The sequence below is a fragment of the Flavobacterium aureirubrum genome (genome assembly GCF_038739835.1).
Lineage (GTDB): Bacteria > Bacteroidota > Bacteroidia > Flavobacteriales > Flavobacteriaceae > Flavobacterium > Flavobacterium aureirubrum.
In genome coordinates this window covers 1-57,671 of the sequence record NZ_JBCGDO010000011.1, presented here as the reverse complement: position 1 = coordinate 57,671, position 57,671 = coordinate 1, and the positions used below count along the sequence as shown (strand labels likewise).

Annotated in this window: 46 protein-coding genes, 1 pseudogene and 1 riboswitch (1 of these 48 running past the window's edge); of the genes and pseudogenes, 13 read left to right on the top strand and 34 right to left on the bottom strand. The window is 33.9% G+C overall.

All coding sequences use genetic code 11. The features are described from left to right. The 7 genes from WFZ85_RS09490 to WFZ85_RS09460 all read right to left on the bottom strand — a co-directional run. Positions 1-403, bottom strand: the beginning of a protein-coding gene (locus WFZ85_RS09490) for a peroxiredoxin family protein (RefSeq protein WP_342696055.1). 446 nt of this gene lie to the left of the window's left edge; only the first 403 of its 849 coding nucleotides appear in the window; the start codon lies at positions 401-403; the stop codon falls past the left edge of the window. Positions 404-453: 50 nt separating this feature from the next. Next, complete coding sequence (gene metF, locus WFZ85_RS09485) at positions 454-1,410, bottom strand: methylenetetrahydrofolate reductase [NAD(P)H] (protein WP_342696054.1); 957 nt, start codon at positions 1,408-1,410, stop codon at positions 454-456. Between the two features lie 83 nt (positions 1,411-1,493). Then, complete coding sequence (gene metH, locus WFZ85_RS09480; RefSeq protein ID WP_342696053.1) at positions 1,494-4,166, bottom strand: methionine synthase; 2,673 nt, start codon at positions 4,164-4,166, stop codon at positions 1,494-1,496. Then, positions 4,166-5,155 carry a homocysteine S-methyltransferase family protein gene (locus tag WFZ85_RS09475; protein ID WP_342696052.1) on the bottom strand — a complete coding sequence of 330 codons (990 nt, stop codon included), beginning with the start codon at positions 5,153-5,155 and terminating at the stop codon, positions 4,166-4,168. The genes metH and WFZ85_RS09475 overlap by 1 nt, the downstream gene beginning before the upstream one ends. 115 nt (positions 5,156-5,270) lie before the next feature. Then, positions 5,271-5,360, bottom strand: a riboswitch (SAM riboswitch). A gap of 122 nt (positions 5,361-5,482) precedes the next feature. Beyond that, positions 5,483-6,583 (bottom strand): homoserine dehydrogenase family protein, encoded by a 1,101-nt coding sequence (locus WFZ85_RS09470; RefSeq protein WP_342696051.1) that lies wholly within the window; start codon positions 6,581-6,583, stop codon positions 5,483-5,485. Continuing rightward, complete coding sequence (locus tag WFZ85_RS09465; protein ID WP_342696050.1) at positions 6,570-7,559, bottom strand: alpha/beta fold hydrolase; 990 nt, start codon at positions 7,557-7,559, stop codon at positions 6,570-6,572. The genes WFZ85_RS09470 and WFZ85_RS09465 overlap by 14 nt, the downstream gene beginning before the upstream one ends. Positions 7,560-7,683: 124 nt before the next feature. Continuing rightward, a complete protein-coding gene (locus tag WFZ85_RS09460; RefSeq protein WP_342696049.1) occupies positions 7,684-8,976 on the bottom strand; it encodes an O-acetylhomoserine aminocarboxypropyltransferase/cysteine synthase family protein in 1,293 nt (430 codons plus the stop codon). A gap of 753 nt (positions 8,977-9,729) precedes the next feature. On the opposite strand from WFZ85_RS09460, the gene metK reads away from it, so the two are divergent. Continuing rightward, the gene (gene metK, locus WFZ85_RS09455) at positions 9,730-10,980 is read left to right on the top strand and encodes a methionine adenosyltransferase (protein WP_342696048.1); all 1,251 of its coding nucleotides are present in this window, start codon (positions 9,730-9,732) and stop codon (positions 10,978-10,980) included. A gap of 86 nt (positions 10,981-11,066) precedes the next feature. Here metK and WFZ85_RS09450 read toward each other — a convergent pair whose 3' ends face one another. The 4 genes from WFZ85_RS09450 to WFZ85_RS09435 all read right to left on the bottom strand — a co-directional run bounded on the left by WFZ85_RS09450 (position 11,067) and on the right by WFZ85_RS09435 (position 15,576). Beyond that, positions 11,067-11,594 (bottom strand): porin family protein, encoded by a 528-nt coding sequence (locus WFZ85_RS09450; protein WP_342696103.1) that lies wholly within the window; start codon positions 11,592-11,594, stop codon positions 11,067-11,069. An 88-nt stretch (positions 11,595-11,682) separates the two neighbouring features. Continuing rightward, positions 11,683-11,958, bottom strand: coding sequence for a hypothetical protein (locus tag WFZ85_RS09445; protein WP_342696047.1), 276 nt, complete (start codon positions 11,956-11,958; stop codon positions 11,683-11,685). A 14-nt stretch (positions 11,959-11,972) separates the two neighbouring features. Beyond that, entirely contained in the window at positions 11,973-14,702 is a 2,730-nt protein-coding gene (locus tag WFZ85_RS09440) for a carboxypeptidase-like regulatory domain-containing protein (RefSeq protein WP_342696046.1), read from the bottom strand. Between the two features lie 25 nt (positions 14,703-14,727). Next, positions 14,728-15,576 (bottom strand): GLPGLI family protein, encoded by an 849-nt coding sequence (locus WFZ85_RS09435; RefSeq protein ID WP_342696045.1) that lies wholly within the window; start codon positions 15,574-15,576, stop codon positions 14,728-14,730. A 121-nt stretch (positions 15,577-15,697) separates the two neighbouring features. Here WFZ85_RS09435 and WFZ85_RS09430 point away from each other — a divergent pair, with 121 nt between their 5' ends. Both WFZ85_RS09430 and WFZ85_RS09425 read left to right on the top strand, forming a co-directional pair. After that, positions 15,698-17,281 carry a sensor histidine kinase gene (locus WFZ85_RS09430; protein ID WP_342696044.1) on the top strand — a complete coding sequence of 528 codons (1,584 nt, stop codon included), beginning with the start codon at positions 15,698-15,700 and terminating at the stop codon, positions 17,279-17,281. Then, the gene (locus WFZ85_RS09425; RefSeq protein ID WP_342696043.1) at positions 17,271-17,951 is read left to right on the top strand and encodes a response regulator transcription factor; all 681 of its coding nucleotides are present in this window, start codon (positions 17,271-17,273) and stop codon (positions 17,949-17,951) included. The genes WFZ85_RS09430 and WFZ85_RS09425 overlap by 11 nt, the downstream gene beginning before the upstream one ends. Before the next feature lie 6 nt (positions 17,952-17,957). Here the strand turns inward: WFZ85_RS09425 and WFZ85_RS09420 are convergent, their stop codons facing one another. Continuing rightward, a complete protein-coding gene (locus WFZ85_RS09420; protein WP_342696042.1) occupies positions 17,958-18,851 on the bottom strand; it encodes a GLPGLI family protein in 894 nt (297 codons plus the stop codon). A gap of 158 nt (positions 18,852-19,009) precedes the next feature. On the opposite strand from WFZ85_RS09420, the gene WFZ85_RS09415 reads away from it, so the two are divergent. The 4 genes from WFZ85_RS09415 (at position 19,010) to WFZ85_RS09400 (ending at position 22,211) form a co-directional block, all read left to right on the top strand. Then, positions 19,010-19,804, top strand: a complete 795-nt coding sequence (locus WFZ85_RS09415; RefSeq protein WP_342696041.1) for a hypothetical protein — start codon at positions 19,010-19,012, stop codon at positions 19,802-19,804. Continuing rightward, positions 19,804-20,418, top strand: coding sequence for a deoxynucleoside kinase (locus WFZ85_RS09410; RefSeq protein ID WP_342696040.1), 615 nt, complete (start codon positions 19,804-19,806; stop codon positions 20,416-20,418). The genes WFZ85_RS09415 and WFZ85_RS09410 overlap by 1 nt, the downstream gene beginning before the upstream one ends. An 882-nt stretch (positions 20,419-21,300) precedes the next feature. After that, the gene (locus WFZ85_RS09405) at positions 21,301-21,690 is read left to right on the top strand and encodes a hypothetical protein (protein ID WP_342696039.1); all 390 of its coding nucleotides are present in this window, start codon (positions 21,301-21,303) and stop codon (positions 21,688-21,690) included. Between the two features lie 185 nt (positions 21,691-21,875). Further along, positions 21,876-22,211 carry a hypothetical protein gene (locus WFZ85_RS09400; RefSeq protein WP_342696038.1) on the top strand — a complete coding sequence of 112 codons (336 nt, stop codon included), beginning with the start codon at positions 21,876-21,878 and terminating at the stop codon, positions 22,209-22,211. Positions 22,212-22,361: 150 nt separating this feature from the next. On the opposite strand, the gene WFZ85_RS09395 is transcribed toward WFZ85_RS09400, so the two are convergent. Continuing rightward, positions 22,362-24,830, bottom strand: coding sequence for a sodium-translocating pyrophosphatase (locus tag WFZ85_RS09395; protein WP_342696037.1), 2,469 nt, complete (start codon positions 24,828-24,830; stop codon positions 22,362-22,364). 186 nt (positions 24,831-25,016) lie between these two features. Here WFZ85_RS09395 and WFZ85_RS09390 point away from each other — a divergent pair, with 186 nt between their 5' ends. Next, on the top strand, positions 25,017-25,730 hold the full coding sequence (locus WFZ85_RS09390) for a glycosyltransferase family 2 protein (protein ID WP_342696036.1): 714 nt from the start codon (positions 25,017-25,019) through the stop codon (positions 25,728-25,730). Between the two features lie 32 nt (positions 25,731-25,762). Here WFZ85_RS09390 and WFZ85_RS09385 read toward each other — a convergent pair whose 3' ends face one another. Together WFZ85_RS09385 and WFZ85_RS09380 are read right to left on the bottom strand one after the other, a co-directional pair. After that, entirely contained in the window at positions 25,763-28,249 is a 2,487-nt protein-coding gene (locus WFZ85_RS09385; protein WP_342696035.1) for a DUF5686 and carboxypeptidase-like regulatory domain-containing protein, read from the bottom strand. 59 nt (positions 28,250-28,308) lie between these two features. Next, positions 28,309-29,286 (bottom strand): pyruvate dehydrogenase complex E1 component subunit beta, encoded by a 978-nt coding sequence (locus tag WFZ85_RS09380; RefSeq protein ID WP_342696034.1) that lies wholly within the window; start codon positions 29,284-29,286, stop codon positions 28,309-28,311. A 243-nt stretch (positions 29,287-29,529) separates the two neighbouring features. Between WFZ85_RS09380 and WFZ85_RS09375 the strand changes: the two genes are divergently transcribed. The 4 genes from WFZ85_RS09375 (at position 29,530) to WFZ85_RS09360 (ending at position 33,054) form a co-directional block, all read left to right on the top strand. Beyond that, positions 29,530-30,276 carry an electron transfer flavoprotein subunit beta/FixA family protein gene (locus WFZ85_RS09375; protein WP_342696033.1) on the top strand — a complete coding sequence of 249 codons (747 nt, stop codon included), beginning with the start codon at positions 29,530-29,532 and terminating at the stop codon, positions 30,274-30,276. 74 nt (positions 30,277-30,350) lie between these two features. Continuing rightward, entirely contained in the window at positions 30,351-31,319 is a 969-nt protein-coding gene (locus WFZ85_RS09370) for an electron transfer flavoprotein subunit alpha/FixB family protein (protein WP_342696032.1), read from the top strand. A 190-nt stretch (positions 31,320-31,509) separates the two neighbouring features. Continuing rightward, positions 31,510-32,139, top strand: a complete 630-nt coding sequence (locus tag WFZ85_RS09365) for a bifunctional nuclease family protein (protein ID WP_342696031.1) — start codon at positions 31,510-31,512, stop codon at positions 32,137-32,139. A 90-nt stretch (positions 32,140-32,229) separates the two neighbouring features. Further along, on the top strand, positions 32,230-33,054 hold the full coding sequence (locus WFZ85_RS09360) for a thymidylate synthase (protein WP_342696030.1): 825 nt from the start codon (positions 32,230-32,232) through the stop codon (positions 33,052-33,054). An 82-nt stretch (positions 33,055-33,136) separates the two neighbouring features. Here the strand turns inward: WFZ85_RS09360 and tsaB are convergent, their stop codons facing one another. The 3 genes from tsaB to WFZ85_RS09345 are packed head-to-tail and all read right to left on the bottom strand — an operon-like array spanning position 33,137 to position 36,476. Next, complete coding sequence (gene tsaB, locus WFZ85_RS09355; RefSeq protein WP_342696102.1) at positions 33,137-33,796, bottom strand: tRNA (adenosine(37)-N6)-threonylcarbamoyltransferase complex dimerization subunit type 1 TsaB; 660 nt, start codon at positions 33,794-33,796, stop codon at positions 33,137-33,139. Between the two features lie 13 nt (positions 33,797-33,809). Beyond that, complete coding sequence (locus WFZ85_RS09350; RefSeq protein ID WP_342696029.1) at positions 33,810-35,141, bottom strand: efflux RND transporter periplasmic adaptor subunit; 1,332 nt, start codon at positions 35,139-35,141, stop codon at positions 33,810-33,812. A gap of 3 nt (positions 35,142-35,144) precedes the next feature. Then, positions 35,145-36,476 carry a TolC family protein gene (locus WFZ85_RS09345; protein WP_342696028.1) on the bottom strand — a complete coding sequence of 444 codons (1,332 nt, stop codon included), beginning with the start codon at positions 36,474-36,476 and terminating at the stop codon, positions 35,145-35,147. Between the two features lie 163 nt (positions 36,477-36,639). Between WFZ85_RS09345 and WFZ85_RS09340 the strand changes: the two genes are divergently transcribed. Then, the gene (locus WFZ85_RS09340; protein WP_342696027.1) at positions 36,640-38,022 is read left to right on the top strand and encodes a DUF4403 family protein; all 1,383 of its coding nucleotides are present in this window, start codon (positions 36,640-36,642) and stop codon (positions 38,020-38,022) included. A gap of 48 nt (positions 38,023-38,070) precedes the next feature. Here the strand turns inward: WFZ85_RS09340 and WFZ85_RS09335 are convergent, their stop codons facing one another. The 16 genes and pseudogenes from WFZ85_RS09335 to WFZ85_RS09260 all read right to left on the bottom strand — a co-directional run. Then, a complete protein-coding gene (locus WFZ85_RS09335) occupies positions 38,071-38,352 on the bottom strand; it encodes a hypothetical protein (protein WP_342696026.1) in 282 nt (93 codons plus the stop codon). Continuing rightward, a complete protein-coding gene (locus tag WFZ85_RS09330; protein WP_342696025.1) occupies positions 38,342-38,935 on the bottom strand; it encodes a DUF420 domain-containing protein in 594 nt (197 codons plus the stop codon). Before WFZ85_RS09330 ends, WFZ85_RS09335 begins: the two co-directional genes overlap by 11 nt. Continuing rightward, positions 38,928-39,611 carry an SCO family protein gene (locus WFZ85_RS09325; RefSeq protein WP_342696024.1) on the bottom strand — a complete coding sequence of 228 codons (684 nt, stop codon included), beginning with the start codon at positions 39,609-39,611 and terminating at the stop codon, positions 38,928-38,930. The genes WFZ85_RS09330 and WFZ85_RS09325 overlap by 8 nt, the downstream gene beginning before the upstream one ends. 11 nt (positions 39,612-39,622) lie before the next feature. Continuing rightward, positions 39,623-40,279, bottom strand: coding sequence for a hypothetical protein (locus WFZ85_RS09320; protein ID WP_342696023.1), 657 nt, complete (start codon positions 40,277-40,279; stop codon positions 39,623-39,625). A gap of 75 nt (positions 40,280-40,354) precedes the next feature. Continuing rightward, positions 40,355-40,711: a cytochrome C oxidase subunit IV family protein gene (locus WFZ85_RS09315; protein ID WP_342696022.1), complete on the bottom strand. Its 357-nt coding sequence runs from the start codon at positions 40,709-40,711 to the stop codon at positions 40,355-40,357. A gap of 21 nt (positions 40,712-40,732) precedes the next feature. Beyond that, complete coding sequence (locus WFZ85_RS09310; protein WP_342696021.1) at positions 40,733-41,764, bottom strand: cytochrome c oxidase subunit 3; 1,032 nt, start codon at positions 41,762-41,764, stop codon at positions 40,733-40,735. A gap of 44 nt (positions 41,765-41,808) precedes the next feature. After that, the gene (locus tag WFZ85_RS09305; RefSeq protein WP_342696020.1) at positions 41,809-42,399 is read right to left on the bottom strand and encodes a cytochrome c oxidase subunit 3; all 591 of its coding nucleotides are present in this window, start codon (positions 42,397-42,399) and stop codon (positions 41,809-41,811) included. A gap of 2 nt (positions 42,400-42,401) precedes the next feature. After that, positions 42,402-43,304: a heme o synthase gene (gene cyoE / locus WFZ85_RS09300; RefSeq protein WP_342696019.1), complete on the bottom strand. Its 903-nt coding sequence runs from the start codon at positions 43,302-43,304 to the stop codon at positions 42,402-42,404. Between the two features lie 123 nt (positions 43,305-43,427). Further along, entirely contained in the window at positions 43,428-45,548 is a 2,121-nt protein-coding gene (locus WFZ85_RS09295; RefSeq protein ID WP_342696018.1) for a gliding motility protein RemB, read from the bottom strand. Between the two features lie 11 nt (positions 45,549-45,559). Next, positions 45,560-46,303: a deoxyribose-phosphate aldolase gene (deoC, locus tag WFZ85_RS09290; RefSeq protein ID WP_342696017.1), complete on the bottom strand. Its 744-nt coding sequence runs from the start codon at positions 46,301-46,303 to the stop codon at positions 45,560-45,562. A gap of 63 nt (positions 46,304-46,366) precedes the next feature. Beyond that, the gene (locus tag WFZ85_RS09285) at positions 46,367-46,741 is read right to left on the bottom strand and encodes a VanZ family protein (RefSeq protein ID WP_342696016.1); all 375 of its coding nucleotides are present in this window, start codon (positions 46,739-46,741) and stop codon (positions 46,367-46,369) included. Continuing rightward, positions 46,734-47,114 (bottom strand): glycine cleavage system protein GcvH, encoded by a 381-nt coding sequence (gene gcvH, locus WFZ85_RS09280; protein ID WP_342696015.1) that lies wholly within the window; start codon positions 47,112-47,114, stop codon positions 46,734-46,736. Before gcvH ends, WFZ85_RS09285 begins: the two co-directional genes overlap by 8 nt. A gap of 71 nt (positions 47,115-47,185) precedes the next feature. After that, positions 47,186-54,436: a T9SS outer membrane translocon Sov/SprA gene (gene sov, locus WFZ85_RS09275; RefSeq protein ID WP_413789735.1), complete on the bottom strand. Its 7,251-nt coding sequence runs from the start codon at positions 54,434-54,436 to the stop codon at positions 47,186-47,188. A 3-nt stretch (positions 54,437-54,439) separates the two neighbouring features. Further along, positions 54,440-55,021, bottom strand: a complete 582-nt coding sequence (gene ruvA / locus WFZ85_RS09270) for a Holliday junction branch migration protein RuvA (protein WP_342696014.1) — start codon at positions 55,019-55,021, stop codon at positions 54,440-54,442. An 81-nt stretch (positions 55,022-55,102) separates the two neighbouring features. After that, positions 55,103-57,394, bottom strand: a complete 2,292-nt coding sequence (locus tag WFZ85_RS09265) for an NADP-dependent malic enzyme (RefSeq protein WP_342696013.1) — start codon at positions 57,392-57,394, stop codon at positions 55,103-55,105. 29 nt (positions 57,395-57,423) lie between these two features. After that, positions 57,424-57,671 (bottom strand): annotated as a pseudogene (locus WFZ85_RS09260) (REP-associated tyrosine transposase); the annotation flags it as partial.

The window sequence follows — 57,671 nt, the reverse complement described above, 5'->3', positions numbered from 1 at the left end:
ACTCGTTAAGAGCAGATTTTTTGAGTTTTTTACGATTTTTTTCATCAGCTTTGATATAGTTATTGAAATCTCTATTGGTTTCTCTTACTTCTGCTTTGTCACGTTTGTACAATACATAACTAAAGGTATTGCTAATCGTATCGCGATACAATTTTGTGTTATATCGATACCCTTCTTTTGATTTAAAAACAGAGTCAGAATATTTTTGATTGAACGTAGTTCCGTCTTCTAAAAACCATTTCGTTGTTTTTTGAATACTGTCTATCTTGGCGGGAAAACTATTCAAATAATCAATATACTCTTTTTGCTGAATTTTCTTAGTAGAATTGCTTAAAAATGGATAAGTCTGGGCTGATAACATTACGTTCGACACCAAAAAAATTAGTAGCAAAATCTTATTCATTTGAAATGCTTTTGAACTACGAACGATAAAAATCATGAATTATTGTTTCTTTAAAAAACCTGTTGTGCTATTGCTTTGATATTTTCGGCCTTTCCCATTGAATAATAATGCAAAACAGGAATTCCCGCAGCTACCAATTCTTTACTTTGTTGTGCACACCATTCAATCCCAATTTCTTTCACCGCATCATTATCTTTCGCTTTTACCACTGCCATGATTAAATCATCTGGTAATTCTAATGAAAATCGATGCGGAATTAAATTCAGTTGTTTCTTAGTTGCAATGGGTTTTAAACCAGGAATAATTGGAACTGTAATTCCGGCAGCACGAACTTTTGCTACATAATCAAAGAACTTTTTATTGTCAAAAAACATTTGGGTAATAACATAATCAGCGCCATTTTTTATTTTTTGTTTCAAAAAATGAATGTCACTGTCTAAACTTGGTGCTTCCATATGTTTCTCAGGATAACCTGTGACACCAATACAAAAATTAGTACATGCTGAATTTTGCAAATCTTCGTCAAGATAAATACCGTTATTCAAATTATTGATTTGCAAAACCAAATCGGTAGCATATTCGTTTCCGTCTTTCTCAGGTTTAAAATAGGTTTCATTTTTTAGCGCATCGCCTCGCATCGCGACAACGTTGTCAATTCCTAAAAAATCCAAATCTATCAGGAGATTTTCTGTATCTTCTCTTGTGAAACCGCCACATAAAATATGAGGAATGGCATCAACAGAATATTTATTTTGAATTCCCGCACAAATTCCTACTGTTCCCGGACGTTTTTTTACAATTTTCTTTTGTAACAAACCGTTTGGTAATTCTTTAAATTCATATTCCTCTCGATGATAGGTGACGTCAATAAACGGTGGATTAAATTCCATCAACGGGTCAATACTATCAAAAATAGACTGAATATTTTGTCCTTTTAAAGGTGGTAAAATTTCAAAAGAAAATAGTGGTTTTCCTTGAGCGTTTTCTATGTGTTGAGTTACTTTCATAATTTTTAGTTGTCTATTGTCCGTTATCTGTTATCTGTTTCCAAAATAGCTGAAAACTGAAAACTGAGAACTGACGACTGTTTTTAATCTGCTATATTCGGCGAAAGCCATTTACTTGCCATTTCAGTAGAAATTCCTCTACGTTTGGCATAATCAATTACTTGATCTTCTTTTATTTTTCCAAGTCCGAAGTACTTACTTTGCGGATTGGCAAAATAATATCCCGAAACCGACGATGCTGGCCACATTGCCATACTTTCGGTTAATTTCACTCCTATTTCTTGTTCTACATTTAATAATTTCCAAATGGTTGGTTTCTCTAAATGGTCTGGACAAGCTGGATAACCTGGCGCAGGACGAATTCCAATATATTCTTCTGAAATTAAATCTTGATTAGATAAATTTTCATCCGATGCATAACCCCAAATTTCTTTCCGCACTTTCAAATGCAAATATTCAGCAAAGGCTTCCGCAAATCGATCTCCGAGTGCTTTAATTAATATCGAATTATAGTCGTCTAGTTGGTTTTCAAATTCGGCTGCTTTTTCATCTACTCCAAATCCTGTTGTAACACAAAAACATCCTATGTAATCTTGCTTCCCACTATCTTTTGGCACAATAAAATCAGACAATGCAATGTTTGGTGCGCCAGCTGTCTTTTGAGATTGTTGTCTTAAGGTTAGAAGTTGGAATTTAGAAGTTGGAAGTTGCACTTCTATATCATCATCATTAACTGTATTTGCTGGAAAAATTCCGAGAATTCCTTTGGCAGTCAACCATTTTTCCGAAACAATTTGTTGTAACATTTCTTGTGCATCGGCAAATAAATTGGTTGCTTGTTCGCCTACAATTTCATCTGTTAGAATCGCAGGATACTTTCCGTACAATTCCCATGAATTAAAAAACGGTGTCCAATCGATGAAATCAACCAATTCAGAAAGTTCCACCTCAACGGTTTTTGTTCCGATAAAATTGGGTTTAACTGGTGTGAAATTATCCCAATCCAATTTTAACTTATTCTTTCTAGCTTCTTCGATCGAAAGGAAATTTTTATCGCGACTTCTATTCAAATAACCATCACGCAACTTGTCGTATTCCTCACGAATGGTTTTTACGTAACCTTCTTTGGTTTCGGCTTGAAGCAAATTACTTGCTACAGTTACTGCACGCGAAGCGTCGTTTACGTGAACGACAGTTTCCTTATATTCTGGTGCAATTTTTACGGCTGTATGTGCTCGCGAAGTGGTTGCACCACCAATCATAATAGGAATTTTGATATTTAATTTGTCTAATTCTTTGGCCAAATAAACCATTTCGTCAAGCGAAGGTGTAATCAATCCGCTTAATCCAATAATATCTACATTGTGTTCGATAGCAGTTTGAATGATTTTTTCTGGCGGAACCATAACTCCTAAATCAATGATTTCAAAATTATTACAACCCAAAACAACCGCCACTATATTTTTACCAATATCATGTACATCGCCTTTTACCGTTGCCATCAATACTTTTCCTGCTGATGATGATTTACCTGTTTTTTGTGCTTCTATAAAAGGTAAAAGATACGCCACTGCTTTTTTCATCACACGAGCTGATTTTACCACTTGAGGCAAAAACATTTTTCCGCTTCCGAATAAATCACCTACGACGTTCATTCCTGCCATCAGATTTACTTCAATAACTTCTATAGCTTTCGCCGAATTTACTCTCGCTTCTTCAACATCAATTTCGATAAATTCGTCTATTCCTTTAACTAATGAATGTGTCAGTCGTTCCTGAACAGATCCATTTCGCCATTCTTGAACTGCTTTTTCATTGGTTTTAAAATCACCTTTAAAACTCTCGGCTAAATCTAACAATCGTTCCGTCGCATCTTCTCTTCTATTCAACAACACATCTTCAACATGTTCTAATAATGTCTTGTCAATTTCGTCGTAAATCTCAAGCATTTCTGGATTTACAATTCCCATAGTCATTCCATTTTTAATGGCATGATACAAAAATGCCGAATGCATGGCTTCGCGCACTTTATCGTTTCCACGAAATGAAAACGAAACGTTACTAACGCCACCAGAAACGCCAGCATAAGGGAGATTTTCTCTAATCCATTTGGTTGCTCTGAAAAAATCTAAAGCGTTTAACTTGTGCTCTTCCATTCCAGTTGCCACGGGAAAAATATTGGGGTCAAAAATGATGTCTTCGGCTGGAAAATGGACTTGATTTACTAAAATATCATAACTTCTTTTGCAAATTTCAATTCGTCTTTCGTAGTTATCGGCCTGACCATTTTCATCAAAAGCCATTACGATTACTGCTGCGCCATATCGTTTTATCAACTTGGCGTGATGAATGAAAGCGGCTGCACCTTCTTTTAAAGAAATAGAATTCACCACACCTTTTCCTTGCACAACCTGCAATCCTGCTTCAATAATTTCCCATTTGGAACTATCAATCATTACTGGAACACGAGCAATATCGGGTTCGGCTGCAATTAGATTAAGGAATTTTGTCATGGCATACACACCATCAAGCATTCCTTCATCCATGTTAACATCGATGATTTGTGCGCCACCTTCAACTTGTTGACGGGCAATATCAAGTGCTTCTTCGTACTTCTCTTCTTTGATTAATCGAAGAAATTTACGCGAACCGGTAACATTGGTACGTTCGCCAACGTTAATAAAATTAGTTTCAGGCGTTACTACTAAAGGTTCTAATCCCGAAAGTTTTAAATATTTTTTTGTTGCTTCCGCCATTATATCGTTTCTAAAATTTGTCTTGGTTTAAAATCCTTCGCTACATCAGCGATTGCTTTTATATGTTCTGGTGTTGTGCCACAACAACCACCAATAATGTTGACTAAATTATCTTGTAAATATTCTTTAATTAACGCTTGCATTTCTTCTGGAGTTTGGTCATATTGTCCGAAAGCATTTGGCAAACCAGCATTTGGATGTGCTGAAATATTAAGTTGTGTATTCATGGCTAATCGACTTAAATACGGTTTTAATTGGTCAGCACCAAGGGCACAATTAAATCCAATACTCAACAAGGGAATGTGTGAAATAGAAATCAAAAAAGCTTCGACAGTTTGCCCTGAAAGTGTTCTTCCTGATGCATCGGTAATTGTTCCCGAAACCATAACTGGAATGTCTAGATTTCGTTCTTCTTTTACTTCTTCGATAGCGAAAAGTGCAGCTTTGGCATTTAGTGTATCAAAAATGGTTTCTACTAAAAGCACATCGCAACCACCATCAATTAACGCTTCGACTTGCTGTTTGTAGGCAATGCGTAAATCGTCAAAAGTAACGGCACGATAACCTGGATCATTAACATTAGGACTCATAGACGCTGTTCTATTTGTTGGTCCGATAGAACCTGCAACAAATCGCGGCTTATCTGTGAATTCGTCAGCAACTTCTCTTGCAATTTTAGCCGATTGATAATTCAATTCATAGACTAAATCTTCCAAATGATAATCTGCCATTCCGATAGTTGTTCCCGAAAAAGTATTGGTTTCCACAATATCAGCTCCAGCTTGAAAGTATAGTCGGTGTACTTGTTTAACCGATTCGGGTTGTGTGATGGAAAGCAAATCGTTGTTTCCTTTTAATGGATGTGGAAAAGCTGCGAAACGCTCGCCACGAAAATCTTCTTCTGAAAAGTTATTGCGTTGTAACATTGTTCCCATTGCTCCGTCGAGCACGAGAATTCGATTTTTTATGGCTTCTTGAATTTTTGACATATAAATAGTGACAACCTTGTAGTTGCTTTAATTAAATTATATGTTATCGTGAAAGGGAGAAAAATTTTCGGGTTATCTGTTCTCTACTTCTGATTTAACAGACACTGAAATGAATTCAGCATAAAGATAGAATGTAGCACCTTCTTTTGGCAAAGGGTTGCTAAGCTTTCATCGGGTCTAATCCCTCCAGCTTTCGTGATAACGAACAATAAGTTTATGAACGGTGCAAAGTAATAACATAGATTTGGGATTTGCAAGGGTTTTCAAAAAATAAAAACCCACAACATTGTTATGTTGCAGGTTTTCATATTAAGCCTTAGTTATAAGTTATTCAAAAACAGCTTCTTGAATTTTTAACTTGTCGGCAATTTTTAGAATATCAGTCAGCACGCCTCGAGCAGTTACTTCTTTTCCTGCTCCTGCGCCTTGAATGACAATTGGAATTTCGCCATAGGATTTTGTGTAGATTTCGATTAAATTATCAGCACCTTTTAATTGTCCTAAAGCGCTTGATTTTGGCACCGACACGAGTTTGACTTCGAGTTTTTGGGTGATTACATCGAGTTCGCCAACATAGCGAAGAACATGATTTTCTGCTTGCGTGATTTTGGCAATATTAAATGGTTTGTCAAACAGCGTTTTGTTATTTGCGTATTGAGCTTTGGACTGTTTTTCGTTTAATTCTGGCAGCAAAAGTGTTTCAATCTTGATGTCGGAAAACTCAAATTTTTGTTCGATTTCTCGCGCTAGAATTAATAATTTTCGGGCTACGTCATTACCTGATAAGTCTTCGCGAGAATCTGGTTCAGTTAATCCAATTTTTTCGGCATCGAGTAAAATTTTTGAAAATGGCGTTTCTTCAGAAGAAAATCTGTTGAAGATATAACTTAATGAGCCTGAGAAAACGCCACGAATTTTGGTGATTTTTTCGCCAGAAAAATGCAAGTCTTTGATGGTTTGAACTACTGGTAAACCAGCGCCAACATTGGTTTCATACAAAAATGTTTTGTCGAAGTTTTTTAGACTTCTTCTTAATTCGTGGTAAAAATAGAGGTGTAATGTATTGGCTTTTTTGTTGGCAGCTACAATATTAAATCTGTTTTGAATTAATGGAATGTAGCTTTTAATAATTTCGGAACTTGCTGTAGCATCGACTGCGACTAGATTTTCGAGATTTTGCTCTTGCACATAATCAATAATATCTTCAATTCTAAACGGAATTGCCGATTGGCCAAAGTTGGCTTCCCATTGATTTTTTACCCCTTCTTTTTCGAAGAAAGCTAGTGTAGAATTGGTAATTATTGGGAAACGCAAATCGACGTTTCTTTTTTCGAGGAAGAATTTTTGGCTTTCGATGACTTGATTTATTAAAGTGCTTCCGACATTTCCAATGCCGAAAAGGATGATATTTATTCTAAGCGTTGACATAATTTTGTAGTTTTTGTTTGTTAAAAATGGGTTCTAAAATTTGGGCTAATTGTTTGAATTCTATCAAAAATGCATCGTGACCATGAATGGAGACAATCTCGTGGTAGAACACATTTTCTTTTGTTCGTTTCAATAGTTGATAGGTTTTACGATTTTCATCTGCAATAAAAAAGTAATCAGTATCAACTGACACGATATGGATGTTGGACCTGATTTCATTAACTAAAGCCAAAAAATCTTTTCGCTTGTAAGTAATATCAATAGTTTTTAAAAGATGATTCATCAATTTATAGGATGACAATTGAAATCGATTTTTAAGTTTGATGCCGTGATTAATTAACCAATTTTCAATCTGAAAAACCTCATTTGTTTTTTCCCTTTGAAATCGCAGATTAATGGATTTTGGTGTGCGATACAATAACATTGCGTGTAATCGTGCATCGGCAATAGGATCGTCGGAATTATTTAGAATTTGATCTTGAATTAAAACATTGGCAATCACCCAATCTGTTGCTTTCCAATCGGTGGCAATTGGAATTAGATTTTGAATTTTGTTTGGTTCTAAAATTGTCATTTCCCACGCAATTGCGCCGCCAAGACTTCCGCCAATTACGGCAAAAACATTTGAAATTTGAAGAAAATCCAATCCTTTCCAGAAGATTTTCGCCATATCACGAAGGGTATAATCATGATAATCTGAAATTAGATTTTTAAGCTTTCCATCATATCCATTCCCAGGAATGTTAAAGGCAAGAATGGTAAAATGATTGGTATCTATCGTTTTATTTTCGCCAATTAAATCGTTCCACCAACCGTTTTCACCCGTAACATTAGAATTTCCTGTTAAAGCATGATTTACAACCACAACAGGAGCATTTCCAATAGGTTGACCAAAATATTGGTAGTATAATGGAATACTCGACTTGTGCTTACCATTTTCTAATTTTAAATTAAGAATATCAATTTTTTGTAGCATTTTTTATTTTTTAAATCATTAGGGCATTCAGAAAATTAAATTTTAGCGTTTTTATCTTGGTTGCACTTTTTAAAAATAACTGCCTTCAATCACTAAATTGAAGACAGTTAAAAACAAACAAAACTTATATCACTTTTTCTACTGGAAGCGTTGCAAAAACCGCTTTTAAATCAGCTTTCAAATCATCAATGTCTTCCAAACCAACAGAAAGACGGATTAAATCTTTAGAAACTCCTGTCGTTTCTTGCTCTACATCTGATAATTGTTGGTGTGTGGTACTTGCTGGATGAATTATCAATGATTTTGTATCACCAATATTGGCTAAAAGCGAGAAAAGTTTCGTTTCATCAGCAACTTTTTTTGCTGCTTCAAATCCACCTTTTAATCCAAAAGTTACGATACCGCTTTTTCCTTCTGGCAAATATTTATCCGCCAATTCTTTATACTTTGAAGTTACTAAACCAGGATAATTTACCCAAGCGACTTCTTCTTGAGCTTGCAACCATTCGGCTAAAGCCAAAGCATTTTCGGAATGTTTTTTAATTCTGATTTCTAGAGTTTCCAATCCTTGAATGGTTTGAAAAGCATTAAACGGACTTAAAGCTGCGCCAAAATCACGCAATCCTTCAATTCGGACTTTAGCTATAAATGACGCTGCACCAAGTGCTTCGTAGTATTTTAATCCGTGATATCCAGCTGACGGTTCGGTAAACTCTGGGAATTTTCCGTTGCTCCAGTCGAAGTTTCCAGCATCGATAATCACGCCACCTAGTGATGTTCCGTTTCCCGTGATATATTTTGTAAGCGAATGAATTACAATGTCGGCACCATATTTTATTGGGTTTAGCAAATAAGGAGTTGCAACCGTGTTGTCCACAATAAAAGGTACTTTAAAGGCTTTTGCTTCTTTAGAAATGGCTTCTAAATCAAGTACATCCAATTTTGGATTTCCTAGACTTTCCACAAAATACGCTCTTGTATTTTCTTGTGATGCTTTTGTGAAATTCTCAGGATTTGAAGGATCAACAAATGTTGTTGTGATACCTAATCGTGGTAAAGTTACTTTTAGTAAATTATATGTTCCGCCATACAAACTGTTGGAAGCCACGATGTGATCGCCAGCTTTTAATAAAGTTAAAAATGTGGTAGCAATAGCTGCTGTTCCCGATGCGGTAACGACTGCACCAATTCCGCCTTCTAGTTTTGCCAGACGTTGTTCTAGAATGTCGTTGGTCGGGTTGTTTAATCTGGTGTAGATAAATCCGGCTTCGGCAAGTCCGAAAAGATTGGCTGCGTGGTCTGAATTGTTAAAAACATACGATGATGTTTGATAAATTGGGACAGCTCTTGTTCCTGCATTTTTAGTAACATCGTGTCCTGCGTGCAACGCATTTGTTGCGAATTTTTGTGTGCTCATGATTTTTAATTTTAAATATTAGATTTTAGATTTTTGTATTTGGATTTTTGATGGGATGCTGAAATAAATTCAGCATAAAAAAAGTCCTTTTGGATGGCTACCAAAAGGACTTTTAAAATATAGATATAACTACGATTAAGTCATTAGCTTTTGGCAACAGGGAATATACATGCAACATATCATCATATGTATCATTTTGTTCATCATCATATTTTTTCCTACTGTTATCATTTTTATTTTTTAAGCTGAACTTGTTTTCAGCATCTTTTAATTATTTTTTACTTGAGACTCTGAAACAAGTTCAGAGCAAAAAAAAACCTCTGCGGTTTGCAGAGGTTCCATTTGGATATATTTTAAAAATTTAAAATTATGCAATAGAAGTGCCCTGCGGAAGTTTCCACATCATACAACACATATTGCAAACAGTTAAATTCATTTTCTTTGTTTTTGATGGAGCAAACATCAGAACTATTTTTGAATTAACCAAATGAAATTTGAAAATTTAACATTTGACATTGGTTTACATAATTGAATACTATTCATATGGAATTTTAAGCAAATCACAAATAGATAAAAAAAACAAAATAGTTTTTTCTATTTGGAATAGTCTTTATACATTTGCAACCGAAATTAAGAGGAAAAATTTGTACTGATTGCAACCTCGTTAAAAAAATGCTAAAGCAGAAACTCTTCTTTAGCATTCGCTGCAATCCTCTTTTTTTCAATAAAACTAATATTAAACTACAAATAGTTATGGCTTATTTATTTACGTCGGAGTCGGTTAGTGAAGGACATCCAGACAAAGTTGCAGATCAAATTTCTGATGCATTAATTGATAATTTTTTGGCATTCGATCCAGAAAGTAAAGTGGCTTGTGAAACATTGGTTACTACTGGTCAAGTAATTTTGGCTGGTGAAGTAAAGTCAAACACCTATCTTGATGTACAGCAAATTGCCAGAGAAGTTATTCGTAAAATTGGCTATACTAAAAGTGAATATATGTTTGAAGCAGACTCATGTGGAGTTTTATCGGCTATTCACGAACAATCGGCAGATATTAACCAAGGAGTTGATAGAGCAAGCAAAGAAGAGCAAGGTGCTGGTGACCAAGGAATGATGTTTGGTTATGCGACAAATGAAACTGAAAATTATATGCCTTTAGCATTGGATTTATCACATGCTTTGTTGATTGAATTGGCTAATCTAAGAAGAGAGAATAAAGAAATTACCTATTTACGTCCAGATGCAAAGTCACAAGTTACTTTAGAGTATTCTGACGATAATAAACCACAACGAATTGATGCCATTGTAATTTCTACGCAGCATGATGATTTTGCTCCAGAAGCAGAAATGTTGGCTAAAATCAAAGCAGATTTGGTTGGCATTTTAATTCCAAGAATTAAAGCAAAATATCCACAATATGCGCATTTATTTAATGACCAAATTACATATCATATTAATCCAACAGGTAAATTTGTAATTGGTGGACCACACGGTGATACCGGTTTGACAGGTAGAAAAATCATTGTAGATACTTATGGTGGAAAAGGTGCTCATGGAGGTGGTGCATTTTCTGGAAAAGATCCAAGTAAAGTAGATCGTTCTGCTGCTTATGCAACGCGTCATATCGCTAAAAATTTAGTGGCTGCAGGATTATGTGATGAAGTTTTAGTGCAAGTTTCATATGCTATTGGTGTTGCAAAACCAACCTCAATTAACGTTGTTACTTATGGCACTTCAAAAGTGAATATGACTGATGGAGAAATCAGCAAAAAAGTAGAGGAAATTTTTGACATGCGTCCTTATTTTATAGAGCAACGTTTAAAATTGAGAAACCCAATTTACAGCGAAACTGCTGCTTATGGACATATGGGAAGACAACCGGAAACGGTAACAAAAACTTTCCAATTACCGAATGGTGAACCAAAAACAGTAACGGTAGAATTATTTACATGGGAAAAATTAGACTTTGTAGATAAGGTAAAAGTGGCTTTTGGATTGTAACAAAGTAAGTTTTTATCAAAAAAAATGCCCCAAATAGATTTAACTATTTTGGGGCATTTTCTTTAACTGAATATTATCATATTTTTTTAAAACATATATCCAACGGATAATTGAACAACTCTATTTGTTACCTCTGCGTCTTTATTGGCTTCTGTTAAACCCATAACATAACGTGCTTGCACAAAAAAATGTTCTGTTACATTATATCCTAAACCAACAGCTGCTCCAAAATCAAAAGTTTCTGCTTCGAATTGGTCTTCCAAATTCTGGTTAAGTAAAAATGAAAACTGTGGTCCTGCTTCCAAACTTAGCTTTTTACTGGTTAAGTAAAACTTCGCTAAAACTGGAACAGTAACATAATTGAAATTAATATCTTCAAAACCAGCTTGGTCAATTTTTGCTCCTTGTGATGAATACAAAAACTCAGGTTGGATAGATAAATTCTCAAATAATTTAACTTCAACAACTCCACCAAAGTGAATATTTGTATAATTTGATGCTTCAAAATTATTTCCTTCTAAAGTTGAAAAGTTAGCACCTGCTTTCAAACCAAATTTAAACATTTGAGCGTGTGAAGTACTTAGCCCGAAAATAAGAAATAAAACACAAACGATTTTTTTTCATAATTTAAAATTTTAGTTGTTAATACAAGAACAAATTTAATTAAATCGATTACGCTCTAAACGAATTAATGGATAATTTTTAAGACATGGGATAAAAAAGAAAAGTCAGGAATACCAATAAAGAAATTATCATAAAAAACGACAAACTTTTGTACTTCAATAGATTTTTACCTTCTTTTTTATCGCGGGCATATTTTCGATAATATAAAATAGTAAAGACAACCATCAATGGCAAAATCATCATTATTCTGATGACATCATCTTTTAGAATAAAAACATTCAGTGGAACAAATAACAGAAGGGTGAATAACCCCAATCCCTTCAATGCTTTTTCTTCTTGCCTAATTGTAATCACTTAAATTATTGGTATTATATATTATATTTTAAACTGAAAATCACAAACCTTGGCTGCACTCTGTATTGCGAATTTCGGGTTGAAAACTGCGAAAAACTATCATCGTTTATAGTTGTTGTATTTAAGATATTAGTGGCTTCAATTTTATATTCCCAATGACTTGCTTTGGTTTTTTGATAGGTTAAACTTGCCGAGAGAAAATCGTATTCTTGATCGACCGTTTTATCATTGTTATAGTAATGAAAAAACTCATACTCGCTAACAAAAGAGAAGCTCTTCAGGAAAAAGTAATCTAATTTTATCGAAGGACTATCAGTGAAAAAAGTATCATTCGGATATCGATTCACTGTGTAAGAATAGGCCAATTCAATATTGGGCAAATCTTTAAAATTCGTCGATGCGCTTAGATTATAGTTTTGCGTTAAGCTTTCAGTATCCACAACTGCTTCGGTAGAGGTTTGTGGATTTATTTGAATGTTGTAAAACTTACTCCAGTTGACAGTAGCACTAAAATTGGCTTTATAATACTTCATAAAAGAACGCCCGTAACGAGCATTGGCGGTAAAATTCTCATCACCAAAAGGCGAATTGAACGGTGAACCTATTTGATTTACATCTATAAACAAAGCCCTAGTTTTAATAGCTTCTGTAGTTCGCGTGTAGTTTATTGTTCCTCCAAAATTTTCAAAATTGAACATATTGAATTTTTGATAGTTCAAAGTATGCGATTGCACAATGGAGTTCTCCAAGTCGCGATTTCCTGAAAACAAACTATTATAAGAATTAAAAACAGTACCTAAAGCAAAATTATTAATGTTGGTAAAATTATTAGTCAATGCATAATTATAGGTCAACGACTCCGATTTTTTAATTTGATAAATTACATTAAAGTCGGGTAAAAGACGAGAAATAGATTGATTAACATCAGTACCTAATTGGGTGTTTTGTAAATCAAATTGATGTAATGTAATTCCGGGAGTGAAGGTAAATTTACCTGTCAACCATTTAAAATGAAGTCCAAGAAAAGCATCATTGAAACGATAATTAACATCATTATTATTTACTGCGGCAGTCAAATTATTGATTGTTCCATCATCTAATCGTTGAAAAATAGACGAGTTTAAACTTTGATACACATAAGAATTTGCAAGTGTTACATTTATATTTGTTTTTGGTGTCAAAACATAGTAGTAATCCAATCTGCTGTCTAATTTATTGGTTTTAATAAATCTGCTCTGCGTAATATCATTTCGGTTTTGAGTTTGATTGTAATCTGAGAAAATAAAAGGTTGAAACTGCAAATTGGCATTATACAATGGATCTTCGTTTTGGTGTAAAAACTGACTTTCAAAAGCGAAAATATGTTTGTCTGTAGGCGTGTAATAAAAACTCAAGTTTTGATTGATGTTAATTGGGTCTTGACGTTTGGAAGTTAGAATATCCTCCGCAGCATTTGTGTCATTAATAAAGTTAAAAACTTGTCTGTTCAAACTATTATTTTCACGTTGCGCTGACAATCGGGTTAATATATCGTAATCCAATTGAAATTTTGAACTTGGTTTATACGTAGCACTGAACTTAAATAATCCTAAATTATTTTTTTGGCTTCCATCATCTTGTCTAATCTCGGCCGAGGCAACTTCCTGTGAATTGGGTTGTAAAAAATTTACTGTTGATTGTGTATCAGTGTCAACCAAAGTAGAAGTAGCAATAATAAAACCGCTTAAACTCCAGCTTTTTGATGGGTTATAAGAGAAGTTTGTAGCTCCAAAATGCGACTCTATTTCCTGCACTCGATTATCTTGAAAAAAACTTATTCCCAGCGAATTACTACCCACATTGATGCTTCCGCCACCTTTCCCCATAATGTTTCTAAATCCACCAGCAAACCTAAAGTAATCTTGAATTGTAAAGGCTTGTTGTCCTACATTGTTGCTATTAGCCATAATATTTATACTGTATTTTGGGCTATAATAAAACGCCTTTGGTGCAATCACATATCGATCTGTATTTTCACCAACGCCAATACCAGCAGTCATATCGCCAAACCAGAAGTTTTTCTTTCCTTCTTTTAGTTTGATATTCATTGCCAAATTATCTTGATTGTTTTCAACGCCTTTCAAAATTGAATTCTCGTTATAATTTCGCAAAACTTGCACTTTATCTATCGCATCGGCAGGAATATTTTTTACGCCTAATTTTGTGTCTCCATCAAAGAAATCTTTTCCTTCCACCATCAATTTGGTCACCGATTTTCCTTCTACTTTTATTTGTCCGTCGGCATCAACTTCTACGCCCGGTAATTTTTTAAGCACATCTTCTAATTTTCTTTCCGTTCCGGTAGTAAACGAGTCTGAATTATAAACTATAGTATCGCCTTTTATTGAAACCGGCATTTCTCGCACAATTTCAACGCCTTCCAACTCAATTCCTCCACTTTCCATCGTGATGGTTTGTGTGATATTTTCGCCTTGAGTGGTAATAGTAATCTCTTTATTTTGCATGCCCAAATAACTCAATTTTATGATGTAGGTAGCATTGGTATTTAAATTCAAAATAAATTTACCTTTTTCATTGGTAATAGCATAAGCATCCATGGCTTTGGTGCCTTGGTTCATTGCCATGACATTGGCCATTTCTAATGGCACTTTATTATTGTCGAGAATGGTGCCTTCGAATCGAACGTTCTGAGCTATGGAAACTGATGAAACAAGAAGGAAAAAAAAGAGTATTTTGTTTTTCATGATTATGGATTATAAAACTTGTATGTTAACGTTCAAAAATAATCACGCCATCTTCATTTTTCATGCTATCCATTTTTTTCTTTTCGATTTCGTCAAATTTCTTTTGGGTCACTTTTTCTCCTGTATTAGGCACTTTAATCTTTGATTTTTCTTTGTTACTCAACGTTACTTTAGAACAAAGAATAATAGTCTCTTCTTCGTTGATTTCTAGAATTAATCCCGGTAAGCCCCAATACTTGTTTGGACCAAAACTCACAGGGATTTCAGGAGTGTACCATGCCATAATTACTTTGTCTTTAGGTTCATCCATTTTAAACAACGCTGGTTTTACTGCTTCTTTTTTGAGAAATTCTTCGTATTCTGTTCTTTGCTTCTCAGTAACTTGAACTACAAGTTCGGCTTTTAAGCAATTGTAATCGCCTATTTTCTTGGTTTCATTTAGTAGTTTCCAATTGGGTTTTTCAAGCGGTTCGACGATTAAAAATTCCTTGCCGAAAATATCTGCTTCTTCGATGCAGATTTTGTCTTTAAGATTGAGATACTTTTTTCCTTCTCCTGAGAAAGCAACAGAAATACTAAATCCTCCATTAGCTGCTTCAGGTTTTTGTAATTGTTCTTGTTCTTCATAAAGGCACTCTGATTTATTAAATGAAAGCAAATATTGCTTTTCACTAGCTTTTTTCATGGCTTCCTGAAGCGCTTTTCCCATTTCAGGACTCATTTCGTTTTCTCCTGTAGCTTTATTTAATTCTATTTTTTCAGTAAAAACTCTTTTCGAAAAATATTCCGCTTTTCCTTGAAATTCTTGTGCAGTAATTGCACTTGTAATTACTAATAAAAATGCTGATGCTATTTTTGTTAATGTTGTATTCATATAATTTTTAATTTGTTGTTAATGATACAAATTAAAATATAATAAATCACACAAATTGTTAAATAAAGTTAACGTTTGTTAACGTTGATAATGAAACTCCTTTTGTTACTATTTTTGATTTATGAAAAGGGAAAAAAACTTCTATCTTGTTTTGTTTATTTCGATTACAATTGTTGCCACCATTGGACTTCAAGTATTTTGGAATATAAAAAACTATAATCAAAATAAAACAAGGTTAATTGCCGAAGTACAGACCGCTTTGGACAAAAGTATTGAATATTATTATGTTGATTATTTAAAGGATAATTTTGTAGCTTTTGTAAATAATGATAAAAAGGTAAACTCGGAACAGTTTTTTGAATCGGTTGACCTAAAATCGGCATTAAAAAATATTCCTCAGCAGAAAAAAAAGAACAAAAAAAAGATTATAGATTCAAAAGTGGATACAACTTCCACTTTTGTAAGCGTAGAAATAAAATCAGATTCAAAAACCATTAAAAAATCAAGCGATTCGATAAAAATGCAAATTGAAAATGAAATTATTTCAAGCGAAAGTTCATTACGTTCGCCAAAAGTTTCTTTTAAAGAAATCGAGCCAACTTCTATCAAAGCGATAAGTGTTTTTAAAGGAAAAAAAGACACAGACAGCATCATGGCTATTAAAAATCTTGCCAATAAAATTGTTATCTCAATGTTTCAAGATACTATCGAGTTTAAAGCATTAAGCAATGCTTTAGAAAAAGAACTAAACCGAAAAAACATACTTATTGATTATCAGCTTCAACATTATAAAGGCGATACATTATACAACACTTTTCAAACCAACAAAAATGGTTCTTTGTCATTGAAAAGCATATCAAAATCAGCGTATTTACCAAAAAAAGAAGAAATCGCAATTCTTTTTTCAAATCCAATTACACTGGTCCTAAAAAGAAGTTTATCAGAGATTTTGCTTTCTTTAGTACTCTCTTTATCTATTATTACTTGCTTACTTTATCTGTTAAAAACCATCAATAAACAGAAAAAAATAGATGAAATAAAGAATGATTTGATTAGCAATATTACTCATGAATTCAAAACGCCAATTACCACAATCGGAACAGCTATTGAAGGAATAAAAAGTTTTAATACCGAAAAAGATATAGAAAAAACGAATAGGTATTTAGAAATATCAGGCAATCAGCTCAAAAAATTGGAAGAAATGGTCGAACGATTACTAGAAACGGCAACACTAGAAACAAATCAGTTATCAATTAAAAAAGAAAAAGCAAACCTGCTTTTATTATTGCAAAACTGTATCGAAAAACACCAGTTAAATTTTCAGGAAAAAAATATTGTATTAGAAACAAAAACTACCGATTTTTTTGCCAATGTTGATAGTTTTCATTTGGAAAATGCCTTTTCGAATATTATAGATAACGCCGTAAAATATGGCGGAAATGAAATCAAGATTACCTTAAATTGTGACAAATTCCAAAATACTGTTTTGATTGAAGATAACGGATTTGGAATTGACAAAATTCATGAAGAAAAAATATTTGATAAGTTTTATCGAATTCCAAAAGGGAACATTCACAACGTAAAAGGATTTGGAATTGGCTTATATTATTCGAAAAAAATTATAGAAAAACACGGAGGTTCGCTTGAATTATTATCAAATTCAAATCCAACTTTATTTAAAATAACATTGCCAAATGAGTACTAAAATCAGAGTTTTATTAGCCGAAGATGAACTAGCATTGGCACAAATTATAAAAGAAAGTTTAGAAACACGAAACTTCGAGGTTATTCACGGAAAAAATGGTGAAGAAGCTTTTGATTTTTTCTTAAAAGAAAATCCAGATATTATAGTGCTTGATGTAATGATGCCTTTAAAAGATGGTTTTTCCGTTGCCAAAGATGTTCGAAAGATAAATAAAAATGTGCCTATCATTTTTTTAACTGCCAAATCGCAAACATTAGATGTTGTTGATGGATTTGCATTCGGAGGTAATGACTATTTGAAAAAACCCTTTAGCATGGAAGAATTAATTGTTAGAATGCAATCGCTATTAGGTAGAATTGAGAATAAAACGAACGATGACACTATTGCCATTGGAAATTATTTATTTTATCCAATAAAACAAATACTCGTTCATAATTATAAAATCGAAAACCTTACTCATCGTGAGACAGCTTTGCTACAATTATTGATTGAAAACAAAAATGAAATTATAGACAGAGAAGTGATTTTGAAAATAATTTGGAACAATACCGATTTTTTCTCAGGCAGAAGTATGGATGTATTTATTACTAAACTCAGAAAAAAATTAATTCTCGATACAACAATTCAAATCATTAACATTAGAAGTAAAGGATATAAATTGACATGCTAGAGGTACTTATCGTGTTGTTCTCATTTGAAAACCGCCTTGTCCTCGTCCCATTTCGCTCATCTCTTCCATCTTTTTGGTCACCGTCTCGTCATAGTCTTTTTGTGATATTTCTTTTCCGTTATTGGGTGCTTTGATTTCGACTTTGTCTTTCGAATTCAAAACAACTTTAGAACAAAGAATTACGGTTTTACCATCGTTAACTTCTAATATTAATCCTGGCAAACCCCAATACCCCTCTGGACCTTGGTTTATGGGTATTTCAGGTGTGTACCAAGCTGTTATTGTTATTTCTTTAGGCAACTCAAAATCATCCATGAAATTGGTTCTTTTTTCTTTTTCCTCTTTTTTAGCTTCGCCTTCTTTAACTTCTTCTTTCTTTTTGGCTTTAAAATTTCTGAAATCGGTTTTACTGGCTGGAATTACAGCCGTAGCTTTAAAACAATTATACCCGCCAATAACTCTTGTCTCAGAACTCAATTGCCATTTATACGTTATCAAAGAGTCTTTTATCAAAAATTCTTTGCCCATAAATTCTTTATCAACAGTATATTTTTTCTCTTTTACATTTTTGTAATAGGTGCCACCGCCACCCATAAACGAAGACATCATTCGCATTCCGCCTTGACCTTGACCTGGTGCATCCAATTTTTCTTCTTCTTTATAGATGGAAGCCGATTTATCGAAATTGAGGAAAAACGTTTTTTCAAACATCTTTTTCATTCTTTCTTCAATCATTTTTTGCATTTCGGGAGTGATGTTTTTATTTCCCTCTATTCTCGATTTAAAATCAGAAGTACTGGTCTTTGACTCATAAACAGCCATTCCTTGAAAGTCTTTTTGAGCATGAACAACAAATATTGAAAAAAAGAGCGCAATGGTATAAAGATTTTTAGTGTTCATTTCAATCGATTGGTTTAGGTATTTGTTAAGTTTAAATTTCGTAATGTTGACTTTAAAAAACAAATATGACGAAACAATGCGCTAGATGTTACCAATTTTTTGTTAAAATATTACTTTGCAACAGTTATAATCTATTTAGAAACGTGTAAATTAGCGCTATGATGAAAAACCACTTTTTATTTCTTTTTCTTAGCTGCCAAATAATGGTTTGGAGCCAAAACCAAAGGCTAGCAACCACTTTGCTTACTTCTGAAAAATTAGAAGATAAAGTTTATCTCGGATTTGATGGACTTGGCAGTAATTATTTTATAAAAAATAATGTTTTTAGTAAGCATTATGAAGGTCAAATATGGGAATATAAAAACGTGCCACTAGGAAAAATTACTTCAGTAGATTATATAAATCCTTTAAAAATAATTGTTTTTTATGAAGATTTTAATACCATAATCATCTTAGACAATCAGTTAAATGAAATTCAAAAAATCAATCTTTTTGACATTGACAAAACTATTTTTGCCTCTCAGATAGGCATGGCTTCTCAAAATCAATTCTGGATTTACAACTCCTTAAACCAGCAAATTCTGTTGTTTAACTATTTAAATAACACCTTTAAAAACATAGGAAATCCAACTCAGGAAAACATAAAATATACACAATCTGATTTTAATAATTTTTATTGGATAGACGATAACAACAATTGGTTTGCTATTGATATTTTTGGTAAAGTGATTTTATTGGCCAATATTCCACCCTGGGAAAATATTCAGATTATAGATACCGACAAATTATTATTTTCACAAGACAATACCCTCTATTGTTTGAATAACAAATCGAAAGCCATTTACGAAATAGAAATTGTTGAGAAATCGTTCCAAAAATTTCACTACAAAGACCAAATTTTAGCTATTTTTACCAACCAACAAGTTAAAAACTTTAAATTAAAATTACCATAATGCACATAGCGGTAGCAGGAAACATAGGCGCAGGAAAAACCTCATTAACCCGATTTTTAGCCAAACATTTTAAATGGGAACCCCATTTTGAAGACGTAGTAGACAATCCCTATTTGGATGATTTTTACCATCAAATGGAGCGGTGGAGTTTTAACCTCCAAATCTATTTCTTAAACTCTCGTTTCCGTCAAGTGCTACAAATTCGCGAAAGCGGCAAAAACATCATTCAGGACAGAACCATTTATGAAGATGCACACATTTTTGCTCCTAATTTGCACGCTATGGGATTAATGACCAATCGCGATTTTCAAAACTATTCCGACCTTTTTGAATTAATGGAAGGCTTAGTAGCGGCACCCGATTTATTGATTTACCTGCGAAGTTCCATTCCTAATTTAGTTTCCCAAATTCACAAACGTGGCCGCGACTACGAAAACACCATTTCTATCGATTACCTCAGCCGATTAAACGAGCGCTACGAAGCATGGATTTCTAATTACGACAAAGGAAAACTACTCATCATCGATGTAGATAATATCGATTTTGTCAACAATCCCGAGGATTTAGGAACGGTAATTAACAGAATTGATGCCGAGTTGAACGGATTGTTTTAACAATTAGGAGCCAATGGCTTGCGCACTTTTACTTTCCCTATTCCCGCTTTTCGCGCTGCATGGCAGCTAGCTTCAATCGGGGCTAAACGAGTAATCATTTTCTTCCCAGCTGTGTTATATCATCTCTATTGCGGTATAGGTATAAAACAAGTTGGATATATGCCATCCCTCGAGCGGTATAGGTATAAAACAAGTTGGATATATGCCATCCTTCATGCGGTATAGGTATAAAACACGTTGGATATATACCATCCCTCGCGCGGTATAGGTATAAAACAAGTTGGATATATACCATCCCTCGTGCGGTATAGGTATAAAACAAGTTGGATATATACCATCCCTCGTGCGGTATAGGTATAAAACACGTTGGATATATGCCATCCTTCATGCGGTATAGGTATAAAACACGTTGGATATATACCATCCCTCGTGCGGTATAGGTATAAAACAAGTTGGATATATACCATCCCTCGCGCGGTATAGGTATAAAACAAGTTGGATGTATGATATTGTTAATAGAGCAGCAACGATATGTAGCTGCAAATTGTACTAGTTACTTGGATAAACCACCCAAAAGGGCTCGAGCGCAAGCAGGCGAAAAAGGTGTTAACTAAACGAACAAAGTATTAGGTTGATTGGCAAGAAAATTATTAGTTATATTTGATGTGTATACGCTACAAAGTAGCGCTAATCTCGCCAAGTAAGGGTTTAGAAGCGATGGTTTATAGCGGGAGTCTTTAATTAGCGGTAAGCCATAAACATATGAACGAGAAATCAATATATATTGGAAGGATAAATTCGATAAAAAGATACAATTTGGTTTCTTTGATTGTACTCATCGAAATTATCATTTTTTTTATTCTACTTGGAAAAAGTCAAATTTTGGCTGGAATATCTGTAGGAGTTTCAATTGCCGCAATAATTTTTTGTTTTTTAAAAATAAATATGGACGTTAATCTATTAATTTTCAAAGAAACAATTATCGAATTTCATAACGGAAAAAATAAATGTGAGCTTAACTATGAAAAAATTAGAAAATATGAATTTATTGATCAACAAAGAAGTCAAAGTTTTAGTAGAATTAGATTTCAAAATAGAAAATTAAATCACGTCATAGAAAGAGAAGATGGATACGATATTAATTTAAAAGATTTTGCAGAATTTTTACTATCAAAAAACCAATCTATTGAAATTTTACATCGTCAAACAAACTTTGAAACCTACAAGTATTTTAGAAATAACGGAGAGGTGAAACGTGTCTTAATAAACTAAAAAGCCAGCCACTAACAGCGATTTCTCGCTATTGCCAGATTTTCTTGGCTTTACTTCTATTTTTCACATAAAACTTTTTATTTTAGCTGAAAGTACGAAGTTCGCTGGTTTCGCAAAAGCCACTAAGCACGAAACGTTGACGGTCGATTTCAGCCTAACGAGAAAATTAGTATATAAAAGGAAAAATGCTAAAAAGATTAAAAGAAATAAACAGCAATGTAAACACAGCCAAAACTGCCAACGGCTTAATAACACTTGCATTACTTCATTTACTATATGTTTTCGCTTTTTATTATAAGACTAAATTGAATTTGGCAAATCCATTAATTCCAAAATATTTGGCTTTTGAACTTTTTGAGCCTTATGCAGTGAAAGGTATAATATTGACAATTGGAGTGTTATTAGCATCATTCTTTAAGTTTTTTAAACAAAATTTGATGGTTATATTAGTTTGTGCTATGATAATTGTCTTGTATTATTTCACGAGTTTTGAACCAAACTTTACGGAATATCAGAAATAGAAAAAATGCTATGCGGAAGTCAAACAATAACTTATTTTGATTACTTTCTTTAAAGGCATTGATTTAATTAAAAAACAAAACTAAGCATAAAAAATGCCTCCTAAATCTAGGAAGCATTTTTTATTTTGATAGCGTAAACTACTATTTTATTTATTCGGCAGTTTCTCCTATAAACTTTCCAGTTTCATCATACATTGCCATACACTTCGCTTTCTCTTCAGCAGAACAACCGTTTTTATCACACATGGCAGCACATTCTTCCTTTGTCATCGTAGCACATTTGCTCATATCACATTTTTCTGTTTTTGCTGTCATATATTCACATGTAGTGTTTGTGCAACCTTTGGCAACACACTCTTCTTTAGACATTGATGCACAAGCTGCGGTCATTTCTGTACAACAGGCTGCCATAGCAGTAGTTTTGTTATCTTCACCGTGAACACCACTTCCTAAAATTGGAGCAATTACCAATCCAATTAAACAAGTCAATTTAATTAAAATATTCATCGATGGACCAGAAGTATCTTTAAACGGATCACCCACAGTATCTCCGGTAACTGCTGCTTTGTGCGCATCAGAACCTTTAAAAGTCATTTCGCCATTAATCATAACGCCAGCTTCAAATGATTTCTTAGCGTTGTCCCAAGCACCACCAGCGTTGTTTTGGAACACAGCCCAAAGTACACCAGAAACCGTAACTCCAGCCATATAACCACCAAGCATTTCAGCAATTAATTGATTATTATCAGCATAAACTAATTTACCTAACAATACAATCGCAATAGGGAAACCAATAGTTAGAACACCTGGCAACATCATTTCACGTAGCGCTGCTTTGGTAGAAATTTCAACACATTTACCATATTCTGGTTTTCCAGTTCCTTCCATAATTCCTGGAATTTCCTTGAACTGACGACGCACTTCATATACCATATCCATTGCTGCTTTACCAACAGAGTTCATTGCTAATGCAGAAAACACCACTGGTATCATTCCACCAACGAATAACATCGCTAATACTGGCGCCTTGAAAATATTAATTCCATCAATTCCTGTAAACGTTACATATGCAGCAAATAAAGCTAATGAAGTTAATGCAGCAGAAGCGATAGCAAAACCTTTTCCTGTTGCCGCTGTCGTGTTACCAACTGAGTCCAAGATATCGGTACGAGTACGAACTTCTTTCGGCAATTCACTCATTTCAGCAATTCCACCTGCGTTATCAGAAATTGGTCCAAAAGCATCAATCGCTAATTGCATAGCTGTTGTAGCCATCATTGCAGAAGCAGCCAAAGCCACACCATAAAAACCAGCAAAAGCATAGGAAGCCCAAATTGCACCGGCAAATAATAATACTGTTGGGAACGTAGAAATCATACCTGTTGCTAAACCAGCGATTACGTTAGTTCCTGCACCAGTTGCCGATTTTTGTACAATAGCCAAAACTGGTTTTGTACCTAATCCTGTATAGTATTCAGTAACCGATGAAATAACTCCACCTACTACTAAACCAACGATTGTTGCATAAAAAACTCGCATTGAAGAAATTTCTTTTAACCCTTCACCATAAAATTCCATGGTCATAGTCTCTGGCAACATATATTTCACTAAAAAGAAACAAGAAATCAGCGTTAAAATAATTGAAACCCAGTTACCGATGTTTAATGCACCTTGTACTTGTTTTTCCTTAGCATCATCACTTGAAATTTTCACTAGCATTGTTCCGATGATTGAAAATAAAATTCCAAAACCAGCGATAGCCATTGGTAATAAAATTGGACCAATTCCACCGAAAGCATCATCGATTTTTCCGCCCATATCTTTAATAACATAGTTACCTAGAACCATTGCAGCCAACACTGTTGCAACATAAGAACCGAATAAATCGGCACCCATTCCGGCAACGTCACCTACGTTATCACCTACGTTATCGGCAATTGTAGCAGGATTTCTTGGATCATCCTCTGGAATACCAGCTTCAACTTTACCAACTAAGTCAGCACCAACGTCAGCAGCTTTTGTATAAATACCACCACCAACACGGGCAAACAAAGCAATTGACTCTGCTCCAAGAGAAAAACCAGCCAATGTTTCAAGAATAATAGTCATATCCTCAGTATTTGTCCAAACACCGCCAGGCATAAAATATCTAAATAAAATAATGAAAAAGCCAGTTAAACCTAAAACAGCTAAACCTGCAACTCCCAATCCCATTACTGTTCCGCCACCAAAAGAAACTTTTAATGCTTGTGGTAAACTTGTACGAGCAGCTTGTGTAGTTCTAACATTGGTTTTGGTTGCTATTTTCATACCCATATTTCCCGCTAAAGCCGAAAAGAAAGCGCCAAAAATGAAAGCAATCACTATAAACAAATGCGTTTTAACACCCGGTAAAAAGGTAATACCAGCCAAAACAGCACTTGCAATCAAAACGAAAACTGCTAATAAGCGGTATTCTGCTTTTAAGAATGCTAAAGCACCTTCATAAATATAATCTGATATCTCTTTCATTTTGCCATCGCCAGCGTCTTGTTTTAAAACCCAAGCCCTTTTAAAGCTCATAAAAGCTAATCCAATTAATGCCATTGCGATAGGCACATAAATCATCATTGATTCCATAAAAATAATTTTTGTTAAAAATTTATCGGTCGCAAAAGTAACAAAACTTTAACAAATAAAAACAATATAGCACGGAATATTAGTTCAATTGATATACATGCTTCTGTTTGATATTGCAGTATAAGAATATTAAATTACTGCTAGATTAAGAAAAAAACTATTTTTGACGAATAAATGTAACGTTGAATGGAAAACAAAACCTTATCAATTATAATCCCTGCCTACAATGAAGGTGCAACTATATATAGAATATTGGATAAGATTAAAGCGGTAAAACTTATCAATGATTTTAGTAAAGAAGTTATTGTTGTAAACGACTGTAGTAATGATAACACAAACGAGAGTATCCAAAACTATATCATAAACAATCCCGAACTTAAAATTGTTTTAGAGCAACATACTAAAAATTTAGGTAAAGGTGCGGCATTGCATACTGGCATAAAACACGCTTCTGGTGAATTAATAATTATACAAGACGCTGATTTAGAATATGACCCACAAGAATACAATATATTACTGAAACCCTTCATTGATGGTGTTGCTGACGTTGTTTACGGAAGTCGTTTTATGGGTGGAAAACCGCATCGAATTCTCTTCTTTTGGCATAGCATTGGAAATAAATTTCTAACTTTTTTAAGCAACATGTTTTCCAATTTGAACCTAACCGATATGGAAACTTGTTACAAAATGTTTCGTACAGATATTTTAAAATCATTAGATCTCAAAGAAAAACGATTTGGTTTTGAACCTGAAGTCACTTTAAAAGTGGCTCGTATTCCTGGAATTAGAATTTATGAAGTGGGCATTAGTTATTATGGAAGAACTTTTGAAGAAGGAAAAAAAATTAACTGGAAAGATGGTTTTCGTGCGATTTATTGCATCATAAAATATGGTTTGTAGAAAGAACTTTTTCTGCACAATTTACTTTATTATTAAAAGTAAAACCCAAACGAACCCTTAATCGTAAAATTACTTGTTTCAGGAACATCCCTATAATTTCCTCTCCACGTAAAATCGAGTCTGAAAACTTTGAAAATATTCCCAATTCCAGCGCTATATTCCCAGTAGGGTTTTTCGGGTGCTACATAGACTAATCCAGATGCATTTATGGCTTTATTTTCATCTGAAACAGAACCGTAAACACCTCGTACACCAACAATTTCTCTTAAATTTAATTTTCTCAAAAGTGGAATACGAGCAAATATTTTACCTTGAAAATCATGTTCCCATTGTAAGGTTGTATATTGATCTACTACGAATTCATAGAAATTGAGATTATTAAAAGTATTTTCAATGGTAAAATAAGTTTGATTTCCTGGCACGATACTCATCAACCCTAAAGGCACTTGCCCGAATGTTTTCCCCAATTCCATGATTAAATTGGAGCGACCAATTGCTCCAATGACGATAGGTTGTTTGTAATAAAGTTGTATTTTCTGGTATTCAAAATCGCTATCGATAGCGCCTTTAAAACCTTGACTAAAATTGACAAAAAAGCGACTATAACGATTGTCAATTTCTAATCGTTCCACTCCATAACCAACGGTTTTCTTTTTAGGAGTATACTCCACTTGAATATTTATTTCAGATTGTTTTACATCGCTTCTGGTAGTTGTAAAAGTGTCGTCTGTAAAATAATCTAACTTGAATGTGGGCGATGCCGACTCTAATGTACGATAGGAAAAACCAAGCTGAAAAATTAAATTTTTAACAGGTTCCATTTCAATAGCCACTGTGCTCAAATTTATATTAGTGAGTTTCCCATTATTTCCGGTGGTAAAAAGTGCCGACGAGGCAAAACTTCTACCCAAAACATCGTTTGTGGTGGTTAAACTTGCACCTATTTGTTCAATATCTCTTCTATTTCCACCGAGAATAATTATCCTGTTCTTTTTATTAACCATCCACTTTCCTGAAATGCCATATTTGAACTTATTATCATCTATTCCATAAGCTGTAAAACCTTGCAATCGCCATAGATCATTTGGTCCAAAATAAGTTCTTCCACCAGCTCTAAGGCGAAAACCTTCCACTTCGTTAAAACCAACGGAGGAAAAAATAGGCCCAAAATCAAAATTGTATTTATCAAATTCAATGTAGCCACTTCCTAAAATAGATATCAATTTATAGGCTTGTTTGAAGCGCTTTACATTCTTGAGCGTGTCAATCAATTTATAGATTCCAACTTCATCTTTGCTGAGCTTTTCAAAGCGGTTTTCAGTCCAAAAGTCATTAGACTTATTGTAGACGGAATTGTCAATATAGTTTACTTCGTCTTTAAAAAATTTATCTGGCTTTTTTTCATTAAACTTGAAATTTCTATACAATGTGCTTCGCTTACCGTAAACTCCTTTTGATTTTTCTTTTTTATTCAATGCAAAGTCAGACATCATATAATCACGGGTTGGAAGAAAAACTGAGTCGTTGAGCACTTCAAATTCTTGCTCAATATAAATATCTTTTACCCAATTGATGTTGGCACTTTTTGTCACCGCCATATTAATTTTTTTGATGGCAAAAGTAGTGTCGTTGACCCAAAAATCGCCTTTAAAAGTAAGTTCGCTTTTTCGTCTCGGATAGAAGACAATGTTATAACATAATTTATTGTCTATAACTGCTGTATCAGTCAACACATAGTTATAAACATCAATTCCCGTTTTTGATAACGGACTTGTAAAACTTTTATCAAAAAATTTTAAATAATTTTCATAAACATCAAAGTCTGTATACAAATCTTTTATAAAAGCATTTACACCATCACCACTTCCTAAACCTGAATTTTTATTGGCTTTAAGTATTTCTTTTGTTTTTTTTGTTTCGTTATCACCATAAAACTCTGATAGTGTTTCATTGATAAAAATAGGCAAGTACGTTTTTCCGGTAACTTTTGAAGTATCCACATTCTTGAAGACAAACTCCATTCCTTTGAAAATTTTATTTGTCATAAACGCACTGTCAATAGTGTTCATATCAAATTCGACTTTCTCGTATTTATCATATTGATATTGTTTGAACATTTTTAGCCCATTCTTGCGTCTTCTTTCCCAAATTTTACGCAAAATATCAAGAGCAGGATTGTTTTTTTTAGAAGTTTTACCGGTAAATATTACAACCTCATTTAAGCTATTGCCTTCGCTCATTACTATTTTAAAATCATAATTCACTTGCTTTGGAAGTTTAACTTCTTTAGTTGGAAAACCAACGAACGAGACAGTTAAAAAAGAATAATTATCAGGCGACTCAATATAAAATCTTCCATCTTCGTTAGATACAACACCCGTTTTTGATCCTTTAAATACAATGTTAGCATATGGAACAGGTTGGTTTGTATTATCCACAACTATTCCACTCACTTTTGTTTGTGCAGCTATCGAATTTACAAACGCTAGTAAGAATGTGATAAAAATTACGTTCTTCATAGAAAAAAAACTTCATCAAAAAATATTTTGATGAAGTTCAAATATAGTTAAATAAAATATTACTTGTAGGTAACTTTTTTTACTGCTTTGATAACATCCTGAGCGTTAGGTAACCATTCTTTTAACAAAGTTGGAGAATATGGCGCAGGTGTATCGGCAGTAGTAATTCTTTGTATTGGTGCATCAAGATAATCAAAAGCTCTTTCTTGAACCATGTAAGTGATTTCAGAAGCAACACTCGCAAAAGGCCACGCTTCTTCTAAAACTACTAAACGATTGGTCTTTTTAACCGAATTGATAATGCAATCATAATCCATTGGACGAACTGTTCTTAAATCTATAATTTCACAGGAAATTCCTTCTTGTGCTAATTCATCGGCAGCAATAATAGCTTCTTTAATTATTTTACCAAACGAAACAATCGTTACATCAGTTCCTGCTCTTTTAATATCAGCTACACCAAGTGGTATTGTATATTCTTCTTCTGGAACTTCTCCTTTGTCACCATACATTTGTTCGCTTTCCATAAAAATAACGGGGTCATTGTCACGAATTGCCGATTTTAATAACCCTTTGGCATCATACACAGTTGATGGCACTACTACTTTTAGACCTGGAGTATTGGCGAACCAATTTTCAAAAGCTTGTGAATGTGTTGCTCCAAGCTGTCCTGCAGAAGCTGTTGGTCCACGAAAAACCATGGGCATTGGGAATTGTCCCGCTGACATTTGACGCATTTTGGCAGCGTTGTTGATAATTTGATCAATTCCTACCAATGAAAAATTGAAAGTCATGTATTCAACAATAGGACGACAACCATTCATAGCTGAACCAACGGCTATTCCAGCAAAACCAAGCTCAGCAATTGGTGTATCGATTACTCTTTTTGGCCCAAATTCATCTAGCATTCCTTTTGATGCCTTGTAAGCACCATTATATTCGGCTACTTCTTCACCCATTAAATAAACAGTTTCATCGCGACGCATTTCTTCACTCATCGCTTCGGCAATCGCTTCTCTAAATTGTATCGTTCTCATATTTATGATTATATTACTGTCAAAATTTGAAAGACAAAAATAAAAATTAAAAATGATTAAAAAAGCTATTTAAGTGATAAATAACAACGTCTATTTACGAGAAAGCAACGTTAACTCATTTTGGTGAAAAATAACAGCATACGAAATCGATATAATACTGAAAAAATATTATGCATGCATAGTATATAATTAAAATTATTGTACTAATTTTGTACTTCATTTTTCAACGAACACTTAATACATATGAAAATATTAGTTTGCATCAGTCATGTGCCTGATACTACATCAAAAATTAATTTTGTTAATGGAGATTCTGAATTTGATACCAATGGTGTTCAATATGTTATCAATCCTAATGACGAATTCGGATTAACTCGAGCTATTTGGTTTCAAGAACAACAAGGTGCGAATGTAACAGTAGTAAATGTTGGTGGACCAGATACCGAACCTACTTTGAGAAAAGCATTGGCAATTGGTGCAAACGAAGCCATTCGTGTCAACGCAACGCCAACAGATGGTTTTTTTGTTGCAAAACAATTAGCTGAAGTGGTGAAATCTGGAAATTATGATTTGATAATTTGCGGAAAAGAGTCATTAGATTATAATGGTGGAATGGTTCCAGGCATGTTAGCTGGCTTATTGGATTACAACTTTGTAAATTCTTGTACAGAACTTACTATTGAAGGAAACAATGCGAAAGCATCAAGAGAAATTGATGGTGGAAAAGAAATTATTTCTTCTTCATTGCCTCTTGTAATTGGCGGTCAAAAAGGATTAGTAGAAGAAAAAGACTTGCGCATTCCTAACATGAGGGGAATTATGACCGCAAGAACAAAAGTTTTAACTGTTCTTGAACCTGTAGTTGCTAGTACCAACACAAAAGCTGTTAAATTTGAGAAACCAGCTCCAAAATCTGCAGTGAAACTTATTTCGGCAGATAATTTGGATGAATTAATCAATCTATTACATAACGAAGCAAAAGTGATTTAGTAATCAATATTCGGTCTCAGTTTATGGCTACAAAACCTTAAATTTGAAACTTTATACCTTAAACAAATAAAATTATGTCTATACTAATATACGCAGAATCGGCAGATGGAAAATTCAAAAAAGTTGCTTTTGAATTAGCTTCCTATGCAAAAAAAGTTGCTGAAACCCTTGGAACAACCGTAACAGCTGTTACTGTTAATGCAGAAAGTGTTTCTGATTTATCAAAATATGGTGTCGATAAAGTTCTAAAAGTATCGCACGATCAATTATCTAACTTTAATGCTAAAGCTTACGCTGATGTAATCAAACAAGCTGCGCAAAAAGAAAATGCAAAATTAATTTTACTATCTTCTACAACAGATAGTTTGTATTTAGCACCATTCTTAGCTGTAGGATTAGAAGCAGGATTTGCATCAAATGTTGTAGGATTACCCATTTCAATGGCTCCATTTCAAGTAAAAAGAACCGCTTTCTCAAATAAAGCATTCAATATCACCGAAATTTCAACTGACGTTAAGCTATTAAGCTTAGCCAAAAACTCTTATGGTGTTTTTGAAAGCGCTGCTACTCTTGCTGAAGAAATTTTTAATCCAAGTTTGAATGAAAACGATTTTAATGTGAAAGTAGATTCGGTTGAAAAGTCAACTGGAAAAGTTACTATCGCTGATGCTGATGTTGTTGTTTCTGGTGGCCGTGGATTAAAAGGTCCAGAAAACTGGAACTTATTAGAAGATTTAGCTGGAGTTCTTGGTGCTGCAACGGCTTGTTCAAAACCAGTTTCAGACTTAGGATGGCGTCCACATAGTGAACATGTGGGTCAAACAGGAAAACCAGTGGCAACTAATTTATACATCGCCGTTGGAATATCAGGTGCAATACAACATATTGCTGGAGTTAATTCCTCGAAAGTTAAAGTTGTTATCAATTCTGATGCTGAAGCACCTTTCTTCAAAGTAGCCGATTATGGAATTGTAGGTGATGCATTTGAAATCTTGCCAAAATTAACACAGAAGTTAAAGGACTTTAAAGCGCAAAACGCATAAACTAAACTCCAATAAAAACAATTTTATTCCAAATTCCAATTACTAAAACAATTGGAGTTTGGAATTTTGTTTTTTTACAATTTTGAATTTTTAGAAGCGAAAAGTTTTTGTTACTTTGCATTACTTTTTATGCACTAACTAATTAAAAGTTTTGATACTTATAATCAATGCTTTATACATAATTAAATCCATGAGTTTAGTAAAACTAACTATAAAAGGCATTTCTTATAGCCAAACACAAAATGGAGCATACGCTCTAATTTTAAATGAAGTAGATGGCGAACGTAAATTACCAATTGTAATTGGTGCATTTGAAGCACAGTCTATTGCTATAGCTTTGGAAAAAGAAATAAAACCACCTAGACCATTAACTCACGATTTATTTAAAAGTTTTGCAGATAGATTTGATATCGTGGTAAAACAAGTTATCATTCACAAATTGGTTGATGGTGTTTTTTATTCAAGCATTATTTGTGAAAGAGATAAAATAGAAGAAATAATTGATGCTCGAACTTCTGATGCGATAGCATTAGCATTGCGTTTTAACGCGCCGATTTTTACTTATAAAAATATTTTAGATAAAGCTGGAATTTACCTTAACACTAATCCCTCAGAAATAGAAAACCAGAGTAATGACGATGATGGTGTTCTCTCTAATCCTGAAACATTTGGCTTAGATAGTGATGGAAAAGAACCGAGTGAAGGCTATTCAAAATTAAGTTTATCTGAACTTCATGCTTTGTTGGAAATTGCAGTTCAAGAGGAAGATTACGAAAAAGCAGCAAGAATACGAGACGAGATATCGAAAAGAGAATCTTAAATTGGTTACGAGTATACAGTTAAAGGTTTAAGACTAATAGTAGATACTTTTTTGATTTTTTATATTTTTTCAATTAATTTAATTTAAACCATGAAACAATACCACGATTTAGTGAAGCACGTTTTAGAACATGGCTGTCAAAAAGGAGACAGAACAGGAACCGGAACTAAAAGTGTATTTGGTTATCAAATGCGATTTGATTTAAATGAAGGTTTTCCCATGGTTACTACAAAAAAGCTACATTTAAAATCGATTGTTTACGAATTGTTATGGTTCTTAAAAGGCGATACTAATATAGCATATCTTAAAGAAAATGGGGTGAAAATTTGGGACGAATGGGCTGATGAAAATGGAGATTTAGGACCAGTTTATGGTCATCAATGGCGCAACTGGAACAGTGAGGAAATTGATCAAATAGCTGAGATTATAGAAACACTAAAGAAAAATCCAAATAGTAGAAGAATGTTAGTTTCTGCATGGAATCCCTCTGTTTTACCTGATACAACCAAAACATTTGCTGAAAATGTAGCCAATAATAAGGCTGCTTTGCCACCGTGTCATGCCTTTTTTCAATTTTATGTAGCCGATGGTAAATTGAGTTGTCAATTATACCAGCGAAGCGCCGACATTTTTCTAGGCGTTCCATTTAATATCGCTTCCTATGCTTTATTAACAATGATGGTAGCACAAGTTTGTGATTTGCAAGTAGGCGAATTTATACACACTTTTGGTGATGCACACATATACAATAATCATTTTGAACAATTAGAATTACAGCTGTCACGCGAACCAAAACCATTACCAAAAATGATTTTAAATCCTGCTGTAAAAAATATTTTCGACTTTACTTTTGATGATTTTAAGCTCGAAGGTTACGATCCTCATCCGCATATAAAAGGCATCGTTGCGGTATAAAATTCATGAACTACGAGAATTAAAGTTAAATACTTAGCCTCATTTAATTTAAAAGGCTAGAGGATAATGCGTAACGAATTTTTTATTTATTAAGTAAGAAATCTTTCAAGTAAAACGGTTCAAAATAAGCGACATCTTCAAAAATGTTTGCCTTATATTTTTCAAAACTTATTTCACTCATTTCGTGTGCTGAAGGAAAAATAATCTCTGGAATAAATATAAAATTATCCTTGGTAAGTACAGTTTGACATTTTTCTTGACAATCACCAACGAAATAAATTACATCATCTTCATCGTTGTAACTATTTTGAGTTAAAACTTCGGCATGTACTTCTTTTAAATATTGATGATTAGCATCAAAAGTTGCGCTATAAACTTCCATTCTTCGTGCATCAATCATAGGTATAATTTTTCCGCTTTTACCTTTCACTTGCTTTGCCAAAACTTGTAAAGTATCAATTGAAATAAGCGGAATACCAAGCGCATAACTCAACCCTTTTGCAGCAGAAACACCGATACGCAATCCGGTATAAGAACCTGGACCTTTGCTCACAGCGACAGCGCTCAAGTCTTGCACTTTGATGCTTGCTTCATTTAAAATTTCCTCAATAAAAACATGTAATTTCTCTGCGTGGGAATATCCCAGTTCCGCTATTTCCTTACATAAAACAGTTTCTCCGTTTTTTGCTAATGAAACTGAACAATTTCTAGTTGCTGTTTCTATGTTTAAAATATAGACCAATGACTTGAAGCTGTTATTGCGAAGATGCAGTTGCGTCTTTATCGTCATCTCCCTTTTTACCCTTGTCGGAATTTTTATTGGTAGACACTTTATCACCAGAATTCAAGTCTTTAGAAACAGTAGTATATGGACCAATGATAATTATATCGCCTTTTTTCAATCCTGAAACAACTTCGATATTTGTATCATCTTGAATTCCGGTTTTAATTACTCTGATTTTAGCTTTATTGCCCACTTTTACAAAAACACATTCATATTTTTTGTCGCTTTTAACAGTAACCTTTTTATCAACATTCTCCTCTTTAACTTCGTAAGATTTAGTTGCCGCAGTATCAGACTTTATGACAACTGAACTAATAGGAACGCCTAAAACTTTTTCTTTTCTTTTAGTAATTATATCAACAGTAGCTGTCATTCCTGGTCTGAAAGGTGAATAGCTGGAAGGTTTTCCTTCAATTAAGTCTAAATATGATTCTTTAAGAATTCGTACTTTAACTTTAAAATTTGTTACCTGATCTGCGGTAATTGTTGAACTTGCAGAGTTAGAAATACTGGTTACAATCCCTTTGAACTCCTTTTTCAAATAGGCATCAACACTAATATTTGTACTATCACCTATGCTAACTTTTACGATATCATTTTCGTTTACATCTACTTCAACCTCCATGTTGTCAAGATTAGCAACACGCAAAAGTTCTGTTCCTGTCATTTGTTGTGTTCCTAAAACACGTTCTCCAAGCTCAACGCCTAGTGAAGAAATAGTTCCATCAGCAGGAGCATAAATTGTAGTTCTTCCGAGATTGTCTTTGGCTTCTTTCACAGTAGCATTGGCACTTTGAACATTGAAATAGGCCGACTCTTTACTAGCCTTTGCGCCTTCAAAAGTTGCAATAGCTCTATCCCATTCCGATCTTGAAATGACTCCTTTTTCAAACAATGTTTTACTTCGGTCATAACTGGCTTTTGCTTCTTTAAAAGTAGCATCAGCTTGACTTAAACCTGCTTTTGTTCCAGATAAGTTGGAAACCGTTCTATTATAACCCGAAACATACAAATCAGGATTAATTTTCACTAATAGTTGTCCCTTTTTTACAATTTGGCCTTCTTTGACAGGCAACTCAATGATTTCTCCGGAAACTTCGGAAGATATTTTTACTTCTATCTCTGGCTGAATTTTTCCTGTTGCAGAGACTGTTTCAATAATTGTTATTTCGTCAACAGTTCCTGTTTCTACTTGTTTTGAGTCGTCATTTGCTCCAATAATCCCTTTTGACTTGAGAGTAATTAATATGATAACTAATAAAAGGATAATTCCGATTAAAATATAAATTTTCTTTTTTGACATGGTTTATGGTTTTTGAATGATGGGGATTCCAAAATAGAACTCTAATAATTTTATTCTAAAAATGTAATCATACTTTGTTCTTACTACTTCTGATTGTGCATTTTCATATAGAAGCGACGATTGATTAAAATCAAATGAATTGAGTAAACCTACATCATAACGATCCTTTGAAAAATCGAATGCAAATTTTCGGGCTTCTTTGGTTTTTATTGCCGCTTCATACGTTTTCTTTGCATTTAACAAATCGTTATACGCTTGATAAACGGTTCTTTCTAAATCAAGTTCAGCTTGCTCTAATAAATATTTCGAACGTTCTTGGTTAATTTTACTTCTCTGTACTCTTCCTCGAGTTGCAAATCCGTTAAGCAAAGGAACATTTATTTGTAACCCTAAATTTGTTCCGTCAAAAGTATAAAGTTGTGTTATCAACGGTTGAGGGTTGCTTTGAACAAAACGGGTGTTATATCCCAAAAATCCAGACAATGTAGGTTGATAAGCACTTCTTGCAATTTGCACATCCTTTTTTGCCACTTCTAAATTAGCAGCCGCAATTTTCACTTCTTTTACCACGTCTTTTGCTTTTGCAGCAATAGCATCGGGTGTTTCGCTGAGAATGGTTGTAGCGGGAATATCCATATTGTCATAGGCAACATCGAAATTGGCATAATCCTTTAGCAATAAGGTTTGTGCTAAACCCAATTTTGAAATCAGCAACGTATTTTCGGCAGTGATTATTTGTTGTTCTTGGCTAGCATCTGTCGCTTGCAAATCAAAAATATCGCCTGCTGGAAGAGTTCCTGCTTCGATTAATTCTTTGGTTCTAGCTAAATTTTCTTTGGTGATTTTATTTTGATTTTTTAAAACCTTAAGCTGTTCTTTATTAAATAAAATCTGCAAAAAAGAATTCGCAATAGATAGCATGATATCGTCCTGCATTTTGCTAAGTCTATAGGTATTAGAAATTTTATTGATTTTTGCACGTTGCAAGGTTTTCCAATTGGCTAATCCGTTGTAGATATTTATTCCTGAATTAATATTTGCAGAAGCCGATCTGAATGTTTCGTTTTCAAACTGGTTGGTGACTGGATTAATGTTTGCTCCAGTATTTACCACATAACTTCCTGAGCCTGCTAATGATGGTAAAAAATTTCCGATAGCTTCTAATTTTTCTACATCAGAAATTTTTAAATCTAGTTCAGATTGTTTTATGGATATATTATTCTCCAATGCATAGGTAATACACTCTTCAAGCGTCCACTTTTTTTCTTGTGCATTAGACTTTATTCCACCAAGGGCAAAGAAGAATAAAAATAATAAGTAAATGCTATTTTTCATAGTAAGAAGGGATTTACCCAAATTTTTATAATAAACAAATATATCATTTTTGTGTTTAAAAAATACAGAACGACACTTAACTTTAGACTTACCTTTCGTAATATTGTTACATAATTTTTAGTTTTTTTAAGTTTATTTTTGCCAAAAATAAATAAGTATCCACATGAAGTCTATTTCAATCATTTTACTTTTTTCGATTTTATTTTCTAGTTGTTCAACCAATCAAAAAATCGAATCATTAAAACCACTTCCATCTAATGATGTTCCAATGGTGTTTAAAACCAAAACTTCGTTTGTTAATATGCCATTAGAAATCTCATTAAAAGAAATTGAAAGTCAACTAAATAAAACATTAAATGGCCAAATATATGATGACACGAATTTAGAGGATGATAAAACAGAAATGAAAATTTGGAAAACCGCACCAATAAAATTAATTGAAAAGGATGGCAAAATCCAATCAGTACTTCCCTTGAAGATTTGGGCAAAGTTCAAATACGGTACTGATTTTATGGGTTTGAATGACACAAGAGAAGTAAACTTAAACGGAACAATCATTTTACTGAGTGACGTAAAATTATCAAATTGGAAAATGACAACCAATTCTAAAATTGAAGATTTCATGTGGATAGAAAGTCCAACAATTCTTGTAGCTGGAAAAAAAATACCAATTACTTATATTATTAACCCTACACTATCCATCTTTAAATCAACGGTTTCAAGAAAAATCGATGAAGCCATTGAAAAATCATGCGACTTTAAACCCTATGTGCTTGATGTTTTAAACACAATGAGCTTGCCTTTTTTAACCAGTGAACAATATCAAACTTGGTTTAAACTTATTCCTGTAGAAGTTTATGTAACCGATGCTGTTTTGGGAAAAAATAAAATCAATATGGATTTAGGTTTAAAATGTAATATGCAAACCATGGTAGGTGTAAAACCTAATAATAGTTTTGAAAGGAATGCCATACAGTTTAAAACAGTAGCAAAAGTTCCTGAAAAAGTAACTGCAAATATTGCCGCCATTTCCACATATGATAGTGCTTCAAAAATTATATCGTCTAACTTTCAAGGGAAAGAATTTGCGAGCGGCAGTAAAAAAATTGTAGTACAAAAAGTAGAATTGTGGCAAAAAGACGGAAAAATAATTATTGCACTTGATATGACTGGAAGTATAAACGGCTCGATTTATTTATCGGGAATTCCCAATTATAATGCTGCAACCAAAGAAATATATTTCAATCAGATGGATTATGTTTTAAATACAAAAGGAATGTTAACCAAAACTGCCAATTGGTTATTACAAGGTATTATTTTGAAAAAAATCCAAGAAAATTGTCGTTATTCGATTAAAGAAAATTTGGAAGAAGGCAAAAAAAGTTTGCTGCCCTATTTGAATAATTACTCACCCATGAAAGGTGTTTTTGTCAACGGAACTTTGAATGAATTTGAGTTTGAAAAAGTAGAAGTGACCGATAAAGCCATGATTGCATTTATAATCGCAACAGGAAAGATGAATGTAAAAATAGATGGAATGGACTAATTTTAAAATTCAGCACAACGCATTTTAAAGGCTCAAAAAAGACCAAAATTATTTTGATACGGTAGGTGTACCTTTTTTATAATACATTTTATAAACCACAAAACCTATAACTGCCACAAGTACATAAGGTATTGCCATTAAAAAAACGATACCATCATTAACAGCTTCTACCTTATTTTTATCGCCCGAACTTTCAAGCGAAGCCCGACACATAGCGCATTGTGCGCTAACTATTGTAGAATAGAAAACAGAGAACAGAAAAAGGAATGTTGTCTTACTGAAAACAAGTCTTTTCGCTTTGTTCTTTTCTCTTTGCTCTTTAATTTGCATAATAAGGTGAAATAAGTAAATAAACAACAACACCTGTTACTGCTACATATAACCATATTGGAAAAGTTATTCTAGCTAGTTTTTTATGTCTATCAAAACGCTCAGATAATGCTCTGACATACGTAAACAAAACCATCGGAATGATAATAATGGAAAGCAGAATATGAGTAAGTAAAATAAACAAATAAACATATCGCATCGAACCAACGTGTTTTCTTTCTGTATCGTCCAAAATTCCATCTGTATTCAAATCGCCGAAAACAGTGGAGTCAGCTGTCATATGATAGGCAACATACATCACTAAAAAAGAAACTGAAAACGCAATAGCAGTAGTCATAAGACGTTCATGAACTTTTCTGTTTCCATTTTTTATTGCAATCACTCCCATAATTAATACAAGAGCTGTTAATGCGTTTATAGTTGCATAAATCGGCGGTAAAAAAGATAAAGGTTCCACGTCAATTCCAAAATCTTTGAGCTTTACTGAAAATAAAACAGCAACTGCAATAGGTATAATAACAGAAACGACAACTATCGGCGCCTTGAATTTATTCTCTAATGTTTCTGTGCTTTGCTTATTCATTTAATAATTTTTTTATGTCTTCTGTAATAGCTTTAACACCCTCATTTTCTAAACCGTCATAGTACAAGATTGGATTGCCAAATTTGTCATTTCGGCATCTAATATTTCCTTTTTTATCAATTAATGCAAACAAACCAGAATGTTCAAATCCGCCATTAACATTTTTATTCTCTCCGGCATAAAGATTAAAACCTTTGTTAGCAATGTTAAAGATATACTCCTTTTTACCGGTTAGCATATGCCAGTTTGACGATTTAACACCAACCACTGATGCATGCTCTTTTAAAACTTCGGGTGTGTCATTTTCAGGATTGATTGAAATAGATGCAATACCAAAATTAGGATTACCAAAAAACGTATTTTGAATAGTAACCATGTTTTTATTCATAATAGGACAAATAGTAGGACAAGTAGAAAAAAAGAATTCTAACACATAAACCTTGCCTTTAAAAGTTTCGTTTGTTACGATGTTATTGTTTTGGTCTGTCAATTCAAATTTTGGTGCTCTACCAATAAGAACTAATCCTGTTTCATTTTCGTGATGATTTGAAACGGCGTCAATTCTGTCTCCTTGAACAACGGTGCCACTTTTAATTCTATCAACTATTCTAGGAATAAAAATAATTCCAAAAACTAATATGATAAAAGACAATCCTATGTATGATTTATTCTTCATTTTATGTGTACCTATATCTGTCTATTGGCGTTGTTCCTTTTAAGAGCTAATCTATACTCTGCAAGTATAATCTTCACATCATCCATCATGTCATTATGCAATTCAGCAGCTGATGTTGTATTGTATCCTTCTTTATATTCTGGTTCACCTTTCACGCTTTTGCCTTTTCTTCCTCTAAGATTTCTCTTTTTATCAATAATATAAACATTAGGTGTTCCGTGTTTCTCATCTAATTTTCCAAGCAACTTCAAACTATCAAAATAAGGCTGAATTTCATTTGCGGGAGCAAAAACAAAATGGTAGCCTGAAACATCGGTCAAAGTTGATAATTGCGATAGCAATTTTTTTGCCTGTTCTTGAGTTCCATCTGGAGCAATAAACACTAATTGGAAATCCTTGAAAGCGCGATATTTATTGTAGATTTTTTGATTTAACGTAAAAAAATTACCGCTATTCAACGCAATGTCTTGTCCTGCAAAACCTAATATTGTTATTTTATTATTTAACGTTACTTTTTCTCCATTCAAGGACTTCCATTGCTGATTTACGTCAGTTACTGTTGACGTAATTGTAGGTAAAGTAATGAAACTATTTACTCCTGACGCAAAAAAGAGATAAGCAACAATTGGTAAAATAAATAAAACAAATAGAACAATATTTTTTTTCATTATCAAATTAAAAATGACAGTTACAAAAATAAAAAAATCCCGACTAATCGGGACTTTTTTTGAATTAATATAATGTTAAAAATTCCATTTAATGGTGGAATTTTTGAAAACCTCAAATACATAATCAGCCTCAACAAGGAGTATGAAAAGTAAATATACAACAAGGAAAATAACGGAGCCAACTACTGACCAACGTAAACTACTTTTTTCGCCTTCCATATGCATGAAAGCCCAAACAATATAATAAGCTTTATATAGCGTTAAAATAATAAAAATCCAATTTAGCAAATTCATGCTTAAGAAATTAGTCATGAATAAAAAATCGGGTCTAATAATTCCCAAAAAAACCTCAACTATTGTTACAACAGATAGCAAGGCAAAAACCATCCAGATTCTTTTTGTATTTGATACGTGTTCGTGAGCGTGTGACATAATAAAGATAAATTTCTAAAATTATACTAGATAGAAGAATGTAAATACAAATACCCAAACTAAATCGACAAAGTGCCAATATAATCCAACTTTTTCAACCATTTCGTAGCTTCTTCTTTTTTCATAAGTACCTACAAGTATGTTAAGGAAAATAATAAAATTGATAACTACACCTGAGAATACGTGGAAACCGTGGAAACCAGTAATAAAGAAAAAGAAATCGGCAAAAAGCTTGCTTCCATATTCATTTCGTTTCAAGTTAGCGCCTTCGACAACCATGTATGCATTGCCCACCATTACCTCAGATTCTGCTCTAGTTAAAATTTCTCTATGCTTATTTTTATTTAAACCAGGTTGCAGTTTAGTATTTGCTCTATCTTCTTTGGTATCTCTGTAAATTTTCTCTGTTCTAACTAACAAATCAGGGTTTGCCTTAAATCCCGCTTGCACTTCAGCTACAGAATAAGTAGTTAAAGCTTCAGCATCTTTCATAAACCATTTTCCTTTACTTCCAGTTAGTTCTTCTCTTTGTCCTGGCAGTCTAACAGCAAATTCTTCTAATTTTACTCTCTTCCCTTCTTTATTAACAAATTGAATAATACTTCCCCCTTTGGTTTCTATTGCACCATATTCTCCTTTAATAAAGTTTTTCCATTCCCAAGCTTGAGAACCCACAAATATTAAACCTCCAATGATTGTAAGTAACATATAAAATGCTACTTTCTTTTGTTTCATTTGGTGCCCAGCATCAACCGCTAAAACCATTGTAACCGAAGAAAAAATTAGAATGAAGGTCATTAATGCTACATAATACATCGGCGCATCTACACCATGTAAAAAAGGAAAGTGTGTAAACACCTCATCAGCAATTGGCCAATTGTCAATAAATTTAAATCTTGAAAAACCGTATGCGGCAAGAAAACCAGAAAAAGTTAATGCATCTGATACGATAAAAAACCACATCATTAGTTTACCATAACTGGCACCCATTGGCTCGTTTCCGCCACTCCAAGTATTTTCGTTAGTATTTGCAGTAGTAACTGTAGCTCCCATATAAAGTTATTAGTTAAAAAGTCCCCAAATTTAGATTTTTTTTCTTATTTAAAGAAATATAAAAATAAAAACAAACATACCCATAAAAAATCAAGAAAGTGCCAATAGATTGCACCTAACTCAATTCCAGTAGGTTGACCTGAGTTGTATTTTTGTTTAGAATGATTATAAATAATTACTAGCAGCGAAATTAGTCCTCCAGCAAGATGAGCAAGGTGTACAACGGCTATTACATAAAGAAAAGTTGTTGCAATATTACTTTCTGGTCCAGTAAAATAATAGCCTTCTTCAACTATTTGATTAAATCCAACGAATTGTAGAAAAACAAATGCAATTCCCAAAACTAGTGTTAATAAAAGAAAACGAGTTGTAGCACTCCTGTTATCTTTGTGGATGGCTTTTTTTGCCAAATGAATGCAAATACTACAAAGTATTATGGACAATGTGCTAAAATAAAATGCACTCGGAAGTTGAAAATCTTTCATCCAATCTTCTCTTGATTTACTGACTACAAAAGCACTAGTTATACCTGCAAACATCATCGTCATACTCATCATGGCAAACCACAACAGTAATTTATGAGAACGTGCAGTTCTTGCTTTGTATTCATCAGCAGACATGGGCGTTGTTGTCATAACTATCTTAAAAATTTATCTGTTATATATACTATTTGTAATAAAGTAATGTAGGAAACGCTAACAAGCATTAACGTTCTAGCAGCTTTTGCAGTTCTCAATTGATATAACTTTACAGCATAAAATATCATCCAAATCCCGAGTAAAAATACAATTCCTGCAGCAACTGGCGAAATAAATAAACGGCCTGTATAACCAATTGAAGGCAATAAAGAAGCAACTAGTAACCATACTGAATACAAAATTGTCTGCAGTGCTGTAGAAGTGTCTTTTTTTCCTGTAGGCAACATAAAGAAACCTGCTTTCTTGTAATCATCGTATAAAAACCACCCGATAGCCCAAAAATGAGGAAACTGCCAAAAAAATTGTATTAAAAATAAGGTTCCTGCTTCAATGCCGAAATGGTCAGTAGCTGCAACCCAACCCAACATAAATGGTATTGCTCCAGGAAATGCACCCACAAATACAGAAAGCGGCGTTACTGTTTTTAATGGAGTATAAATACTGGTGTATAAAAAGATAGAAATCGCACCAAACATGGCGGATTTAGGATTAATAAGATATAATAAAATTAATCCAATAATAGTCAGTAAACTTGCGACAAACAAAGCATGATTTGGCGACATTCTTCCAGATGCCACTGGACGGTTTTTTGTTCTATCCATTAAAGCATCTAAATCTTTTTCTATCACTTGATTAAAAGCATTCGATGCACCAACCATACAATAACCTCCAACAGCAAGCATCAATAAGGTTATCATCTTCAAATCCTGAAAATCTTCCACTCCTAGAAGATAACCTGCAATTGAAGAAAACACAACGCTAACAGCTAAACCAGCTTTTGTGATTTCTTTGAAATCAAATGCAATTTGCTTAAAAGAAAGTATAGAAGCAGTAGCGCTCATTATTAATTTTTTTCAGGCGCAAAGGTACTTTATAGAAAGTGATTTGACAAAAAAACAAATCATAAAAAAAATACAACACAAAAGATTTCAATTATGATTTAAAAAGTAACAGCGGTTTTAATTTTAATAATCAAAATACCAATTAAAGATATCGCACCGAAGTCCTATAGAAAGCCAAGTAGTGCTTTCGTTTATCGCTAGTGTGGTTTGAGTTGCTGGTGTGAAATTTCTATAAATAAAACTGCCAAACAATTTCATATTTGTGGCCGGATTAATCAAATAACCAGCTTGCATGTCTACAATAAAAACACTGGTTTTATTTCCTTGTCCTACGGTGACATTTTCATCAAACGGACGACTATCGTCATAATCGATATAAATATTACTTCCATAATTATTGCTGTCCGTGGCATCGTTAAAATCCAAACCACGTGTTCCGATGGTAACTTTAGCATCTGCGAAATATCTTCCTTTGTGATAACGGCTGATGGCGATAAATTCACTAAAATTTCCTCCCCATTGGTGTCCTAAACTTTGATTATTATGTCCATAATTAGTAATAGGATCACTGTGTGAATAGACATAAGGTCGCACATGATTGTACTCGAGTTGTACTAATAAATTTTTGATATTAAATGCATTGTAGTATTTCGCACCTAACTGATAACCGAATTTATTTTTCCAACTATTATTTACTGTTCTGACGTCATTTAAAGAAAATTCATCAAGTAAAAACTGTCCATAAAAATTGATTTGATTACTCCACTTGTATTTTGTTGTTAAAGCTAACATTGCATTTCCTGTTCTGGAAGAAGAACTGAATTCTACTGCACGATAAAAAATAATGGGGTTGACAAAACTCATGTCAAAACCACGATTGTTAGTATTAGTCCAAACTACAGATTCAAATAATCCTATATTCCATTTATTGGTCACATTCAAACTTAAATAATGACTTGCGGCAAATTTAGTAGCATATGTGCCATCAACTGTTACTTCTGGACGGACATCTTTGAGCCAAGTATAAATATTAGTATATTTTATTTTCCAAAAAGTAGTATTCAGTTTAAAATAAGGATATGGACTTGCACCATCGCTCAAAAGAAGCGAACGATAACCATCACCAATAAAATTTCTTCCGTAACCCAAATTCATATTAATAAACTTGCTTGGTGTATAAGATAAATTAGCCTCCGCTAAAGGAAAATCATAAGAGTCTGATTTGAATTCTTTAGCGATACCAATACCAGGAATAATCGCAGGATTTCCTCCTGATGGTGCAATAGACTCCGCATAACGATTAAAATAATCAGCAAAGCGACCTTGACTTTCAAAAATAGTTGTTGTAAAATTTAATCCTTTACCTAAACCACCATTAAACTGAAGTCCTCTCGTATTTACATAGGTGTAGTCTGAAACACTAGGATTACTTCTCCCAAATTGTAAATCAAAAATAGGATTTAAAGTAAACCAATAATCTTCCCCTTGAATTTGAACTAAACTTTCATTCCATATTTTTTTCCCCCACCAACTTTGCTTGTTTTTCTGAAGTGCGGTGTTTTCTTGTTTCAGATTGTAATATTTCGAAACTTCTGCATAAGCATAAGGTTTTGAACCTGTGTGATTGTTTGCACCAACTTGATTCATTTCATCATCAAATTGCGCATAATAACTGTGAGAAAAAGGAATATTCAAGTGGCTGTCAAACTGTGGATTATCAAATTTCTTGTATTTTATACTATCTAATTCTGTTAAAAAAACAGTATTTGGCTTGTATTGCCCTGCAGGATTTGATAGGGCATTCTCACCAATCTTTTGTGCTTCTACATCGGCAGTGCTTTGTAAAGGAATCGCTATGGTGATAGTGTATTTAGCATAAGTTGGCGTGCCATTATAAGTTGCCGGAGCTACTTTTGGAAGTTTCTCAAAAACTCTTTTACATTCAGTAATTAGAGTTTCATCGACGGCATCAACGAAAATCACTTTGAAGTTTCCAGTTTGATTTACTTCAAAAAGTACGATAACATTTCCTTTAAAATTGGTTTGTTGCAAATTTTCTGGGACTTTAAAATTATTATAAACAAAATTCTGCACTTCGCTATAAAAACAAGTTTCTAAAGCTTTAAACTGCAGGTCTTGACAAGACGGAAAAACAGGAAATTTTTCAGTTCCTTTTAAAGTAACTTGTGCTGTTGTAGCGATGGAAAAAAACAAAATGATATAGTAAAATAAATTTTTCATCATTAAAAATAGATTTAATAGTTACCTGATGCAGTTTCACCGTTGGTTATTGTTTTTGCAGCAGAAGTTCCAATTCGTTTTACTCCCAAACGAATCATATCTTCTGCCTCTTGATAAGTTCTAACTCCGCCAGCTGCTTTTACGGGTAATGGTGAAGCGTTTTCAAGCATCAAAATAATTGTCGGAATCGTTGCGCCGTTGGGTTTATTGTTTTCTGTTTTATAGAAACCTGTTGAAGATTTAATAAATACTTTAGAAAAACATTCTTCTTTAAATTTAGAGATGATAATATTTTTTATAAGGGCTGAAATTTTGATAATTTGGTCATCACTTAGTGCTGCGACTTCAATAATCCACTTTACTGCTTTGTGATTTTCTAGTGCTAGTTTAGTTCCGCTATAAACCTCTCTTTTCACGAGGTCAACATCTCCGGTTTTATACGCCTGATAATTGCAAACGAAATCAAGTTCATCAACACCGTCTTCGATAGCTTTTTTTGCTTCTTCCAGCTTATCTTCTAATGAATTTGTTCCTTCAGGAAATGAAATAACGGTTCCAATGAGTAAATTGGATTTTGCATTGGTTATCATTTCGCGAGCAATCTTTACCTTATCAGGTCTTATCATGATTAGCTTAAAACTTTCATCGATCGCTTCTTTTACAAACTCTTTGACAATTGTATCGTTATCTTCTTCTGATAAGCCGGCTTGAGTAGCGGTTTTTAAATAGGTTGAGTCGAGATATTGTTTTATATTCATGGGTTAAAAGTAAAAAAAAATCCCAATTAAATTGGGACTTTTATATGAATAATATATAGTTTGTTATTTTTCACTTTTATACTTTGCAATAGGAAAAAAAACTAAAAAAGCAACTAACGATCCTGCTGAATTTGCTAAAACATCGAGCACATCAGCATGCCGAGTTGTAGTAATTGCTTCTTGTAAAAACTCAATTATTAAACCAAAACAAAACGACATGAAAACGACACGACCTACAATACCTAGTTTCAGTTCATTACTTGAAAGCCAAAAATAACGACCCCAAAGCAAAGTAAAACCAAAATGAAAAATAAAATGGACGTACTTATCAGTTCCAGAAACACCAAAAGAGGGTAATTTGCTAAAGGAAACGAGACACAATATAAAAATTAAAATGGTCCAAATTATAGCTAGACCAAGAATGACTTTTTTATGCACCTATAAGTTGCTTGTATGACTCACTCGATAATAACTGTTCTACCTCAGCAGGGTTTGCGATTTTCACTTTAACCATCCAACCTGTGCCATAAGGATCCGTATTAACCGACTCTGGGTTTGCCTCTAAATCTTCATTAAATTCAATAATTTCACCAGAAAGTGGTAAAAATAAATCAGATACTGTTTTAACTGCTTCAACAGTTCCAAATACTTCGTCTTTAGCGAGCGTTTGATCTAATGTTTCAACCTCAACATAAACGATATCTCCCAATTCTTTTTGAGCAAAATCAGTTATTCCTACAGTGGCAATATCACCATCTATTAAAACCCATTCGTGGTCTTTTGTGTACTTTAAATTACTTGGTATATTCATTTGTTTGCTATTAATTTCTTCAAAAGTAGGTAATCTATATCTTTAATAAAAAAATTGTGATTAAAAATTATTTAGTTACCAAAATTATATCGCATGGTGAACCCTGTTCTAACATTTGTCAACGGGAAGGAAGTTGATACCACTGGTTGCGAAAACGAATGATCGTAAAAGAAGATGGCAGTAAGGTTTTTACTGAAGGAATAATCTGCAGTTAATCTTGCTGTCCAAATGTTTTGTCCCGCACCTAATTGGTTGTTGTCATAATCTAAGTAGCGAACAATAGTTTGATTATTTCGATAAGAAAAATCTACTTTAATATTGATATCACTTTTTATAATTCCGGTTGGGTTATCTGCTAATGATGAAGATATTACAACGTCTTTTATTCTATAACCTACCCCAATGATGTATTCAATTCCTTGCACTTCTGTTAATAGATTATTATCAAAACTCATCGATAAGCTTCTGTCCTTCTTCATTTCGGCTAATATCTTTAATGAATTTTTCATTTCAAAGTCAAAGCGCACTAAAGGATTAAATTGTTCAACTAAATTGATGTTTGCAATAATTGTTTGATTAAAAAAGTTACCAATTCCACCGTTGTCCTGCGCTCCTGGATTTTGATCATAATCAAAATTTGAACGGAAAGCGTTAATGGTATAGGATGCTCTGTAGGCGTGCTGAATAGAAAAGCGCTTAAATGTATCTTTAAAGAATTTGTAGCGCATTAATCCAGTATATTTTACGGTCCAGTTTGGAATTGGGAAACTACGAAAAGTACCCAGCGATACTCCATCCGCTGAACTTCCACTATAGGCCGATAAAAATGAAGGAATCAGAACTGACTGGTTATTTTTCCCAAACCCTATTGGATAACCTGCATTTGCTGCAAAAAAAGCATAGTTTGGTGCATTAACATCTGTTGGAATAGGATTTGCTGCATCACCATATCTTGGGATATTTGCACCATAAAATTGTTCTGCTAATCTATTGGCAACAACAAGACGATTATTTCTAAAATCATCGAAGGCAGCTGAGCCATTTTCATCGCTTTTACCAAAAGAGGTTTTGATTAAAACTGTGGAAATTGAGAAATTTCCAAAATTATATGGCGACCTAGAATTGTATTGACCTGTTGTTGGATCAACGTCATATTGTTCAGAGAAGTTATCCGAAAAAGCTCTATTCGCATTTAAATCTATCTTAAAATCGGGGAATAAATCAATGTTTGCCGTTGCTTCTAATGTTTCTGTCAATACTTGCGTATAATTTTGGTTGAAATCGGGAAAGGTTGTTAGCCATCCATTTTTAGCTGCTTCAAACCTTACATCGTCTTGAACACCAAAAATAAACCCTAATGACGGCTTAGAAGAACCAAAGAAGCCTAAACTAGGTAAAAATCCAGGAAGGATAGTTCCTTCACTTTTAGTATAATTCACTTGTACATTTTTCACGCTAGTCAAAACGCCTATTAAACCATCCAGAAATACATTACTCGATTTAGCTGCTTGCGGTTTAATGGTTGGTATTTTTTCACCAGGTTTTGGAGCTGCGGTAGGTTTGGCTGGCGCTTTTGGCGGTTTCTTTTCTAATCCGATATACTTGTAAAAAGAACTCATATTGAATGAAGTATTCAGGCGGTGCGAACTTGCATTTTGAATGGTATTCCCCAAATTATAGATAGTTCCGTCACTGGCTTCAATAGTTTCTAAAGCTAATGATGAACGTTGCCAATTATAATCACCAGTATATGAATAAGTTGATTTTATAAAAGAGAAAACAGGTATTTTATTTATCGGAATGTCATAATTTACCACTATTTGTTGGTTGTGTGTATTAGGCGTTCCCATATTCCAAAAATCGGTCCATAGCGTATAACTATCATCGGGAATATTATCTTCATTGATATACGAACGAACAATGTTTTGTGATGCTGCCGTATAATTAATTTTTAATGCCTTCGTTAGATTGTAATTGAAACCATATTGATAATTGAACATATAATTCCTTCTAAATAATGGTTCAAGACCAATTCCTTCAACATCCACTTGTCTGAATTGCTGCCTATTGAATTGTCTCATTATATTAGAACTAAAGGAAATATTAGCAGGTAAAGGACTAAAATTTAAATCCCTTAGTAATTTCCAATAATCACTTTTCTTGAAAAATTTATTTTTATTTAGTGGTTCGATTGATTTTGGTTTAAATGCATAAGTATAATCTACGGCAACATTGACTTGTTGATCAATAAAATCCTCTATTTCAAAATTATGTCTTTCCACTTCGTTATAGGAATAAGAAAGAGTCAAATTCTCTGGATCATAAAAATGTTGTTTCTGCTTTTCTGACCTCTCTTTTTTAACGCCAATAAAATTGATACTTTTCCTTTTGGTATAATCAATAGCTCTATTTCTAATATTATCTCTCTCGGCATTATTAGTAGTATTTGCTATTAATTGTTCTAACCTAATATCTTGATTAAATGGATCATATTCGGGTGTGATTATTTCTTCGCCTACTGCATAATTGAAAGGTAAATTAATTCCCCATTTTTTTGGCAATAATTGTCCCAAACTAAAGTTGGTCACAAGATTATATTGTTTTACATCTTCCCTACTTCTTTCGTTTGGTCCTTCTTCCAAGGCTCCAAAACCAATTGTACTCATTCTACCTGTTCCAGAAATAGTTGCAAAATCAGCAACATTTGAGTCTACATTGACTACTGCTGCCATTCCACCTTTATTATTCAAATCGGAAATACGCAACTCGTTAAACCAGACTTCACCTCTAACTCTATCAGTATGGTTGTTTTTTATTCCAACCATTAAAGTTCTAACCAGTCCAAAATTTGGATTTCCTTTTATTCCCAGTCTTAGTTTTGAATCACCATCACCATCAGGCAGTGTTATATCATCATCAGGATAATAAATACCTTCGGGCAGTGTGGATGGGTCAATACTTAAAGCTCTGACTTTCATTTTTGTCAGCAACGCCATTGCTAAATCTATTTCGTTTTCAGCGGGCCAAATTATATCTTGCTCAGTTGTTCCTTCTGGAGTAACTTTTAATGGTATTTCTACTTGATAGAAATTACTTGTAAAATCATTTCCAAAACGAATAAAACCTGCCATTTGATTATCTTGTAAAGGTGTTGCATCTGTTGGCGCTGGTAATGCCTCGGCATGTATGAACATTCTCAATTTATTAAATTGACGCATGTCCACGTTAACATTTTTGAAAACGGCTCTAGAGTCGCCTACTTCAAGTCCTTCACGCGAAGCTCTTAAAGCTAAAGATTGCTCATTTTGATTAATGATAGTATTGTTTTGATTGACTTGTTCTCTTATAACGCCTGGCGGTGTCACATAAGGAATTGGCAGTCTTTCTGCATTTTCTTGAATATTTACCGATAAAACATCAAAGTTTGTATTGTCATCATCTGGCTCTGCATCGGCTTGTTGAAAAGAATTTTCATAACGTCTCCATTCGCCACGAACCAAATCTAATGCTCCAAAACGAATAGTAATTGGTGCTGTGAAGCCCGTCATGAACATTCTCATAAATCGAATAGAACGAAAATCGGATATGCTTCCAATAACAGATTCTGGTTGCGAAACAGGAATTTTAAACTGGAGCCATCTAGCACTTCCAACTCCTCCATTGGGTAACGGAATATTATTAGTCTCTCTTACTTCGGTCACAAAATTTTGTCCCACTTGCATGTTAGGCTCAATTTTAACTTTATACTCAAAATATGCATTAACCGTGTTCATGGTGTTGTCGCGGTTGATATCTTCTACATCAGGTAGTGTTGTTGAACCTCTATTAGTATCCGTAACAGTAACGGGAGAGTTTCCTTCTAGTCCGTTATACAGTCTATATCTATCAAAAACAGAAGAACCTGTGGCGTTTAAAAAAAACTGATAATTATCGCCGGCAGGATCGTTAAGTGTAGCATAACCTCCAATATTAGGTAGGTTTTGTTCTTCCGCGTCATTTAGCCCATCAAAGCCAATATCTTGTGATGAACGATTGGCACCATCAACATCAAATGCATAAATCAGGGATTGTGAGGATGGCACTCTTCCCCAAATTGTTGGACTTGTTAACGACGAGGAGTTTGTATTTGCAGGCAAACCATTTTCGTATTGTTTTCGTTCATCTTTTAATACATCTTCCGAAATTTCACCAAGATTGAAATAAATTTCTCCTGTATTGTTTGGGCTTGCAACAGCTGTTGGATTGGCGGGATCAAAATAAGGATCTAAAACCCAAAATTGAATATACTCCACATTACTCTGCTCGAAGTTTGTCGAATTTATCGCTCGTGTAATCCCACCAAAGTTTTTCTCAGGATTTAAAAATCCACTCGGATTTAATGCCTCTGGATTATAATTATAAGGTCCACGTTCTTGTGGATAATACGCTAAATCTAAAGTATTAATAACCTGAGTTTGCCCTGCAGCAATTTCAAGATTAGGATATAATTCATTACTAAAAATTCTACGTGTACTATTGAGTGATATTCCACCTGGACCAATTTCTCCTGGCGTTTGTACATAAATTATTGGGTCGATGGTATACCAGTTTAATCTCGCTCGTTTATACCCATAAGATAAATCAACCGCTGTGGCACCAAAATCTTCATAATCTACTCCTGCTTGCCATTTTGGTGTAGAAGACAAATTCCATGATAAAGGTGCTCGCATATCAATGGTGGTTTGTGAACCTTCAAAATCATCAACATAAACTGTTGGTTCACCATTAAACTGGTCTGCTCGTGGTGCATCTGGTTGTAGAAAAGCTACTTCTCCGCGAATTGAAATATTAGAAGCTACATCAGTATCAATATTTGGTAACTTATTAACCAATCGAGTTAAAAATGGAACTTCTGTCGAATAATTGGCATTAAAACCAAAAATAGTATTGTTTACAGACTCTTGTCCATAGTTTGATTTATTGGTAAAAGGTCGTTCTGTCATTTTTATGAAAGTACCACCTAATAAAAATTTATCTGATATTTTATGTTCCACATTAAAACCCATAAAACGACGCGTTTGCTGTCCGAAGGTTGCATTGTTTTCAACAGAAACTTCAATAGGTGTATTGGATAAGGATGGATCTAAAATTTGAACTTTTCCTGCTTGATAATTTACACTGTAATCAATTCCTTCTTGTAAAACTCTTCCGCCAGCAGTAACCACAACTGAACCTCTTGGAACGTTGAAAGCATTTAACGAAATTCCATCGCCACCAGCGGATTTGTATCTTCCTCTAAGTTGGAATTTATTTTTTTCTGCATCTTGCAAAGCCGCGGCTTGCGTACTGGCATACATGGTTCTAAAAACATACTTGCTTTGATTAGCATTATAGTTTGTTCCGTTATAATCTTCGGCACTGTTCGTTCTTAATTTTTCAAATAAATGCTTTCCAAAAGGTTCAACAGTAGTAAATATTAATCGTCCATTTTCTTGATCAACGGTTAATCCCGGTAAAAAGTCAAAAAATCCGTCTCCTCCGGCTTGCGGGTCATTATTAAAATTTAATTTATCAACATTAAATACTTTTAGCAAAGGGGTTTCTGCAACATCACTCGGAAGTGGTGATGTGGTATTGGCAGGTGTAATATAATTCAACGGAGATGGATCGGTGTATAAAATGTTAAATCTAAAATCTTCTTGTTGCAATTGAAAACCGCCTTGAATTTGATAAATATTTTTCATCATCAAATTCCAAATTGGTTGTTGAACGTTGGTCAACGTACTTTTAATCATTTTCAAAATCAAATTTTGAGAAGAAACGGTTTCATTAGCTGTGCCACTACCTTCAACAATAGTAGCATCTACACCATCGGTTCCAAATTCTCCAACCTGATATACTTGATCCCCAACGGTATATTGATAAGCAACTGCTAAAACCTCATCGTTTGCCAATCGTTGTTGTAGTGAAATATATCCCAACTGTGGGTTCAGTTTATATTCGTTTGGTGCCAGTTTTCTTGCATTTTCTAATTTGGAATAATCTGTACCTTCATTCACTAAAACCGCATTGTTAAAACCAGCACTTGAAGTTACAATATCGCGTATACTTGAGTTCAATAAGCCACCACCAGTCGCTATTAAACCAGGATCATATTTGTTGTTATTGTTATCAGCAGGAGTATCATTTGGTGTGGTAAGGAAAAAATTATTGGCAACATCAGCTGGCGCTAATGCCACAATCTGATTGTCTGTAAAACCCGTCAACCTTGCTTCTCCTAAATCTTGAATAGCAATAATATTCCTTAGATTGTTGTTGATATTGTTAACCCGATTTTGTCTATTGGTGACCCAAACTTCCAGTCGCGTTATTTGCACTCTACTATCTATAAAAGGATAATTACGGAGCGCTTGATCGTATTTATTTCTGAAAAATTGCGATAAAAAAAAGTGTCTGTCCGCATCATAATCTAATGCAAACATGTCAAAATCTTGAAGCGTGCCGCCACCTTGAGCACTCACCGATCTGGTTTGTGATTTTTGTTCAGAGAAAACCCCTGTTATGGTTGTTTTCCCAAACTGCAGCTGTGCTTTCACCCCAAATAAACTTTGTGCGCCACGGATAAGCGAGTTTGTCAACGGCATGTTTACGTTACCCACCTCAATTTTTTGAATAATATCGTCTTCTGTTGGTGTATATTCTAATTTTATTAAATTTTGAAAGGCAAAAGTAGACTGTGTATCATAATTGATGTTTACATTCAATCGTGTCCCTACTTTCCCCATTAAACTCATACTAATACGTTGATCAAAGTCAAAAGTGGTCTGCGACCTATTTCGCGGGGAAAAGGAAGGATTATCTTGCTTGGTATATCGAGCGCCCAAATCCATTTCGACAGAACCTGTTGGTTTGACATCAATAGTATTGGAACCAAAAATGGTTTCAAAGAAACCGGAGTTTACATAGTATCGTGGTAATAAATCTTTTTTATCAGCCTCAGTTCCTTTGCCGTCAATGGCAGCCGATTTTTTCTTAAAATAATCTCGCATGGACTCACGCAGGACTAATTCTTCATACTCTCGCGGTGTTAAAAAAATGGGATAGTTAATGTTAAACCCTTCAAAAGTACTTGTGTAAACATATCTATTAGTAACAGGATCATAAGTATAAGCGTTTACAATACTGTTAGGATTTTGCATTTCTACTCTGCCTGTAGAGTAACCGGTAGAATCCTGCTGCGTGGGATTTGTTTGAGAAAAAGAGGCAATACTACACAACAACACAAGTGCGAAAAGTAGTATTCTAAAACTTAAAAATGATTTTGGATAGTATATTGTTTTCAAAAATTATAAATTTTTTAATGCTTGCTTAATGATCATTTCAACGGTGGCATCAGCATTTTCCTTGATTATTTTGTCTACTACTTTTTCGGCGTTTTTTCTGATGTAACCCAAAACCTCCAAAGCAGATAACGATTCTTCTCTGTTTATATTGTGTTGAGAAGTGGAAATTTCATCTAAATCATATAACTTCACTACTTTTTCTTGTAAATCTAATATTACTCTTTGCGCTGTTTTACTTCCTATTCCTTTGATTGACTGAATAGTGCTTACATCGGCAGAGGCAATAGCTTGAATAATTTGCTTAGGGTCAAGCGAGGACAACATAGTTCTAGCAATGCTAGCACCAATTCCTGAAACCGATAATAACAATTTGAACAACTCTCTTTCTGATTTTTCCATAAAACCAAATAAAGAGTGGGCATCTTCTTTTATTTGAAGATGGGTATATAATTTAACAAAATCGGTATTGGGTAATAAAGAAAAAGTATGCAAGGAAATATTAATATGATAACCAACTCCGCTGCAATCTATTACTACTTCTGTTGGTGTTTTCTCAACTAATTTTCCTTGTATGTGCGCTATCATTTAACTTAATTTTAACGCCAAATATAATAAAATTACTGAACTGAGACCGTTAGATTTACATAAGTATGAAATTATATAAAATTATTTCGCAGACATGGCATTTCTTTTTCCTTTTTCCTGTGCATCGACCACAGCAACAGCTACCATATTGACCATTTCTTCCACACTGGCACCCAACTGAAAAATATGGACTGGTTTATCCATACCTAACATAATTGGGCCCACAGAATCCACATTATACAACTCTTTTAACAATTTATAGTTGATATTGGCTGATTCTAGATTAGGAAAAATAAGCGTGTTCACCTTTTTGCCTGCCAACTTCGAAAACGGAAATTTATTCTTTAACATGTCGGCATTCAAAGCAAAGTCGGTTTGAATTTCACCGTCTACTATTAAATTGGGATAATAATTATGTAAATAAGCCACTGCTTCCCGCACTTTTGTAGCACTTTCATGAGAAGAGGAGCCAAAGTTTGAAAACGAAACCATGGCAATTACTGGTTCCATTCCAAACATTCGTACCGTTTTAGCCGTCATTAATGCAATTTTAGCCAATTCATCGGCTGTAGGATTTGGGTTTATCGCAGTATCTGATAAAAACATCGGTCCTCGATTAGTCATCATCATGTTTGTGGTAGCAATTAAAGAAATGCCTGGCGCTTTTCCTATTAGCTGCATCAAAGGTTTTACCGTAGAAGGATAACTTCGCGAATAGCCCGAAACCATAGCATCGGCATCGCCTTCATTCACCATCATAGCGGCAAAATAGTTGCGTTCGCGCATCCATCGTTGTGCATCAAGTTGCGAAATTCCGCGTCGTTGTCGAGATTGCCAATAGATTTCGCCATACTTTAATCGGCGTTCTTTTTCTTGTTCTGTCTTCGGGTCAATAATAGGAACATCGGCATCAAATCCTAATTCTTCTTTTAATTCTAAAATCAATTCTCTGTTTCCTAACAAAATAGGATGGGCAATGCCCTCTTCATAAGCGATTTGTGCCGCTTTTAACACATCAAGATGATCTGCTTCGGCAAAAACCACCCTTTTAGGTTCGGTCTTAGCCCGATTAGTAAGTAGTCGCACCATTTTATTGTCAGAGCCTAAACGCTCTAGCAATTCCTCTTCATACTTCTCCCAATCAGTAATAGGGTTCAATGCAACACCCGAACTCATAGCTGCTTTTGCCACTGCTGGCGCAACCACGGCAATCAATCGCGGGTCAAATGGCTTCGGAATTATATAATCTCTACCAAAATTCAATTTGGTTTCACCATAGGCTATATTTACTTGTTCTGGCACGGGTTCTTTAGCTAATTCTGCCAAAGCATGAACAGCAGCCATCTTCATTTCTTCATTAATTTTAGTAGCTCTCACATCAAGCGCACCCCGAAAAATATAGGGAAAACCCAATACATTATTCACCTGATTAGGATGATCGGAACGACCCGTTGCCATGATGATATCTTTTCGAGTGGCAATGGCTACCTCATAGTCAATCTCAGGAACAGGATTAGCCATCGCAAAAACAACGGGGTTTTTTGCCATCGCTAATAACATTTCGGGCGTTAAAATATTCCCTACTGATAAGCCTAAAAAAACATCAGCACCAGCTAAAGCTTCTTGAAGTGTGGTACCTAGTTTTCCGTGTGTGTATTTTTTTTGTAACTCAGATAAATCGGTTCGTTCTGCACAAAGCACCCCATCTTTGTCAAACATAATAATATGCTCTGGTTTGACACCCAACAATACATACAAGTTGGCACAAGCCAATGCAGCCGAACCCGCACCCGAAATCACTATTTTAACATTGGCTGTTTTTTTCTCAGCCAATTCAAGTGCATTCAATAAAGCAGCAGAAGAAATAATGGCAGTGCCGTGCTGATCATCGTGCATCACCGGAATATTTAACTCGGCAACTAAGCGTCTTTCTATTTCAAACGACTCGGGCGCTTTAATATCTTCAAGGTTGATTCCTCCAAAAGTGGGCGCAATATTTTTGACCGTTTCTATAAACGCATCAATATCTTTAGTCCCTATTTCGATATCAAAAACATCGATATCAGCAAAAATTTTGAACAATAATGCTTTCCCTTCCATCACTGGTTTTGAAGCTTCCGGACCGATGTCGCCTAATCCTAAAACCGCCGTTCCATTAGTAATTACTGCTACGAGATTTCCTTTGGCAGTATATTTATATACATTATTAACGTCTTTGGCTATTTCTAAACAAGGTTCGGCAACACCAGGCGAATAGGCCAAAGATAAGTCACGCTGCGTTGCATATTTTTTAGTGGGAACTACCTGAATTTTGCCAGGCGTAGGTTTAGCATGATATAAAAGGGCTTCTCTTCTTCTACTGTTTTTATTCATCGTTCAAGTTTTTCTTCTGCCCTGCAAAGTTAGAAGACTGAATGTAAAAAGGAAATTTTTGGCTGTTTCTTTTTAAACAAATCTAACAAAATAACTTCTAAATCATTATCCAATCCTGCATAATTCCTAGCAGAACTAAAATAATAATCATCAGGAAAATCAACTATTTTATCTTTAACGGGATTTGAATGAATGTATTCTATTTTTTGTTTTATAAATAAATTACTGTAAATATGTTCAGCATGATAACCATCTTGCCATACTTTATAGTGTTGTT

Bases quoted from the DNA above. Each gene is read 5' to 3' on its own strand.
- deoC (WP_342696017.1), bottom strand. From the start codon at position 46,303: ATGAATATAAAACAATATCTCGACTCAACCTATTTAAAAACCGCTACT.
- WFZ85_RS09295 (WP_342696018.1), bottom strand. From the start codon at position 45,548: ATGATGAAAAATTTATTTTACTATATCATTTTGTTTTTTTCCATCGCT.
- WFZ85_RS09325 (WP_342696024.1), bottom strand. From the start codon at position 39,611: ATGAAGAATAAATCATACATAGGATTGTCTTTTATCATATTAGTTTTT.
- WFZ85_RS09265 (WP_342696013.1), bottom strand. From the start codon at position 57,394: ATGAATAAAAACAGTAGAAGAAGAGAAGCCCTTTTATATCATGCTAAA.
- WFZ85_RS09375 (WP_342696033.1), top strand. From the start codon at position 29,530: ATGAAAATATTAGTTTGCATCAGTCATGTGCCTGATACTACATCAAAA.
- WFZ85_RS09460 (WP_342696049.1), bottom strand. From the start codon at position 8,976: ATGAGCACACAAAAATTCGCAACAAATGCGTTGCACGCAGGACACGAT.
- WFZ85_RS09440 (WP_342696046.1), bottom strand. From the start codon at position 14,702: ATGAAAAACAAAATACTCTTTTTTTTCCTTCTTGTTTCATCAGTTTCC.
- WFZ85_RS09435 (WP_342696045.1), bottom strand. From the start codon at position 15,576: ATGAATACAACATTAACAAAAATAGCATCAGCATTTTTATTAGTAATT.
- WFZ85_RS09365 (WP_342696031.1), top strand. From the start codon at position 31,510: ATGAGTTTAGTAAAACTAACTATAAAAGGCATTTCTTATAGCCAAACA.
- WFZ85_RS09425 (WP_342696043.1), top strand. From the start codon at position 17,271: ATGAGTACTAAAATCAGAGTTTTATTAGCCGAAGATGAACTAGCATTG.
- WFZ85_RS09330 (WP_342696025.1), bottom strand. From the start codon at position 38,935: ATGAATAAGCAAAGCACAGAAACATTAGAGAATAAATTCAAGGCGCCG.
- WFZ85_RS09430 (WP_342696044.1), top strand. From the start codon at position 15,698: ATGAAAAGGGAAAAAAACTTCTATCTTGTTTTGTTTATTTCGATTACA.
- WFZ85_RS09410 (WP_342696040.1), top strand. From the start codon at position 19,804: ATGCACATAGCGGTAGCAGGAAACATAGGCGCAGGAAAAACCTCATTA.
- ruvA (WP_342696014.1), bottom strand. From the start codon at position 55,021: ATGATAGCGCACATACAAGGAAAATTAGTTGAGAAAACACCAACAGAA.
- WFZ85_RS09360 (WP_342696030.1), top strand. From the start codon at position 32,230: ATGAAACAATACCACGATTTAGTGAAGCACGTTTTAGAACATGGCTGT.
- WFZ85_RS09415 (WP_342696041.1), top strand. From the start codon at position 19,010: ATGATGAAAAACCACTTTTTATTTCTTTTTCTTAGCTGCCAAATAATG.
- WFZ85_RS09335 (WP_342696026.1), bottom strand. From the start codon at position 38,352: ATGCAAATTAAAGAGCAAAGAGAAAAGAACAAAGCGAAAAGACTTGTT.
- WFZ85_RS09345 (WP_342696028.1), bottom strand. From the start codon at position 36,476: ATGAAAAATAGCATTTACTTATTATTTTTATTCTTCTTTGCCCTTGGT.
- metH (WP_342696053.1), bottom strand. From the start codon at position 4,166: ATGGCGGAAGCAACAAAAAAATATTTAAAACTTTCGGGATTAGAACCT.
- WFZ85_RS09390 (WP_342696036.1), top strand. From the start codon at position 25,017: ATGGAAAACAAAACCTTATCAATTATAATCCCTGCCTACAATGAAGGT.
- gcvH (WP_342696015.1), bottom strand. From the start codon at position 47,114: ATGAATATACCAAGTAATTTAAAGTACACAAAAGACCACGAATGGGTT.
- WFZ85_RS09305 (WP_342696020.1), bottom strand. From the start codon at position 42,399: ATGACAACAACGCCCATGTCTGCTGATGAATACAAAGCAAGAACTGCA.
- WFZ85_RS09315 (WP_342696022.1), bottom strand. From the start codon at position 40,711: ATGTCACACGCTCACGAACACGTATCAAATACAAAAAGAATCTGGATG.
- WFZ85_RS09475 (WP_342696052.1), bottom strand. From the start codon at position 5,155: ATGTCAAAAATTCAAGAAGCCATAAAAAATCGAATTCTCGTGCTCGAC.
- WFZ85_RS09310 (WP_342696021.1), bottom strand. From the start codon at position 41,764: ATGGGAGCTACAGTTACTACTGCAAATACTAACGAAAATACTTGGAGT.
- cyoE (WP_342696019.1), bottom strand. From the start codon at position 43,304: ATGAGCGCTACTGCTTCTATACTTTCTTTTAAGCAAATTGCATTTGAT.
- WFZ85_RS09395 (WP_342696037.1), bottom strand. From the start codon at position 24,830: ATGGAATCAATGATGATTTATGTGCCTATCGCAATGGCATTAATTGGA.
- WFZ85_RS09350 (WP_342696029.1), bottom strand. From the start codon at position 35,141: ATGTCAAAAAAGAAAATTTATATTTTAATCGGAATTATCCTTTTATTA.
- metF (WP_342696054.1), bottom strand. From the start codon at position 1,410: ATGAAAGTAACTCAACACATAGAAAACGCTCAAGGAAAACCACTATTT.
- WFZ85_RS09380 (WP_342696034.1), bottom strand. From the start codon at position 29,286: ATGAGAACGATACAATTTAGAGAAGCGATTGCCGAAGCGATGAGTGAA.
- WFZ85_RS09385 (WP_342696035.1), bottom strand. From the start codon at position 28,249: ATGAAGAACGTAATTTTTATCACATTCTTACTAGCGTTTGTAAATTCG.
- WFZ85_RS09340 (WP_342696027.1), top strand. From the start codon at position 36,640: ATGAAGTCTATTTCAATCATTTTACTTTTTTCGATTTTATTTTCTAGT.
- WFZ85_RS09420 (WP_342696042.1), bottom strand. From the start codon at position 18,851: ATGAACACTAAAAATCTTTATACCATTGCGCTCTTTTTTTCAATATTT.
- WFZ85_RS09400 (WP_342696038.1), top strand. From the start codon at position 21,876: ATGCTAAAAAGATTAAAAGAAATAAACAGCAATGTAAACACAGCCAAA.
- WFZ85_RS09465 (WP_342696050.1), bottom strand. From the start codon at position 7,559: ATGCTACAAAAAATTGATATTCTTAATTTAAAATTAGAAAATGGTAAG.
- metK (WP_342696048.1), top strand. From the start codon at position 9,730: ATGGCTTATTTATTTACGTCGGAGTCGGTTAGTGAAGGACATCCAGAC.
- WFZ85_RS09370 (WP_342696032.1), top strand. From the start codon at position 30,351: ATGTCTATACTAATATACGCAGAATCGGCAGATGGAAAATTCAAAAAA.
- WFZ85_RS09470 (WP_342696051.1), bottom strand. From the start codon at position 6,583: ATGTCAACGCTTAGAATAAATATCATCCTTTTCGGCATTGGAAATGTC.
- WFZ85_RS09320 (WP_342696023.1), bottom strand. From the start codon at position 40,279: ATGAAAAAAAATATTGTTCTATTTGTTTTATTTATTTTACCAATTGTT.